Source organism: Bariatricus sp. HCP28S3_A4, assembly GCF_052066395.1.
Taxonomy (GTDB): domain Bacteria; phylum Bacillota; class Clostridia; order Lachnospirales; family Lachnospiraceae; genus Allocoprococcus.
The window spans coordinates 1-57671 of record NZ_JBQHSE010000016.1; the positions used below are offsets into that span (position 1 = coordinate 1).

The window sequence follows — 57671 nt, forward strand, 5'->3', positions numbered from 1 at the left end:
TATCACCAAAACAGGATTCGAAGATGTCTCTGAGTATGAACTTTTTATTCGCTGTTTTTCAGAGCAGTCCATTGTCGAACAGGGAAAACGTCGCTGGATTACTAAGGAAGATAACCTCGGCAATTCAACCATGCTGTTAAATCCAACTGATCCTGAGGCTACATACCGAAGGAAAGCAGGGAAAGAATATCGCGGCTATGTGGCTAATGTAGAGGAAACTGTTGGGATCGTGTGACATCGGTCCAAAATGATGGTGCAAGACACATTTTTGTGACAAAAGGAGATGCAAATCAGACAGAGGATCCGTATTTAACTTCGGAAGAAGATGTGATTGGTAAAGTTATCTGCATTTCATATCCGTTGGGAGTTGCAGTACATCTGCTGTCCAATCCTTTGATTTTTATACCGCTTATTCTCCTTCCTTTGTTCTTTATACTGATCTATAACTTGATCTATTCTGTTAAAGTTACAAAAGGTATTATTCGTGAAGAGGAAGAAGCGGCTGTGCGGGAAGCTGTGGAAGCGATTCGTAAGAAAAGGGCAGAAGAAGAGGAGGAAAAGAATGATTCAAAATCCAAGTAGTGTCTTTCATGGCCTCATGGAATATGATTCAATAGCGTTAAACCTGAGAAATCTGGTATTTTTCTTCTGTCTGCTATATTTGTCAGTAGAAGATCTGAAAAGATACAGGATTCCGGATAAATGTCTGGGAATCTCTGTAATTGCATGGTGCATGGCAATACCATTTGCATATCAGGATTATGGTGGATGGAGTGGTATTGCTGTGCATTTACTGGCTGCTGTAGTATACGGCGGCGGCGTACTTATTCTTTCCATTCTTATTGAGCAAATCTTTAAAAAAGAAAGCCTTGGCGGCGGTGATGTGAAATTAATTGCTGTCATGGGACTGTATCTTGGTATGAATTTATCATTGTATGCATTGTTCTTTGCATGTATTTTCGGTTTGGTTATATTGCTTATAAGTTATAAGAGCCGTGAGGGAAAGGGTGGAGTAATTCCATTTGGACCGGCTCTTGCGGCAGCAACCATGTTGATGGTTTTGTGGGGACAGGTTCCGTGACTCATTTATTCGGAAATGGAACGGAAGATTTTGCCGAACAAAGATGCGTTTCGCCAGTTTACGACTACATCTGCAGAGTTGTATGCGATTTATCTGAATGATTTCCTCGAAGCGCTTGCCACAGGAGTTTATAAAAAGACTTCAGATAAGTTGAAGATTTTTCTTGCCGCGAATGGGACGACGAAGATCACTTCGCTCTACAAATATTGTCCTTTGCTGTGCTGGCAGAAGAATTTCACAAAAATGCGTCTTTCCTTTCCGGGCAGTTCAGCAAAGAGACCGAGATGAGTATGACCGATTACATTCATCACGCCCGAATTCGTGCGGCGGTTCAGTACTTTAATACGACACAGATGTCGGTCACGCAGATGGCGACAAGCGTTGGGATGGATAATTTCGGATATTTCTCGAGGATTTTCCGAAGAGAGATCGGAATGAGCCCGCGGGAATATAAGAAGATGGTATCGGGCGGGAAAAGTGGGAAATAAAATTCGCAGCATCATTATAATCGTAAAGAAAAATCATTATACTAAAAATAGAAATAAAAATAGAATCTATTAAAGGAGGCATTTATGGCAAGAACAGTAGGAATTGGGATACAGGATTTTGAAAAATAATAACGAATAAATGCTTCTATATAGATAAGACGGATTTTATCCGTGAATGGTGGGAAAGCAAGGATGATGTGACACTAATTACCCGTCCGAGGCGCTTTGGAAAAACGTTAACTATGAGTATGTTGGAGAAGTTTTTCTCACTTGATTATGCAGGGCGGGGGGGTGTCCGAAAAACAGGTACTACACTAATTCGCGTGTCCACTGTTATGGGTACATTATAACTCATTAGTTGAGAGTCGTGGGGACAGGTCCCTTGACTCCCCTCCAACTCCCCATCCCCACGACTACCACTATTTTCTTGACAAAATAACCGTAAACGGTTAAAATATAAAAAACGGTTAAAGGAGATAGAGGCAGTGATTTCTGATATATTAAAACGAAAAAAGGAAGAAAAGGGTATGACCACCGAGGCACTATCTCGACTTTCCGGAGTACCGGTGGGAACGATCAATAAGATTTTGAACGGGGAAACCAGGTCGCCCAGATACGATACGCTGATGGCACTTGAGAAAGTTCTTCTGGATAAGAAGGATACGGATGAATATCTTGTCATACGGGATTCGCAGGCGGCTTTGGAATATCAGGGGTGTGGACCGTATACGATAGAAGATTACCGGGCACTTCCGCAAGAGGTGCGTGCAGAACTGATTGATGGGGAATTGATTTTTATGGAAGCGCCAGGCACTGCACATCAGATTCTTGTGATGAAGATTGCATTTTTATTAGAATTATTTATACGAGAGAATAAAGGAGAATGTTTGGTGCTTCCGGCTCCTCTTGATGTACAGCTGGATTGCGATGATAAGACGCTGGTTCAGCCTGATATTGTAGTACTGTGCAAGAAAGAAAAACTTGTAAAAGAAGGTATTTACGGAGCACCGGATATGGTGATTGAGGTTACGTCGCCTTCTACCAGAAGAATGGATTTTGCCAAAAAGATGGTGAAATATGATAATGCCGGTGTGCGGGAATATTGGATTGTTGATCTTCGGAAGAAAAAAGTGGTGACGTATCACCTGGAAGAGGACCCGATGCCGTCCCTTTATACATTCCGGGATAAGATCCCGGTTCAGATTTTTGATGAAAAATTAGAGATAGATTTTGCAGGACTTGCAGATGTATTAGAAAGCATACCTGAGTAATGCGAGCAGGTGGTGACGGGGCTCGTTTGTCAGAGAGGGCTCATCCTTGCGGCTGAACTGTTATGTTTTTGGAGAATTTTGGGGAAAATGCCTGAATAACTGTGAGAAGATTGTGAAAAATTGTCGAAATGTCTTGATGGCAACACGTAAATAATGCAAACTGTAATAAGTAGAAATCAAAACTACGTTGCGAGGTATTGGGTATGGTTCAAATTATTACAGACTCTTCAACACTGCACACGGTGGAGGAGGCAAATGCATTGGGAGTCGAGACGTTGCCTCTTTGTGTCAATATTGACGATCTGGAAGGGCGCGACCTTCAGATGGATATGAAAGATTTTTATGAAAGGATTCGTAAGGGACAGATTCCCAGAAGTTCCCAGCCGCCAATTGGTGAGGTGGTGGATATGTTTGATAAATACAAGGATTCAGACATTATCAATATCACCATAGCGGACGGACTTTCCGGTACATATCAAAGTGCGTGCGCGGCGAAGGAAATGTCAGAAAATCGGGAGCGGATTATGGTCTTCAACTGCAGGACGCTTTGCGGTCCGCATTGCGTGGCGATTCAGTATATTGAAAAATAGCAGGAAAAGGGGGAGGTCGCATAGCGCTCTCCCCAGTGTTTTTTGAAATACATCCAACATTAGTAACCAATTCCCATCCCAAAGAGCAGGAGCAGGCTTGTAAGTACAAGATTCAGAGTCTGGAATTTCCAGCTCCATTTCACCCAGGTACCATAGTTTACATCCGCAAGACCCAGACCGATCAGAAGAACCGGATTTGTCGGGTAGAATACATTGGAGAAGCCGTCGCCGAACGCGAATGCCGCAACGCAGAGCTGGGCAGAGATCCTGAATACCTGTGCAACCGGAACAATCAGCGGCATCAGCAGAAAGGCTTTGGCAGAACCCGATGGAATGAAGAAGTTCATGATCAGTACAAATGCAAGGGCGCGGAACCAGATTCCCGAGAACATCGGAAGTCTGGCAAGCTCCTGTGCTACACCTACGGTAAATGGATTGCAGACTCCGGCAGCAAACCCACAGCCTACGGCAAGAAGACTCATGCCGACACCGGTAAGAGGATCCCATCCCAGGCTGACGGCCAGCGCAACGACGATCGGAACCAACGGAATGCATTCTTCGAAGGACCCGATAAAAGAACCGAGGGCCATGAAGAACAAGGTGATGACGGCCAGAAGCTGGTAGCGTTTCTGGCCGAATCGGCTGGTAATTCTGTCCAGCATATATTTCATAAGATTACATTTCTCAAGACTGTTAAAAACGCCTCCGATCACCAGGAGGAAGACGATAACGGCAATCAAAGCTCCGCTTCCTTCTGAGCTGAGAACGAGAAGTGGGGAAAAGATCCATTTCCAGAACGGAATTCCGCCTTCTACATAAGAAAATCCTGCTTCGGTATCGATTACCGTATTTCCGGATGCATCTGTGAGTCTGGCGTATTCACCTCCCGGGATCAGGAATGTAAGTATGTAGGTGAGTACCATCAGAACAAAGATGACTGCGATTGCGGTCAGGAAAGAACGTGTGCTGATATTTAGGCCTTTTTTCTGTTTTTGTGTTCCTATTTTTTCCCCTCTCTGTTAGAATAGTTATAAGGTATTTGCTACGATTATATACTCCCGGGTAAGCTAAGTCAATAAAAGAGGGGGTGGCACTTTGCGGAGAAAGGAACGGGAAGATTTATGGCTTAAACCGGATCATGAAGCATGTTTCGGGGCAAAGCGAATGGTCTTATGAGGAAAGCATGCTTCGGAGCGTCGGAGTTTTTAAGCTTAAAGCGGAAGAAATGAGCTGTAAGGAACAACAACGATGAGACATGTCTATTTCCGCGGCAATTGAATGATGCTTGTAAAATGGCGAAAGAGAGAAGGAAACAAGGAATGAAGAATAAGAAACAAAGTGAAAAGAAGAATCAAAACCTGTGTATGACAAACAGAGAATTGTCATGGCTTCAGTTTAATGAACGAGTGTTAAATGAAGCCGGGAATCCAAGAGTGCCTTTGGCAGAAAGGATGACATTTGCGTCTATTTTCCAGACAAATCTGGATGAATTTTTCATGGTACGTGTCGGTACGCTCCTTATGCAGATGCAGTCTTCGGAAGAAATTATAGAGAATAAAACTGGCATGAATAGTAAAGAGCAGGTCAAGGAGATTCTCAAACGTGTGAACGTGCTTGAAGAGAAGAAGGCAAAAATATATGAGCAGCTTATGGGTGAACTGGAGCCTGAGGGAATCCGTATCATTAATTTTAACAAGTTGTCCGCGGAAGAAGGAAAACTTCTGGAGAAGTATTTTGACGCGCATATTGCCCCGTTCCTTTCTCCGATGATCATCGGGAAGCAGCAGCCGTTTCCGTTCCTTGCAAATAAACAGTTGTATGCGATTGTTTTACTTGAAACACCGAAGGGCAAGAGAAGAACCGGACTGGTTCCCTGCTCCAACAGTGTGTTTAAACGGCTGATTGAGATCCCTACAAGGCCCGGAACCTTTATGCTGTCAGAAGAACTGATCCTTCATTTCGTTTCCAAATTGTATTCAAAATATATTGTGAAAGAAAAATCTATCATGCGTGTCACGCGTAATGCGGATATTGATGCGACAGAGATATATGACGAAGATCTTGACTACAGAGATATGATGGAACAGTTGATCAAGCGTCGTACCAGGCTGAATCCGGTGCGAGTGGAGTTCAGCCGCAGTATCAATAAAAAGACAAAGCAGGAAATTGCCCGTTTCCTGAAAATCGGGGCGGATCATATTATTGATGTGAAGACGCCGCTGGATCTGTCTTTTGTTTTCGCACTCCAGACCTATCTTCGCGATAAACCGGAATTGTTTTATGAGAAACGCAGTCCGAGACTCAGCCCGGCGCTGAACCTGAAAGAAAATCTGTTTAATCAGATTGAGAAGAAGGATGTGCTGCTTTCCTATCCGTATGAAAGCATGAAGCCGTTCTTGCAGCTCCTTCAGGAAGCGGCAGAAGATGAGTCTGTCGTTTCTATTAAAATGACGCTCTATCGTGTCGCAGAGCGAAGCAAGATCATTGACACGTTGATCGAGGCTGCCGAAAATGGCAAGGAAGTTGTTGTTCTGGTTGAACTGAGAGCAAGATTTGACGAGGCGAATAATATTGAAATGTCCCACAGGCTTGAGGATGCCGGATGTCAGATCCTTTATGGACTTGGAGACTATAAGGTTCATTCCAAACTGTGTCTGATCACACGCAAAACGGAAACGGGATTTGCTTACATAACCCAGATCGGAACCGGAAATTATAATGAAAAAACATCAAGGCTTTACACAGATCTTTCTCTGATCACGGCAAGACAGTCCATAGGAGCAGAAGCAGCAGAGATATTTACCGCGCTGCAGAAGGGAGAAGTGGTCGAGCATACGAACGAACTCCTTGTCGCGCCGAAATGTCTGCAGAACAAGGTAGTGGATATGATCGATGCGGAGATTGAGAAGGTGAAACAGGGCAGTACAGGATATGTGGGGGTGAAGATCAATTCGCTTACGGATAAGGTTCTGATCGATAAGATGATCGAGGCTTCGCAGGCCGGAGTGAAAATTGATCTGATCGTCAGAGGTATCTGCTGTCTGAAACCGGGTGTGAAAGGCATGACAGAGAATATTCATGTGATCAGTGTTGTCGGGCGTTTCCTTGAACACTCCAGAATCTACCGCTTCGGAAGGGGAGATGAGGAGAAGATTTACATTGCATCTGCCGACTTTATGACCAGAAATACGGTTCGCCGTGTGGAAGTGGCTGCTCCGATTTATGACCAGGATATCCGCACCAGAATCCGTCATATATTTGACACGATGATGATGGATGATGAGAAAGGAAAAGAACAGAATTCAGAAGGAGAATACTGCGACCGGTCTGTAAATGCAGAAAAACTGAACTCTCAGGAATTCTTCTATCAGGAAGCATATGATATGGAAAATGGAAGATAGTTTGTAAATAATCCGGCAAAACACGGGAAATATGTGTTTTGCCGGATTTTTAATAGCTGTGGACGGAAGGAGAATTTGCCGGATAACAAAAAGAAAACCTTGACTTTGCGGGGACTGTATGTTACACTATCCTAGCGAATGGAAGTTATAGGTCTTTTTTTTATGCCTATTTTTAGCAGAATTCCGGAGACGGGATTTTGCAGACAGCCTCGCAAGCTGTCGTGTAACTGAAAATTAGAACATAAAAGCGAGGTGGAAGTTGTGCGTACAAGAATTACACTGGAATGTACAGAATGCAAACATCGTAACTACAACATGACAAAGGATAAGAAATCTCATCCGGAGCGCATGGAGACAAAGAAATACTGTAGATTCTGCAAATCACACACATTACACAAAGAGACGAAATAGTCGTTGAAGGGAAGTGAATGTTATGGGAGATGCTAAAGAAACCCGCAAGACACCGTTTTTCAAAGGTGTAAAAGCAGAGTTTAAGAAGATTATCTGGCCAGACAAAACCACACTTGCCAAACAGACAGCGGCAGTCGTATCTGTTTCTGTTTTGCTGGGAGCGATTATCGCGATTACCGATATTCTTGTAAAATACGGAATTGATTTCTTAGTAAGATAAGATACTGATAATGGTAACACAGGAAAGGTGATATTATGGCAGAAGCAAAATGGTATGTGGTTCATACCTATTCAGGGTATGAGAACAAAGTAAAAGCCGACATTGACAAGACGATTGAGAACCGTCATCTGGAAGAAGAGATTCTGGAAGTTCGTGTTCCGATGCATGAGGTTGTGGAACTGAAGAACGGAGTGCAGAAGGCATCACAGAAAAAGCTTTTTCCGGGATATGTACTCATTCATATGATCATGAATGATGATACATGGTATGTCGTAAGAAATACCAGAGGTGTGACTGGTTTCGTTGGTCCGGGGTCCAAACCGGTTCCGCTTACAGACGAAGAAATGGCACCGCTCGGAATCCAGAAAGAGGATGTTGTCGTTGACTTTGCAGAGGGCGATACCGTTACTGTTATTGCCGGGGCATGGGAAGGAACGGTTGGTGCTGTTCAGTCCATTAATATGCAGAAACAGAGTCTTACAATCAATGTTGAGTTATTTGGTCGCGAAACACCGGTAGAAATCAGTTTCGCAGAAGTCAAGAAAATGTAGCAGACATTACGTGGGAGGGAAATCCCCGCAAATACCACAAGGAGGTACTTTAAAATGGCAAAAAAAGTTACAGGTTATATCAAATTACAGATTCCAGCCGGAAAGGCTACTCCGGCTCCACCGGTTGGTCCTGCACTTGGACAGCATGGTGTAAATATCGTTGAGTTTACAAAACAGTTCAACGCAAGAACAGCAGACCAGGGAGATTTAATTATTCCGGTTGTTATCACTGTTTACAGTGACAGAAGCTTCAGCTTTGTTACAAAGACACCGCCGGCAGCAGTTCTGATTAAGAAAGCCTGCAATATCAAATCAGGTTCAGGCGTTCCGAATAAGACAAAAGTTGCTAAGATCACAAAAGCTCAGGTTAAAGAAATCGCAGAGATGAAGATGCCTGATTTAAATGCAGCTACTGTTGAGAGTGCTATGAGTATGATCGAAGGAACCTGCAGAAGTATGGGTGTAACTGTAGTTGAATAAGTCTGATTTACGGGCGAAAGAACTACACTATGAAAACTGTAAACAAGCACGTGGGAGGGAATTCCCGTAATCACCACTAGGAGGTATTTAACATGAAAAGAGGAAAGAAATATGTAGAGGCTGCTAAACAGGTTGACAGAACAGTCCTCTATGATAAAGCAGATGCAATCGCATTAGTTAAAAAATGTGCGACAGCAAAATTTGACGAGACAATCGAAGCTCATATCAGAACCGGATGTGACGGACGTCACGCTGATCAGCAGATTCGTGGAGCAGTTGTTCTTCCACACGGAACAGGTAAAAAAGTTCGTATCCTTGTATTTGCAAAAGATGCAAAAGCAGAAGAAGCAAAAGCGGCTGGCGCAGATTATGTAGGAGCAGAAGAACTGATTCCGAAGATTCAGAATGAAAACTGGTTTGAATTCGACGTTGTAGTTGCTACACCGGATATGATGGGTGTTGTTGGACGTCTTGGTCGTGTACTTGGACCAAAAGGTTTAATGCCGAACCCGAAGGCTGGTACCGTAACAATGGACGTTACAAAAGCAATCAACGAGATCAAAGCTGGTAAGATTGAGTACAGATTGGACAAGACAAATATTATCCATGTACCGATTGGAAAAGCTTCCTTCACAGAAGAACAGTTGGCGGACAACTTCCAGACGCTTATCGATGCAATCAATAAGGCTAAACCGGCAGCAGTAAAAGGACAGTACCTTAGAAGTGTAACTCTTACTTCTACAATGGGACCTGGCGTAAAACTGAACCCGATGAAGTTAGCTTAATTGATGATATATTGATACCTATCGAGGACGCAGCATTTCAAAGTGCTGCGTCCTGTTTTTTTTGTCAGTGAAGCATTGGAGAGATGCAGATTATATAATATGGTAAAATAATAATATTGTATAAAAAGAGTTGAATATTATTATAATAAATGGTAATATATAATATATAAAGAGGCGTGGCGGGCAAGTGCAGATTGAATGGAAGGAGGAACGGGAATGGATATACGTGATATTAAGAATCGGAAAAAACAATTGGGTCTTACGAATAAACAGCTTGCTGACTATTCAGGGGTATCGCTGGGGACTGTGAATAAGATCTTGAGTGGAGCGACAAAATCGCCGCAGATTGATACGCTAGACGCATTGGATCGTGCGCTTCAGCGGAAGGAATTCCGGTATCATACGGAATCGGAACCTGTTCTTTGCATTCGGGAAGAGTCCATTGCCTACGATACAATGAAAAAGGATGGGGAGTATACATTAGAGGATTACTATGCGCTTCCGGAAGAAGTGAGAGCAGAGCTGATAGACGGTTATCTGATCTATATGGATGCCCCGACAATTGTACATCAGGAAATAATTGGTGAACTGAGTTATTATATGAGGGATTATGTCAAGAAAAATGAAGGGGAGTGCAGAGTGATCCTTTCACCTATAGATGTCTGCCTTAATAAAGATAATAAAACGATGCTTCAGCCTGATCTTGTGGTGATATGCGACAAAGAACTGACGGACGGGCGAAGAATTAATGGTGCGCCGGATTTTGTGGCTGAAGTAGTATCGCCATCCAGCCGCAAGCGGGATTATATGATCAAGCTTAATAAATATTGGAAGGCAGGAGTACGCGAATACTGGATCATCGATCCGGAGAAGAAGGACATCTCTACATATTGGCTTCAAGGAAGCGACACGGAGTTTGAAGTAATGCATTATGACTTTGAGGATAAAGTTCCGATGAGAATATGGGCTGGTGCGGAAATTGATTTTTCTGAGTTTGATATACTGTGGTAAGCTGAAAAAATTACGAAAAAATCCAAAAAGTACTTGACGAACAGGAGAACACCTGTTATTATATATAGCGTAACTGCCAGAGACAGTAGGTGCCGCAAGGCATAAGGATGAAAACGCCTACCGAGGAAGAAACGAATTCGATAAAAGTTTGAATTTATAGAAGCTTCCAGTCTGCGGACAGGGAGCTTTTTCTAGGCAGCTCATAATAATACAAGGAGGTGCACCATTCGTGGCAAAAGTTGAATTAAAACAACCTATCGTTCAGGCAATCGTAGATGATATCACTGATGCACAGTCAATCGTGCTGGTTGACTACCGCGGATTAACTGTAGCACAAGACACAGAACTTCGTAAGCAGTTAAGAGAAGCTGGTATTGTTTACAAAGTCTGCAAAAACACAATGATGAAGAGAGCTTTTGAAGGAACAGATTTCGCACAGTTAGACGAATATCTGGAAGGACCGAGCGCTATTGCAATTTCTAAAGACGATGCAACAGCACCGGCAAGAATTATTTGCAAGTTTGCAAAGACAGCTCAGGCTCTTGAAGTTAAAGCAGGTGTGGTTGAAGGCACAGTATATGACGCTAACGGAGTTGCAGAGTTATCTAAGGTTCCATCAAGAGAAGAATTACTGTCCAAGTTACTTGGAAGCTTACAGTCACCGATTACCAATCTTGCTCGTGTGCTTAATCAGATCGCAGAGCAGAATGGAGCTCCGGCAGAAGCCGCAGCAGAAGAATAAGAGTATTATAAAAATATCAAATGGAGGAAAATAAAATGGCAAAATTAACAACAGCAGAATTTATTGAAGCTATCAAAGAATTATCTGTATTAGAATTAAATGAATTAGTTAAAGCATGTGAAGAAGAATTTGGTGTATCTGCAGCAGCAGGTGTTGTAGTTGCAGCAGCAGCTGGAGACGGAGCAGCTCAGGAAGAAGAAAAAGATGAATTCAACGTAGAATTAGTAGCAGCTGGTTCTTCTAAAGTTAAAGTAATCAAAGTTGTTCGTGAAATCACAGGACTTGGATTAAAAGAAGCTAAAGAATTAGTTGACGGAGCACCGAAGGTAGTGAAAGAAGCAGTATCTAAGGCAGAAGCTGAAGAAATCAAAGCAAAACTTGAAGCTGAAGGCGCAGAAGTTGCCCTTAAGTAATTTTAAGAGTATTCCAAAGCGGGGGAGAGAGATCTTCCCCGTTTTTTCTAGACAGAAGTACCATTCTTGTTTCTTGAAATCATTTAAAAAATATTCCAAATCACAAAAAAAATCCTTGACAAGCCAGCAGACTCTATGATATAGTAAAAAATGCGCTATTGTGGAAATTTATGCTATAATTGCGCCCTAAAATCGACTGTTTCCGATAAAAGGGAGATAGTTGAGCCACAGATTGAAGTCGTGGACGGCAAAAACTGTCCACTTGTTTAAAAATCTGTGTGAGTGTTAGGTGGAATTAACCCGAAAATTTATTATATAAGGAGTGAAACGTCAATGGAGAAAAACAGAATTCGTCCCATCACAACCGGAAAAAGTATGCGTATGAGCTATTCCAGACAAAAAGAAGTACTCCAAATGCCGAACTTAATCGAAGTTCAAAAGGACTCCTATCAGTGGTTCTTAGACGAAGGATTAAAAGAAGTATTTGATGATATTTCTCCGATTACAGATTACAGTGGACATCTGAGTCTGGAACTGGTGGATTTTACATTATGTGAAGACGAGGTAAAGTACTCAATTGAAGAATGTAAAGAGCGTGACGCGACTTATGCGGCACCGCTGAAAGTGCGTGTAAGGCTTCATAATAAGGAAACGGATGAGATTAACGAACATGAGATCTTTATGGGAGATCTGCCGTTAATGACGAAGACGGGTACTTTCGTAATTAACGGAGCAGAACGTGTTATTGTAAGCCAGTTGGTACGTTCTCCTGGCATTTATTATGGAATTGCACATGACAAAATCGGTAAAGAATTATTTTCTTGTACGGTAATTCCGAACCGCGGCGCATGGCTTGAATATGAGACGGATTCGAATGACGTTTTCTATGTGCGTGTTGACAGAACCAGAAAAGTGCCGATCACAGTGTTGATTCGAGCCCTGGGTGTTGGTACGAATGCGGAGATTTTGGAACTCTTTGGTGAGGAACCGAAGATTCTGGCAAGTTTTAGCAAAGATACAGCGGAAAACTATCAGGAAGGTCTTCTTGAATTATACAAGAAGATTCGTCCGGGTGAACCTCTTGCTGTGGACAGTGCTGAAAGCCTGATCACAAGTATGTTCTTTGATGCAAGGCGTTATGATCTTGCTAAAGTTGGACGTTATAAATTTAATAAGAAGCTTCTGCTCCGTAATCGTATTAACGGACGAGTTCTGGCAGAAGATGTTGTAAGCCCTCTGACAGGAGAGGTGATCGCGGAAAAAGGAACGGAAGTTGACAGAGAACTTGCAGATACAATTCAGAACGCGGCAGTCCCATATGTATGGATTGCAAGAGAAGAGGGAGAACGCAATATCAAAGTTCTTTCTAATATGATGGTAAATCTGCAGAGCATTGTTGACATTGACCCTAAGGAAGTGGGCGTGACGGAGCTGGTGTACTATCCGGTTCTCGCTGAACTTCTGGAAGAGACAGCAGGCGATATCGATGAATTGAAAGATGCGATTCGCAAGAATATCCATGAGCTGATTCCGAAGCACATTACAAAAGAAGATATTTTCGCATCCATCAATTATAATATGCATTTGGAATATGGTCTTGGAAATGATGATGATATCGATCATCTTGGCAATAGACGTATCCGTGCGGTCGGTGAACTGCTTCAGAATCAGTACAGAATTGGTCTGTCCAGATTGGAAAGAGTTGTTCGTGAAAGAATGACAACACAGGATCTGGAAGGGGTATCCCCGCAGTCTTTGATCAATATTAAACCGGTTACGGCAGCTGTGAAAGAATTCTTTGGTTCATCTCAGTTGTCACAGTTTATGGATCAGAATAACCCGCTGGGTGAGCTGACTCATAAGAGACGTCTGTCTGCCCTTGGCCCAGGTGGTCTGTCTCGTGACCGTGCCGGATTCGAGGTTCGAGATGTACACTATTCTCACTATGGAAGAATGTGCCCGATTGAGACACCTGAAGGACCGAACATTGGGCTTATCAACTCTCTGGCATGTTATGCGAGAATTAATGAATACGGTTTCGTGGAGGCTCCGTATCGTAAGATCGACAAGAGCGATCCGATGAACCCGGTAGTAACAGATGATGTTGTCTATATGACAGCAGATGAAGAAGATAATTATCATGTAGCACAGGCGAATGAGCCACTGGATGAAGAAGGACATTTCATTCATAAGAATGTATCTGGTCGTTACCGTGAAGAGACTCAGGAATATGAGAGAAGAATGTTTGACTATATGGACGTTTCTCCGAAGATGGTATTCTCTGTAGCTACAGCATTGATTCCTTTCCTGGAAAATGACGATGCCAACCGTGCGCTGATGGGATCCAACATGCAGCGTCAGGCGGTACCGCTTTTGATGACCGAAGCACCGGTTGTCGGAACTGGTATGGAAGTAAAATCAGCCGTTGACTCGGGAGTCTGCATTGTGGCAGAACAGGGCGGTGTGGTAGAACGCGCAACTGCAACAGAAATCGTAATTAAGCAGGATGATAAGACCAGGAAAACGTATAAATTGACCAAATTCCTCCGCAGTAACCAGAGTAACTGTTATAATCAGAGAACGATTGTTGTCAAGGGAGAACGGGTAGAGGCAGGACAGGTTATTGCAGACGGCCCGTCTACATCAAATGGTGAGATGGCGCTTGGTAAGAACCCGCTGATCGGCTTCATGACCTGGGAAGGTTATAACTACGAGGATGCTGTTCTGTTAAGTGAAAGACTGGTACAGGATGATGTATATACTTCTGTGCATATTGAAGAGTATGAAGCAGAAGCTCGTGACACCAAGCTTGGGCCGGAAGAAATTACACGTGATATTCCGGGTGTCGGTGACGATGCGCTGAAAGATCTGGATGAAAGAGGTATTATCCGTATCGGTGCGGAAGTTCGTGCCGGGGACATCCTCGTCGGTAAAGTGACACCGAAGGGTGAAACAGAGCTGACGGCAGAAGAGAGACTGCTTCGGGCAATCTTTGGTGAAAAAGCCCGTGAAGTAAGAGATACTTCTTTGAAAGTACCGCATGGCGAATACGGTATCGTTGTGGATGCAAAAGTATTTACAAGAGAAAATGGAGATGAACTCTCACCGGGAGTAAATCAGGCAGTTCGTATTTATATCGCTCAGAAGAGAAAGATTTCTGTCGGTGATAAGATGGCCGGACGTCATGGTAACAAGGGTGTTGTTTCCCGTGTGCTCCCTGTAGAAGATATGCCGTTCCTGCCGAACGGACGTCCGCTTGATATCGTGCTTAACCCTCTGGGTGTGCCGTCACGTATGAATATCGGACAGGTGCTTGAGATTCATCTGTCTTTGGCTGCGAAAGCTCTTGGATTCAATATTTCTACACCGGTCTTCGATGGCGCCAATGAGGTTGATATTATGGATACGCTTGACCTGGCGAATGATTATGTAAACTTGAGCTGGGAAGAGTTTGAAGCAAGACATAAAGAAGAGCTGCTTCCGGAGGTTATGGAATATCTGTATGAGAATAGAGACCACAGAGAACTCTGGAAGGGGGTTCCGCTGTCAAGAGACGGTAAAGTTCGTCTTCGTGACGGACGTACCGGTGAATTCTTTGACAGCCCGGTAACGATCGGACACATGCATTATCTGAAACTGCATCATTTGGTTGATGATAAGATCCATGCGCGTTCAACCGGTCCTTACTCACTGGTAACCCAGCAGCCACTTGGTGGTAAAGCGCAGTTTGGTGGACAGCGTTTCGGAGAAATGGAGGTTTGGGCTCTTGAGGCGTACGGAGCTTCCTACACTCTGCAGGAAATCCTGACAGTAAAATCTGATGACGTTGTAGGACGTGTGAAGACTTATGAAGCAATCATTAAAGGTGAGAATATTCCTGAACCGGGTATTCCGGAATCCTTTAAAGTACTTCTGAAGGAGCTGCAGTCTCTTGGCCTTGACGTACGAGTACTGCGTGATGACAATACAGAAGTTGAGATTATGGAAAGCGTAGATTATGGCGATACAAATCTGAACCACATCATTGAAGGAGACAGACGTTACCGCAATGACGAGGATTTCGGAAAACATGGATACAGCACACAGGAATTTGAAGATGGTGAGCTTGTGGACATTGATGAAGAGCCGGATGACGCTGACTTTGAAGAAGACTTTGAGGAAGAATTTGAAGATTTTGACGATATGGACTTAGAATAGGGAGGATGCCGAAATGACAGAAAATAAAAACGAAGCAACATCTCAGCAGATGACATTCGATGCAATTAAAATTGGTCTGGCATCTCCGGAGAAGATTCTGGAATGGTCACACGGTGAAGTGACAAAACCGGAAACCATTAACTACAGAACTTTAAAACCGGAAAAGGATGGTCTGTACTGTGAGAGAATTTTCGGACCGAGCAAAGACTGGGAATGTCACTGTGGAAAATATAAAAAAATCCGCTACAAAGGTGTTGTCTGTGACCGCTGTGGGGTTGAGGTAACCAAGTCAAGTGTGCGTCGTGAACGTATGGGGCACATTGCACTTGCTGCCCCGGTTTCCCATATCTGGTATTTCAAGGGGATTCCGAGCCGGATGGGACTGATCCTGGATCTGTCCCCGAGAACACTGGAGAAGGTTCTGTATTTTGCTTCTTATATCGTGCTGGATAAAGGAGAGACAGATCTTCAGTACAAGCAGGTTCTTTCTGAAGCTGAGTATCAGGAAGCGAGAGAAACATGGGGCAATAAGTTCCGTGTCGGTATGGGTGCGGAATCTATTAAAGAATTACTGGAAGCAATCGATTTGGACAAAGAATATGCAGAACTTCAGTCAGGACTGGAAGGCGCAACCGGACAGAAGCGTGCAAGAATTGTAAAACGTCTCGAAGTGGTTGAGGCATTTCGTGAATCCGGTAACAGACCGGAGTGGATGGTAATGACTGTAATCCCGGTTATTCCGCCGGATCTGCGTCCGATGGTTCAGCTTGACGGAGGTCGTTTTGCGACATCAGATCTGAATGACCTGTACCGCAGAATTATCAACAGAAATAACCGTCTTAAGAGACTCCTTGAGCTGGGAGCTCCGGACATTATTGTAAGAAACGAAAAGAGAATGCTTCAGGAAGCAGTCGATGCTCTGATCGACAACGGACGCCGCGGACGTCCGGTAACCGGACCTGGTAACCGTGCGCTGAAGTCTCTTTCCGATATGCTGAAAGGTAAATCAGGACGTTTCCGTCAGAACCTTCTGGGAAAACGTGTTGACTATTCAGGACGTTCCGTTATCGTAGTAGGACCGGAACTTAAGATTTACCAGTGTGGTCTTCCGAAAGAAATGGCAATTGAGCTCTTCAAACCATTTGTAATGAAAGAACTGGTTGCAAACGGAACCGCACATAATATTAAAAATGCGAAAAAGATGGTAGAACGCCTTCAGACAGAGGTGTGGGATGTACTGGAAGATGTAATCAAGGAACACCCGGTTATGCTGAACCGTGCCCCCACGCTGCACAGACTTGGTATTCAGGCGTTTGAACCGATTCTTGTAGAAGGTAAAGCAATCAAGCTTCATCCGCTTGTTTGTACAGCATTTAATGCCGATTTCGACGGAGACCAGATGGCTGTCCATCTGCCGCTGTCCGTAGAAGCTCAGGCAGAGTGCCGTTTCCTCCTCCTTTCTCCGAATAACCTGCTGAAACCGTCTGATGGTGGTCCGGTGGCCGTTCCTTCACAGGATATGGTCCTTGGTATTTATTATCTGACGCAGGAAAGACCGGGAGCATTAGGAGAAGGAAAAGCATTTAAGAGCATTAACGAAGCGATTCTTGCATATGAGAATGGAGTAGTTACACTTCATTCCAAAATTAAAGTTCGTGTTACCAAGACTCTTCCGGATGGAACTGAGAAAACAGGAACAGTTGAATCAACATTGGGAAGATTTATTTTCAATGAGATTATTCCGCAGGATCTGGGCTTTGTTGATCGTGAAGTAGAGGGAAATGAACTGCTTCTTGAAGTGGATTTCCATGTCGGCAAAAAACAGCTCAAAAAGATCCTTGAAAAAGTTATTAATACACACGGAGCTTCAAAGACTGCTGAAGTGCTTGACAGTGTAAAAGCAATCGGTTACAAATTCTCTACAAGAGCAGCGATGACTGTATCCATTTCCGATATGACGGTGCCGCCGCAGAAACCGGAATTGATTCAGAGAGCACAGGATACAGTAGATAAGATTACAAAGAACTTCAAACGTGGTCTTATTACAGAAGAAGAACGTTATAAAGAAGTTGTTGAGACATGGAAAGCAACGGATGATGAACTTACAGAGGCACTGCTTTCCGGACTGGATAAATATAATAATATCTTCATGATGGCCGATTCCGGAGCCCGTGGATCAGATAAGCAGATTAAGCAGCTCGCAGGTATGCGCGGACTTATGGCTGATACAACCGGTCGTACGATCGAGTTGCCGATTAAGTCAAACTTCCGTGAAGGTCTGGACGTATTGGAGTACTTCATGTCTGCGCATGGAGCGCGTAAAGGTCTGTCAGATACCGCTCTTCGTACAGCGGACTCTGGATATTTGACCAGACGTCTTGTTGATGTTTCACAGGAACTGATTATCCGTGAAGTGGACTGCGTAGAAAAAGGTGCAGAGATTCCAGGTATGTATGTGCATGCATTCATGGATGGAAATGAAGAGATTGAAAGTCTTCAGGAACGTATTACAGGACGTTATTCCTGCTATACGATTTGTGATAAAGATGGAAATGTGCTTGTAAAAGCAAATCATATGATCACTCCAAAACGTGCAGAGAAGATTATGAAATACGGTGTGGATGAAAATGGAAATTCTCCACTTAAAAAGGTGAAGATCCGTACGATTCTGACCTGTAAATCACATATCGGAATCTGCGCAAAATGTTATGGAGCCAACATGGCAACCGGAGAACCGGTACAGGTTGGTGAGGCTGTCGGTATCATTGCGGCTCAGTCAATCGGAGAGCCAGGTACCCAGCTTACCATGCGTACCTTCCATACCGGTGGTGTGGCCGGTGATGATATCACGCAGGGTCTTCCTCGTGTCGAAGAGCTTTTTGAGGCAAGAAAACCGAAAGGACTTGCGATCATTACAGAATTTGGCGGTGTTGCAACAATCAACGATACAAAGAAGAAACGTGAGATTATTGTGACGAATCAGGAGACGGGTGAGTCGAAAGCTTATTTGATTCCGTATGGTTCACGAATTAAGATTATGGATGGTGCTGTTCTTGAAGCCGGTGACGAGCTGACAGAAGGTAGTATCAATCCGCATGATCTGCTGAAGATTAAGGGACTTCGTGCAGCACAGGATTATATGCTCCAGGAAGTACAGAGAGTATATCGTCTGCAGGGTGTAGAAATCAATGATAAGCATATCGAGGTTATCGTGCGTCAGATGCTTAAGAAGATTCGAGTAGAAGAAAAGGGCGATACAGAGTTCCTCCCGGGTACGATGGTCGACGTACTTGAATTCAACGACGTGAATGAAAAGCTGGAGGCAGAGGGCAAAGAACCGGCAACCGGTGAACAGATCATGCTTGGTATTACCAAGGCATCGCTTGCTACCGAGTCCTTCTTGTCTGCTGCGTCCTTCCAGGAGACAACGAAAGTTCTGACGGAAGCTGCTATTAAGGGTAAGGTGGATCATTTGATCGGCCTTAAGGAAAATGTTCTTATCGGTAAGCTTATTCCGGCAGGAACCGGTATGAAGAAATATCGGGATGTTCGTTTGAACACAGAACTGGCGATGGAAGATGAAATTGTTCTCGATGATTTTGATGATGCGGAAGAAGGCGAAATGGTTGAAGCACCAGAACTAAATGCAGAAAATGATGCTGCTAATGTCGAAGAAGCTGCGGATACAGAGACCGAATTTGCTGAAATAACAGAAGAATAGGCTCATTATTTCATGTGAAATTGACAGGGGATAGTATGTGAAAATACTATGCCCTGTTATTATTTTCGGGTTTATGAATTTATTATACATTCTTATAGATTTCATTTTAATATTGCAAATTTGAAAAAAATCAGCTATTATTAACGACATATTCAAAATTACTTTGCAAAAATGAGGTGGGAAGATGTTGGATATACGCCATCTTGGGGAGAGAATCAGAGAAAACAGGAAGAAAAAGATGATGACAATTAAAAGCCTTTCGGAGTATACCGGATTGTCAGTAGGGTATCTGAGCATGCTGGAACAGAATAAGACGACTCCTACAATCGATAACCTTGCCAGGATTTGTGAATCGCTGGAAATCAGTATCATTGACATTCTTGAGTCTGAATGTGAGGCGAAAACAATCATTCGCAAGGAAGAACTCACGGAGGCAAGTTATCCGGATGAGAACTTAGTTGTTAATATAGCAGATTTCAGACGTTCCAACTATGTTTATGAATATATTACGATACAGCCAGGGGAACCGCCTAAAAAAAAGGAATATCGTCACAATCGTGACGAAATGTGCACGGTGATATCCGGATGTCTGAACTTGATTATCGAAGGAAGAGAATACACATTGCATGAGCGGGATTCGGCATATATCAAAGAGGGAGAACGTCATTGTATATACAACACCGGTGAAAAAGAGTCGGTCAGTCTTTGGGTATACCATAGAAAATAGTTGAGTTTAAGTGGATTAAAGTAAAAAAGGATATTGTGAAAAAAATAGCAAAATTCATATTTCCCTTGACACAAGGTGAAATAAAGGATATAATAGAAAAATCATATTGATGAAGAAAAAATCATCTTCGTGAAAATGATAAATGAGAATCTGCAATACTAGAAACAGATGGTTGGCTTCCGGTTTCACGTAACCTTCTGCTTAGTCAAGCGTGAAAGAAAGGGTTTTCAATACAATTTCATAAGCGGACGTCATAGCGTGAAACTATGACTTGGGAAGACAAGGACGTCATGATGAAAATCATGGCGCTTTTTTATTATCAAAATAGACTGCGTTCTAGTATGCGGTATAGAAATTGGGGGATTGCAATGAGTAAGATTGAACAACTGAGAGAGTACATGGAGAGGGAAGGCTTGGATGGTTTTTATGTGGCGAAGCCGGCTAACGTGAGAGCGGTCAGTGCATATACAGGAGAGGATTCTTTTCTTTTTATTACGAAAAGTAAACAGTACTTTCTTACAGATCCGCGGTATACTGAACAGGCATCATATGAATGCCCGGAGTATGAAATCAGGAATTGGCGAAGCACAAGAAGCCGCAGCATAGGGGAAGCAGTTGCGTTATGTGCTGAAGAAGAAAAAGTTGAAAGAATAGGATTTGAACAGGATTATCTCACATTTGGAGCATGGAAATCCATGCAGGATGCCATGAAAGTTGAGCTGGTTCCCACTCTTAACGTAATAGAAGAACTTCGTGCGGTGAAGACGCCTGAAGAGATTAAGAACCTGACAGTGGCATGTGATATTGCATCCAGAGCATTTGAAAAAATCTTGAAAGACGTGCGTGTGGGTGTAACTGAGAAAGAACTTGCATCAAAGCTTGCCCATTACATGGTAATGGAAGGAGCTGATACCAAGCCTTACGGAGGAATTCTTATATCAGGAGCGAGAACATCGCTTCTCCATGGAATTCCGAGTAATAAGGCAATCGAATATGGCGACTTTGTATTGATGGATTATGGATGCCAGTACAAAGGATATTTGTCAGATATGACAAGAACCGTTGTTGTAGGGAAAGCGGATGAAAAACAAAAAGAAGTATACAATCTCTGCAGACGGATGACAGAAGAAACAGAAGCTTCTGTCAAAGCGGGAGTGACGGGCACATCCTGTTATGAAGCGTCACTCAAAGCAATTGAAGGGACCGAATATTTCCAGTATCACTATACGGGAATCGGTCATGGAGTAGGGCTGTTCGTACATGAGCTTCCGAATATTGGAGCAAATTGTGGGAATATTCTTCCGGAGAACAGCGTGATGACGGTAGAACCAGGACTTTATATTCCAGGCTGGGGCGGTGTCCGGATCGAAGATCAGGGTATTGTCACAAAAGACGGATATGAAAACCTGATAAGTGCTACACATGAGCTAATAGAACTTTAAATGAAGGAGGAAAAGTTATGAAAAAGAGATTATTAGCAGCATTACTTTCTGCAGCTATGGTAGTTACCATGTTTGCAGGCTGCGGTACACCTGGATCAAAGAAATCCGATGACAGCAGTGAAACAGAAGGTACAGGTAAGAAAAGAGTTACATATACTCTGCGTGAAGACATTCCGTCAGCAGATCCGCAGAATAGTAACTCCATTTCTTCCGCATCAGCAAATATCCATATGCTGGCTTGCCTTACAAGAAATGTAGAAGGAGAAGTGAGAGGAGACGCAGCAGAAAGCTGGGAAGTTTCTGATGACGGACTTGTTTACACCTTCCATCTTCGCGATGGCCTGAAATGGAGTGACGGTGTGGATGTAACTGCAGATGATTATGTTTACGGTATGCAGAGACTGATGGATCCGGCAGAAGCTTGTGACTATGCATTTATCGGTTACATCCTGAAAAACGGTGCAGCTGTAAATAATGGTGAAGTTTCTGTTGAAGAACTGGGTGTTAAGGCACTTGATGACAAGACTGTAGAAATTACTCTGGAACATCCGGCGGTATACTTCGAATCAATGGCATCTATGTGTGCACTTGGACCAGCAAGAAGAGACCTTGTAGAAAAATATGGAAAAGAATATGCAGCAGATCCTGAAAAAGCAGCATATAATGGACCGTTCACGATGACTGAGTGGAAACATGGTGATCAGCTTGTTATGACAAAGAATCCGGATTATTGGGATGCCGACAGTGTAAAACTTGACGAAATCTGCATCAAGACAGTCGCTGATGCTAAGACAGCAGTTGCTATGTGGGAGAATGGCGAAGTTGATATTACAATTGTTCCTACAGAAATGACAGAACAGTATGCAGATGATTCAGAATTCTACTTCACAGGTGCGGATGATTACATCATGCTGAACCAGAGTGAAGGCAAGCTTCTTGCAAATAAGAACTTAAGATTTGCTCTTAACTATGCAATCAATCGTTCTGAATACAATACGCTTGTTAATAATGATGTTTACGAACCGGCACAGAGACTTGTTCTTCCGAACGTAACAGCAGCGGATTCTACATATGGTGAGAGATATCCATATGAACCATTCCCGCTTGAAAATGATGATGCAAAAGCAAAAGAATATCTTGCAGCAGCTATGTCTGAACTGGGCGTAAGCAATGCAGCAGATATCAAGCTTGAACTTCTTACAACTGATACAGAAGGTGCTAAAAAGCAGGCAGAAGTTCTTCAGGAACAGTTCCAGAAGAACCTTGGAATCACAGTAGAAATCAAACAGGTTACTTACAAACAGAGACTTGAAATGGAACAGACTAAAGAATATGATATGGTAGTTACGGGATGGGTACCGGATTACTCAGATGCTTATTCTTACCTGGAACTCTGGATCAGCGATGGACAGTACAACCATTCAGGATATAACAATCCTAGATATGATGAACTGCTGGAAGCTTCTCAGTTTGAGACAGACGCTGCAAAGAGACAGGATATGTTGTTCGAAGCAGAGCAGATCTTCCTCGGAGAAGATTCAGCACTTGTTCCGCTGCAGCTCCGTCGTGATCAGTATCTTGTAAATCCGAAGCTTGAAAACTTCAATGTTTACTTTGTAGGATATGACTTCAACCTGGTATATGCAGATCTTGCAGAATAAAATATTATATAATATTTTAGTCAGAGAGGACATTTTGTCCTCTCTGACTAAGTAATAAAACTTGTTGGGAGGGAAAAAGTATAGTTTCCCTTCCTCTTTAACGGTTTTGATTATCCGGAGGGGCATGTGGTGTGGGATAATCAAAACCGTTAAGGAAACGGGCTGAAGAAAGGAGAAGCACAAATGGCAAAATATATTGCAAAGCGAGTTTTACTTGCAATCGTCACATTGTTTGTTCTGACAAGTGTAGTGTTTGTTCTTGTACGTTTGATGCCGGGTGATCCATTTTCAAGTGATAAAATGACACCGGAAATCCGCGCGAATCTGGAAGCGTATTATGGTATGGACAAACCGTTGCCGGTTCAATACATAACTTATATGAAGAATGTACTTCACGGAGATTTGGGATATTCCATGAAGTATGAAGGAAGAACTGTTAATCAGATTATTGCGGAATCTTTCCCGTATTCTGCAGACCTTGGTATCCGTTCCCTTTGCTTTGCATTGTTCTTCGGACTGATCCTTGGAATAATTGCAGCGCTGAATCGTGGGAAAAAGCTTGACTTTTTCTGTATTTTGATTGCGATTATCGGTACATCTATGCCGGACTTTATTATGGGATCTGTATTGCAGTATTTCTTCGGAATCAAATGGAAGATTCTTCCGGTTGCGCAGTATACAAGCTTTAAACACACGATTCTTCCATCGATTGCTGTTGGATTCTATACGCTGGCTTCTGTATCTCGTTTAATGCGTTCGAGTATGCTGGAAGTTGTTACGTCTGATTACACAAAGACAGCTAAGGCAAAAGGGCTTTCTGATTTACGAATTACGATAAAACATCAGATCAGAAATGCGATTACTCCGATTATTACGATTATGGGACCGACAGTTGCCTCTGTACTTACCGGTACTTTCGTAATCGAAGCCTTATTTGCAATTCCTGGAATGGGAAAACATTATGTAGACAGTATCAATATGAATGACTATACACTTGTGCTTGGAATGACGATCTTCTATGGAGCATTCTTGATTATCGCTATTTTAGTAGTAGATATTCTGTATGGTATCGTTGATCCGAGAATTCGTCTCAGCGGTAAAAAAAGGTAGGTGACAGGAAATGGCAGAGATAACAAGAGATAAATTTAAAGTAGTAGGTAAAAATATTCAGAGCATGGAGTCCATTTCACGTCCGAATATCGGTTACTGGCAGGATGCGTGGAGACGAATTCGCAAAAATAAGGTTGCATTCTTTTCCTTGTGTTTGATCGGATTTTATGTACTTATGGCAATCTTTGCTCCGATGCTGAGCAGATATGATTTTTCAACACAAAGTGTTGCCGAGATGAATCAGAGCTTTTCTGCAAATCACTGGTTTGGTACAGACTCTCTTGGACGAGACCTCTGGGTTCGTGCCTGGAAAGGTGCAAGGGTATCCCTTACAATTGGGTTTGCAGCAAGTATTATTAATGCTTGTACAGGTTCACTCCTTGGAGGTATCTCCGGCTTCTATGGAGGAAAAGTGGATATGATCATCCAGCGAATCGTAGATGTACTTTATGGTATTCCGAGCATGATCGTTACGATTCTGCTGATGGTTGTTATTGGTAATGGTGTCCACTGTCTGATCCTTGCGATGTGCTGCGTAGGATGGATCGGGAGCTGCCGTTTCGTTCGAGGAGAAGTGCTGAAACTTCGTGAATCGGATTTCGTGGCTGCTGCAAGAATTCTTGGTGTGCCTGACATTGTTATAATTGTAAAACATATTCTGCCGAATATCATGGGACTTATCATTACGAACCTTACCATGGCAATTCCGGGAGCAATTTTCCAGGAGGCATTCCTGAGCTATATCGGTCTTGGTATTAAGCCGCCGAACTGTAGCTGGGGTGTTCTGGCGAAAGATGGTATTGCGCAACTGAGAATTCATCCGTATCAGGTAGTTGTTCCGGCATTTTTGATCTGTACAACAATGCTTGCACTTAACCTGTTAGGTGATGGCCTTCGCGATGCGTTCGACCCGAAACTTAGAGGAACTGAGTAAGAAAGGAGTAGGAAGAGATGGAAAATTTATTAGAAGTAAAAAATCTGACATTCTCCTTTCGTACATACGGAGGAGTAGTAAAAGCAGTACGGGATGTAAGCTTTGAAGTGCGTCCGGGAGAAATCCTTGGAATCGTTGGAGAATCAGGATGTGGGAAGAGCGTTACTTCGTCATGTATTATGAGACTGAATCCGGAACCACCGGGATTCTTTGAGGGTGGAGAGATCCTTTATAAAGGGAAAGATATTCTGAAAATGAATAAAAAGGAACTGCGCCAGATTCGCGGTACAGAGATTGGATTTATTTTCCAGGACCCAATGACTTCTTTGAATCCGACGATGAGAATCGGTAAACAGATTGAAGAAGTATTTGTCAATAAGAAAGGCATGAGTGCTGCAGAAAAAAAACAAAAAGCGCTTGAGATTCTGAAACTAGTTGGTATTTCTGATGGGGAGAAGAGATATAGACAGTATCCACATGAACTTTCAGGTGGTATGAAGCAGCGTGTTATGATCGCAATTGCGCTGGTAGGAAGTCCGAGTATTGTAATTGCAGACGAACCGACCACATCACTGGATGTTACGATTGAAGCACAGATCCTTGAACTGCTTAAGAATCTTCAGAAGACATTGGGAACCTCTATTATTTTGATAACACATGACCTTGGCGTTATTGCAAAACTTTGTGATCGTGTTCTTGTTATGTATGGAGGAAAAATTGTAGAGCGAGGTACTGCTGAAGAAATCTTTTATGACACGGCGCATCCGTATACCAAGGGACTTATGCAGTCTATTGCTAGATTGGATACAGCAAAAGGTGAAAAACTGAAACCGATCGAAGGAACTCCGCCAGATCTATTCAGCCCACCGGTAGGATGTCCATTTGCCGCACGTTGCGAATATTGCATGGATATCTGTAATGAGATGCCTCCGGAAACATATGATTTGTCCGGTGAGCACGAGACCTGCTGCTGGCTGCAGCATGAATTTGCACCGGACAGTGATTTGAGAAAAGTTCCGGCTGAGAAAGGAGAGGTGGAATAATGGAAAATAAAGAATTAAAGCAGCCTCTCGTACAGGTGAAAAATTTATGTAAGTATTTCCAGCTTAACAGAAAAGCAACACTGAAAGCAGTAGATGATGTCAGCTTTGATATTTATAAAGGGGAAACGGTCAGTCTTGTTGGAGAGTCCGGGTGTGGAAAATCAACGACAGGTCGCTGTATGATTCGTCTGTATGACCTTACAAGCGGTCAGGTATTGTATGATGGAAAAGATATTTCTAAATTAAATAAAACTGAGCAGAAAGAGTTCTGCAAAAAAGTACAGATGATTTTCCAGAATCCATATTCTTCATTGAATCCGAGAATGACGGTGAAAGAGATTGTTGGAGAAGGGCTGAAGCAGCATGGAATGTCTGCGAAGGAAGTCGATGAAAAAGTTGAACAGCTGTTGAAAACAGTCGGTCTTAATAAAGATCATATGTCTCGTTTTCCGCATGAATTTTCTGGCGGACAAAGACAGCGTATCGGTATTGCGAGAGCACTTTCTGTAGATCCTGAATTCATTATCTGTGACGAACCGATTTCGGCCCTTGATGTATCTATTCAGGCACAGGTGATCAACATGCTAAAAAATCTGCAGGAAACAATGGGACTGACCTATTTGTTTATTGCTCATGATTTGAGTGTTGTAAAATATATTTCGGATCGTGTGGTAGTTATGTATCTGGGGACGATCGTTGAGACGGCCGAGACGGAGGAGCTCTATTCGAACCCGACACATCCTTATACAAAGGCTCTTCTGTCTGCAATTCCGGAAGCAGATCCGAAAAAAGCAAAAGCAAATGAGCGTATTCCGATAAAAGGCGAGATTCCAAGTCCGATCAATCCGAAGAACTGTTGCCGATTTGCTGAAAGATGCCAGTATGCAACAGAACGCTGTTTTAATGAAATGCCACAGTTACATGAAATCAAACCCGGACATAAGGTTGCATGTCATCTTACAGAGAATATGTAAAGAAAATAGAAGGAAGTCTTTCGAATCTGAAAGGCTTCTTTTTATTGCCTTTCAGATATCAAAAAGGTCGGGAGGGACTTTTTGGTCGATTTTGACTTTGTTGACAGAAATACGGAAAGAGCATATAATTGATTCAATTGAAAAAATATATATCAAATGATGTATAAACAGGAGGAATAAAATGGATACAAATAAACTGAATCGTATTCTTGATTTAATGAAAGAACAAGAAGTACCGCAGATGATTATTTCTGATCCTATGGCAATTTTTTATTTGACAGGGAAGAAGATCGTTCCGGGGGAAAGATTACTCGCATTATATTTAAATATTAACGGCGGGCATAAACTGGTAGTCAATAAGTTGTTTCCACAGGAAAAAGACCTTGGTGTTGAACTTGTATGGTACGATGATATTGAGGATGGAGTAGAAATCTTAAGTAGATTTGTTGAAAAAGGCAAAACAATCGGAGTTGACAAGACATGGCCTGCAAAATTTCTTCTCAGACTGCAGGAATTGGAACCGGAAAGTAAGTTTGTTAATGGCTCTCTCATTATAGATGCAATCAGAAAGGTGAAGAATGACGATGAAAAACAACTGTTAAGGGAAGCATCACTTGCAAATGATAGAGTAATGGAAGAACTTATTCCATTGACGGCCAAAGGATATACCGAAGTGGAATTAAACAGGATCGTGCGTGGCTTATATGAGAAATCAGGACATTCGGGAGTTTCTTTTGATCCAATAACGGCTTATGGTAAATCCGGAGCTGATCCGCATCATGTAACAGATGGATCAAAGGGTAAAAGAGGAGACAGTGTTGTCCTTGATATCGGCGGTATTTTGAATGATTATTGCTCTGATATGACAAGAACTGTTTTCCTTGGTGAGGTTTCGGACAAAGCGCGTGAGGTTTACGAGATTGTAAAAGAAGCACAGCAGAGAGGAATTGAGGCTGCAAAACCTGGAAATCGCTGGTGTGATGTTGATTTTGCCTGCCGTAATTATATAGAAGAAAAAGGATATGGGGCATATTTTACACATCGTACAGGCCATTCCATTGGACTTGAAGATCACGAATATGGGGATGTCTCAGCAGTCAATGAAGAAATAATCAAACCGGGGCAGTGCTTTTCGATTGAGCCGGGAATCTATCTTATGGAAGAGGGGATCGGTGTTCGAATAGAGGACCTTGTACTGATTACGGAGGACGGATGTGAAGTTCTGAATAAGTTTCCAAAAGATCTGATTGTGGTACCTATGGAATAGTGGATGAGAACACCGGTTCGTATTTCATGAATTTTTAAGATTTGACAGTGACTGAATGGACTGAAAGCGGTTGACAATAGATATAAAAACCGTTATGATATACAATTGTAATTGTAAATTTTACGTTAAAGGACGTAATAGAATTGTAACAAAGTCTAGGGGCGGTCAACTGGGAAGCAGGCAGCGTGGAATTATGCGCCCGGCATAAGATGAATGAAAGAGAGAGGACATGGGCCAGAAAAGAAATAGAGCAGGAAATAACAGCCAAAATCGAAATGAACGGAACATTAGCAACAGCCGCGAAGTGAGCAGACGGACTAAGGGGAAAAACCGGTATTCTTTTGAAGAAGACAGAAGAACAACGGCCAGATATTACGATGATGATGGATATTACCAGACTGAGCCTAAGAGAAGGAAAAAATCAGCATCCGCAAAGAACAGGGATGATTATACAAAGAAATCTAAAAACCGAAGTTCCGAATACGGCAGCAAAGGCAGAAAAAGGAAAAGACGTGGAAGAAGAAAGAATGTGGTCAGTAAGACGATCGGTATCATCTTGGCAATCATTCAATTTGTTTTATCAGTAGTCCTTACGGTAAATGTTTTGTTCTTTGATATGCTGACGGTTACCTATATCATGGTTCTGGCCGGTGTACTGCTTATTTTACTCGGAATAACACTATTGTCTCAGATAGGGGCAAAAGGAAAGGGAATCGGAGGAAAAATCTTCTGTATCTTGCTGTGTATCATTCTTGCGATGGGATCTTTCTATATAGGTAAAATAAATAATGCATTTCAGAAGATAACCGGAAGCAACACGATGACAAGTTCCATGGTTGTCGCAGTAAGACAGGATGACAGTGCGCAGAAACTTGTGGATACGTCTGATTATACATACGGTGTACAGTATGCCACAAATGCAGATCAAACAAAGTCGACGGTCAAACAGATTGAAAAAGAAATAGGTAATGAGATCACGGTTCGAGAATATGCCGGCATGATTGAAGCGGCACAGGCATTGCTCTCAGGAGAAGTGGATGCGCTGGTTTATAATTCCGGTCAGACGGGGATTATCAAAGATCAGATCCCTGACTTTGAAAATGAGGTCAGAGTGATTTATAAGCACAGCATTGTTGTGCAGATAGAAAATACAGCAGCTGATGCCAGCGTGACAGAACCGTTTGCGGTATATCTGAGCGGAATGGATACTTATAATGATATCACTTCCGGAGACCGGAGCGATGTAAATATTATTGCAGTCGTGAATCCAAAGAGCCACCAGATTCTTTTGGTTACGACACCGAGAGATTATTATGTCCCGATTCCGGGAATCTCAAATGGCCAGGAAGATAAGCTGACGCATGCAGGAATTTATGGTATTGAAGCATCTATGGATACCTTGGAAGAACTATATGAGATGGATATTCCATTCTTTGGAAGGGTAAACTTTACATCTATGATCAATATCGTTGATGCATTAGGCGGATTGGATGTGGAATCAGATGAAGAGTTTGATACGGGTGAAGAATCTGGAAAAGTAGTTCATATTAATGAGGGAATGAATCATCTGAACGGCAGAGAAACACTGGCGTTCTGTCGTGAACGTCATGCTCTTGCCGATGGGGATAATGCTCGCGGAAGACATCAGCAGGCTGTTATTACTGCAATCATTAAAAAGATGATGTCTCCGTCCATGTTAAGAGGTGCTTCCGATATTATTGCAAGTGTGAGTGACGGCGTTGATACGAATTTCAGTATGAATCAGATCCAGTCTTTGATTAAGACACAGCTTCGAACGAACGCAGAGTGGAATATTTATTCTGTTTCAGCCGAAGGTGTTGGTGATAAGCAATATTGTTATTCTTCCGGAGATGCATTATTGTATGTATGTATCCCGGACGAAACATCCGTTTCAAATATTATTGATCTGGTCAACCGTGTTGAAGCGGGCGATGTGCTTGAAGAATCAACTGTCGTTGGACAATAGAATATATAATATACAAAGAAAAAGGCATTTACTGGAAAATATTCGTCAAAATATTTCCGGTAAATGCCTTGACTTTTCTTGCGGTATATAATACAATAACCTAGCGTGCAAAGAAACGTGCGGTTATTTTTGTGCGCATTTAAACAGACAATGTTTAAAACGTAACCAATTATTACATCATAGGAGGTGAAAGAGATGCCAACATTTAACCAGTTAGTAAGAAAAGGTCGTCAGACAGCTGTTAAGAAATCTACCGCTCCGGCTCTCCAGAAAGGATACAACTCTCTGAGAAAGAAAGCTACGGATACATCTGCACCGCAGAAGAGAGGTGTTTGTACAGCAGTTAAGACAGCTACACCGAAAAAGCCGAACTCAGCTCTTAGAAAAATTGCCAGAGTACGTCTTTCTAACGGAATCGAAGTAACAAGCTACATTCCAGGAGAAGGACACAACCTTCAGGAACATAGCGTTGTTCTGATTCGTGGTGGTCGTGTTAAGGACTTACCAGGTACAAGATACCATATCGTTCGTGGAACACTTGATACAGCAGGTGTTGCAAAGAGACGTCAGGCTCGTTCTAAATACGGAGCTAAGAGACCAAAAGACGCTAAGAAATAATAACGAAACAACAAAGTTATCGTATCACAAACAGAACTATGAGGATTATAGTTGGTTGCGGGTTTAATCCAGATAAATGCCCATCTCTGGCATCAGGATGTCCCGTGAGCTGATGACACATAGAGAGACACATGTGAGTACCGATGAATTATTCAAGCAGGGCCAGAAGGCTTTGCCAATATGTATAAGGAGGGAAGGACCGTGCCACGTAAAGGACATACTCAAAAAAGAGACGTATTAGCGGATCCGTTATACAATAACAAAGTTGTTACAAAACTTATCAACAACATCATGTTAGATGGTAAGAAAGGTGTAGCACAGAAGATTGTATACGGAGCATTTGAAAGAGTTGCAGCAAAGGCTGATAAGCCGGCTATCGAAGTGTTCGAAGAAGCAATGAACAACATCATGCCAGTACTTGAAGTAAAGGCAAGACGTATCGGTGGTGCAACATACCAGGTACCAATTGAAGTAAGAGCAGACAGAAGACAGGCTCTTGCACTTCGTTGGCTTACATTGTATTCTCGTAAAAGAGGAGAGAAGACAATGGAAGAAAGACTGGCAAATGAAATTCTTGATGCAGCAAACAACACTGGTGCATCTGTAAAGAAAAAAGAAGATATGCACAAGATGGCAGAAGCAAACAAAGCATTTGCTCATTACCGTTTCTAAAACTGGGACATATTATAAAATGTTCCGGAAACAAGATGCAGAAGATCGTCTCACAGTGCCTGCATTATGCTGCGCATAGAGACGAATCTGCGCGACAAATATTAGGAGGACAAAATCTTGGCTGGAAGAGAATATCCATTAGAGAGAACCAGAAATATCGGTATTATGGCACATATTGATGCTGGTAAGACAACTCTTACAGAGCGTATCTTATATTATACCGGTGTTAACTATAAGATTGGTGATACTCATGAAGGAACTGCTACCATGGACTGGATGGAACAGGAGCAGGAAAGAGGTATCACAATTACTTCAGCAGCTACGACATGTCATTGGACTTTGGAAGACCATACAAAGCCGAAAAAAGGTGCTCTCGAACATCGTATCAACATCATTGATACTCCGGGACACGTTGACTTTACCGTAGAAGTTGAACGTTCACTTCGTGTACTTGATGGTGCCGTAGGTGTATTCTGTGCTAAGGGTGGTGTTGAACCTCAGTCAGAAAACGTATGGCGTCAGGCAGACACATACAATGTACCGAGAATGGCTTTCATCAATAAGATGGACATTTTGGGTGCAGATTTCTACAATGCAGTAGAACAGATTAAGACAAGATTAGGTAAGAACGCAATCGTTCTTCAGCTTCCAATCGGTAAGGAAGATGATTTCAAAGGAATCATTGATCTTATGGAAATGGAAGCATATATCTACAATGATGATAAGGGAGATGACATTACAGTTTGTGAGATCCCGGAAGATATGAAGGATGATGCAGAGCTTTATCACCAGGAATTAGTCGAAAAGATCTGTGAATTAGATGATGATCTGATGATGATGTATCTGGAAGATGAAATTCCGTCAAATGATGAACTGAAAGCAGTTTTAAGAAAAGCTACATGCGAGTGTACAGCTGTACCTGTTTGCTGTGGTTCTGCTTACAGAAATAAAGGTGTTCAGAAACTTCTGGATGCAATTATTGAATATATGCCGGCTCCGACTGATATTCCGGCTATTAAGGGTGTGGATGAAGACGGAAATGAAGTTGAAAGACATTCATCCGATGAAGAGCCGTTCTCAGCTCTGGCGTTCAAGATTATGACTGACCCGTTCGTAGGTAAACTGGCGTACTTCCGTGTTTACTCAGGAACAATGAATTCTGGATCTTATGTGCTGAATGCAACAAAAGGAAAGAAAGAACGTGTTGGACGTATCCTTCAGATGCATGCAAATAAGAGACAGGAATTAGATAAGGTTTATTCAGGAGATATTGCTGCTGCAATCGGATTTAAGTTCACCACTACCGGTGATACAATCTGTGATGAACAGCATCCGGTTATTCTTGAATCCATGGAATTCCCGGAACCGGTTATCGAGCTTGCTATTGAGCCGAAGACCAAAGCTTCTCAGGGTAAACTTGGTGAATCACTTGCAAAACTTGCAGAAGAAGACCCGACCTTCCGTGCTCATACAGATCAGGAAACAGGTCAGACCATCATCGCAGGTATGGGTGAGCTTCATCTGGAAATTATCGTAGACAGACTTCTTCGTGAATTTAAGGTAGAAGCTAATGTTGGTGCACCTCAGGTTGCATACAAAGAAGCATTTACCAAGGCAGTTGACGTTGACAGCAAATATGCTAAGCAGTCCGGTGGTCGTGGACAGTACGGACATTGTAAAGTTAAGTTTGAACCAATGGATGCTAACGGAGAAGAGACATACAAGTTTGAATCTACCGTTGTCGGTGGTGCAATTCCGAAGGAATATATCCCGGCTGTAGGTGAAGGTATCGAAGAAGCTATGAAGGCTGGTATTCTTGGTGGATTCCCGGTTGTTGGTATTCATGCTAACGTTTATGACGGATCTTACCATGAAGTTGACTCTTCTGAAATGGCATTCCACATTGCAGGTTCCCTTGCATTTAAGGATGCGATGAAGAAAGCTGAGCCTGTACTTCTTGAGCCTATCATGAAGGTAGAAGTAACCATGCCTGAAGAATACATGGGCGATGTAATCGGTGATATCAACTCTCGCCGTGGACGTATCGAAGGTATGGATGACCTTGGCGGAGGAAAGATCGTAAGAGGTTATGTACCGCTTTCTGAAATGTTCGGATACTCTACAGACCTTCGTTCGAGAACACAGGGACGTGGAAACTACTCAATGTTCTTTGAAAAATACGAACCGGTTCCGAAGTCTGTACAGGAAAAGGTATTATCTAACAAAAACGCATAAAAAATGCGAAAAAGGCTTGAAAAACTGTATTATTTGAAATATAATCAGAATTAGCCGAGTTAAAACATCGAAACTAAAAATGCCCAAAGTGGGTGCTATATTTAAGGAGGATATTCAAAATGGCAAAGGCTAAATTTGAAAGAACAAAACCGCATTGTAATATCGGTACCATCGGACACGTTGACCATGGTAAAACAACTTTAACAGCTGCTATCACAAAAACTCTTTCTCAGAGAGTACCTGGTAACGCTGCAGTAGATTTCGAAAACATTGACAAAGCTCCGGAAGAAAGAGAACGTGGTATCACAATCTCTACAGCTCACGTTGAGTATGAGACAGAAAAACGTCACTACGCTCACGTAGACTGCCCGGGACATGCTGACTACGTTAAGAACATGATCACTGGTGCTGCTCAGATGGATGGTGCTATCCTCGTTGTAGCTGCTACTGATGGTGTTATGGCTCAGACAAGAGAGCACATCCTGCTTTCTCGTCAGGTAGGCGTTCCTTACATCGTTGTATTCATGAACAAATGTGATATGGTAGATGATGAAGAACTTCTTGAATTAGTAGAAATGGAAATTCGTGAACTTCTTGATGAATACGAATTCCCGGGAGATGACACTCCGATTATCCAGGGATCAGCTCTGAAAGCTCTTGAAGATCCGTCAGGAGAATGGGGAGACAAGATCATGGAACTTATGGATGCAGTAGATTCATACATTCCGGATCCAGAACGTGCAACAGACAAACCATTCCTTATGCCTGTAGAAGACGTATTCTCTATCACAGGACGTGGAACAGTTGCTACTGGTAGAGTAGAACGTGGTGTTCTTCATGTTTCTGATGAAGTAGAAATCGTTGGTATCAAAGAAGAAAACCGTAAAGTAGTTGTAACAGGTGTTGAAATGTTCCGTAAACTTCTTGATGAAGCTCAGGCTGGTGACAACATCGGTGCACTTCTTCGTGGTGTTCAGAGAAACGAAATCGAAAGAGGACAGTGTCTGTGTAAACCAGGTTCAGTAAAATGCCACCACAAATTTACTTCTCAGGTTTACGTATTAACAAAAGATGAAGGTGGACGTCATACTCCATTCTTCAACAACTATCGTCCACAGTTCTACTTCAGAACAACAGACGTAACTGGTGTCTGCGAACTTCCAGAAGGAACAGAAATGTGTATGCCTGGTGACCACGTAGAAATGACATGTGAACTGATCCATCCAGTAGCTATGGAGCAGGGACTTCGTTTCGCTATCCGTGAAGGCGGACGTACAGTAGGTTCTGGTGTAGTTAAAGAAATCATCGAATAATTTCTTTGAATTAACATTATTGCAAAATATAAATCCCGGGAAACTAAAGTTTCCCGGGATTTTGGTATCAAAAACATATCTTATGTATCAAAATTGAAAAATCTCTTATCAACCCTTACTATATATCTTCAGAAGAATATGTAAAAAGATGGGAACAAGTGACGTATGAGAAAAAAGCATTTGCAGAAGGGACAGTTGAAACAAAGGCATTGCCAATTAATATTGGCTTAATTGATACATTAATTAAAGAATATTTGATTTGATATAAGATATTATTCTGTGTAGAAAGCATGCCAGAAATAAGTTTTCTAATATACCAAAAGCATGCCGGAGATAAGTTTTCCAATACATCAAAAGCGGGCCGTTAAAAAAGAGAAGATATATATCTTCCCCTTTAACGTATTATACATACAAAAAATATATCTCTTTTATCCCTGATAAGGATTCACATGCACCATAATATGCTTTACCTTCGGAAATTCATTTTCAATAGCATCATGTGTTTTCTCAGCAATCTCATGTGCCTCATTCAGTGAGAGGTTTCCGTCAGCACTGATTTCAATATCAACATAGATCTTATTGCCAAATACGCGGGTCTGAAGGAAATCAATACCCATTACACCGGTTTGAGATTCTGCGAGGCGTCTAATGGCATTTTCTGTATCAATATCACAAGAATGATCTACCATTTTATCTATTGCATCCTTGAAAATATCCAAAGCTGCTTTCGCAATAAAGAAACAGATGATCAGGCTCGCAATCGGATCAAGAATAGGAAATCCCATGCGGGCCCCTGCAATACCGATCAAAGCACCTATGGAAGAGAGTGCGTCGCTTCTGTGATGCCAGGCGTCGGCCATTAGTGCACTGGAATCGATTCGTTTGGCATTGATTCGAGTATACCAGTACATGGCTTCCTTCGTGACGATGGAGATCAAAGCAGCTATAAGTGCAAGCTGTCCGGGGATGGCGAGAGATTCATAATTTCCACCCATAATATTCTGAAGAGCCTCTGCTCCTATTGCGAGTCCGGTGAATAGAAGCACCACGGACAGTATAATGGCAGCGACGCATTCGAAGCGCTCATGACCATAAGGATGTTCTTTGTCGGAATCTCTGGCGGATAATTTCACTCCTATAATTACGATAATGCTGCTGAACACATCGGAAGCCGAGTGAATTGCATCGCTGACCATCGCGCCGGAATGTGCGAGGATACCTGCCAGAAGCTTAAAAGCCGAGAGGATAAAATTGCCGATAATACTTACCATAGTTACCTTTGTCGCGACTGCTTCGAAATAATCAGAAGAAGACGGCTCGGAAAGATTTGTGTTGTTTGTTCCCATAAAAGTTACCTCCTGTTAATAAAGTATGATAGCTCTATGTCACTTGCTTGATTGTCGAAAGGGTGTTTCTTCGTATATGAAGTGGGGAGAAAATGAGATGTCATAGAAAAAATATGACCATGTAATAAAAAAACACCCACGAACCCAGTAAAAGCAACTACTGTCCCGCGGATGCGTTATCCACTGCCACTTATGTGACCCGGCTCCCTTGGCATATGCCACGGCCTGCTCAGTTTGTACTGTAGATTAATATGCAGTGCAAAGAGTATTGAAGATAATATAGCAAAATATAGGAGAATTGTCAAGCAAAAAACGTGTATATACTTGAACTGCTAAATTTTTTATAATACAATCAATTGTATTAAGCATTTAATAATCACGGGAGTATAGTAAGAACGATGATACATTTGTATTTGGCAGACATAGAGGATCTGGAGAAGATAAATGATATAGAAGGTGCGCTGAAACTTTTGACGGAGGAACGCAGAAGAAAGTACCTAAAACTCAGAAATGAAAAGGCGAGGAGAGAATGCCTGGCTGCCGGGCTCCTTTTAAGAAAGGTGCTCGAAATACATGGAGTGGATTTGAAAACGGTGCATACAAATGATGACGGGAAACCGGAGGCAGAAGGAATCTGCTTTAATCTGTCGCATTCTGGAAATGTTGTGATATGCGCTGCCTCAAAGGATAATGTAGGATGTGATATCGAGAAGATCGGAAGTGCACCGAAGCGGGTTGCAGAGCGGTTTTTCTGCGAAGATGAAATCGACTGGATCGAGAGTTTTGCGAATGAAGACAAAAATCGGGAATTCTTTCGAATCTGGACGATGAAAGAAAGTTATTTGAAAATGACTGGCGAAGGACTTCGGACAGCATTGAACAGTTTCCGGGTATTTCCGGATATCTTGAAGATTTCCAGAGAAGGAAATATGCAGCCTTGTCTGATGAAAGAATATAAATATTCCGGATATCAGATTACCGTATGTGCAATGGAAGAAGAATTCGCGGAGCAAATCATGCGGGTTGCTCTCCTTTGAAAAGATTGAATTGAAGGAAAGGGTAAAACAATGGAAGAAAATGATGAAAAAAAGGTGGAAAAAGAAAGAGATAAAATCATGATTATCGGAGCATCGATTCTTGATGTGATGGTCAGACCTGCAGACAGACATGTATTTGAAACGGGATCGAGTGCTGCAGAAGATATCAGCATATCCTTTGGAGGAGATGCACTAAATGAAGCGACTGTTCTAGCGTCTCTCGGTAAGAAAGTGAGTTTGCAGACCCTGATCGGGGAAGATGCAGAGGCCGGAATGATCAGAAGGCATTGTACAGATATGGGAATTGCTTTACAGACGAAGAATAAGTATGAAAATGTAAAAACAGGAGTAAATGTCGTGCTTGTGCAGGAAAATGGAGAACGGAATTTCCTCACGAATAAGAATGGGAGCCTTCGGAAGCTTACAGTGGAAGATCTGGATATTCCATTTCCCGATGATATCGGAATTCTATGTTTTGCCAGTATTTTTGTATTTCCTGAGATCGGGAATCGTGAATTAGAGTATATTTTCAGGACGGCAAAAGAGCAGGGGATTCTGGTGTGTGCAGATATGACGAAAAGAAAATTTGGAGAAAGTCTGGAGGATGTAGCGGATGCGCTTGGTTATGTGGACTATCTGATTCCCAATGAAGAAGAAGCGTGTCTCCTTACGGGAGAGAACTCTGCGGAACTGTCTGCTGAACGTTTTATAGAAGCGGGAGTCGGCTGCGTTATTATCAAATGTGGATCGAGAGGATGCTACATCAGAACCAGAGAGAGGAAAAAACATATTGAAGCAGTGCGGGACGTGAAATGCATCGACACGACTGGAGCCGGTGACAGCTTTACGGCGGGATTTCTCTATGGATTGTCGGAACAATGGGAAATTGAGAAATGTGCTGAATTCGCCAATCAGTGCGGAGCCAATGCGGTTCAGGTGACCGGTGCAGTTAATTGGTGTATTTAGATACATTAAGCAACATAATGTTTTCAATAACCTCTTATGTATAGTAGAATATATTAAGAGGAGCATTGAAAAGATGAAGAATATTTTTATGGAGAATCAAAAAGAAATTACATTTGAAGAGTATATGGCATATAAGAAGGATGGAAGGGAGAATCTGGGGGATAACCTTCCTGTAGCTGTTTACCGTATGCTGGAGTATTCTCTTAGAAGCACGCTTATTGAGGAGTATGGAAAGGAAACGCAGATCAAGATTTTCCGGAAAGCGGGTTATCAGGCCGGTACATTTTTTGCGAAGAATTATCTGAATTGCGATTTGCCTTTGGAACGTTTCCTTGGAGATCTGCAGACACAGATGGAGACTATGAAAATAGGTGTACTTCGTGTAGAAGGTGTAAACAGTGATGATGGAACAATTATGCTGACTGTTTCGGAAGATGCAAATATGAATCATCTTACATGGCAGGCGAAACAAGTGGCTGCGGGAGATTATTCCCAGCATGTTTCTTATCTTGGGGAATTTTCGGAAGCCTTTAATACAATGATAGAACAGCTTCGGGAAAGAGAAAATCTGCTTATGAAAAAAGCGGAAATGGCTGAAAATTATAATCGACTTCTGATTGAACTGACACATTCTCATCAGGAATGTATTATGGTGGTTGATGCACATTCGGGAGAGATCGTATATTGTAATAAGTCTAAGAACGGAGACGGTGAGTTCGCGGAAGGAAAATGTAGTACCTGCTGTGGTTGTGAACAACGACTGACAATTCATGATGAAATATTGAAGTGGAAAGATACAGAGAAAAAAATATCAAGAAATGATTCGGATAAATATACTGTTTGGGAAAAAGAAGACAGTGAAGGACGAATCTATCAAATAACAACCTATGCTATTGAATGGAAGGAAAAAGAGGTATACGTACATATTATTACTGATATTACCGAAAGTCGCAGAAAAGGTATGATCTTGGAAGATAAGGCTTATCGTGATCCAGGGACAGGACTTTATAATAGGCGGTATTTTGAAGAGTATATGGAGCGGGCTCTTTTGAAGAGGGAACAGCTTACGTTGTGCTATATCGATATTGATGGACTGAAATATGTGAATGATAAATATGGACATCTTGAAGGCGATAATTATATTGCGATGATTGTAGCCGCAATCAAGAATAAAGCAAAATATATACGGGTGTAGCTTTTGGGGCTGCACCCGATATTTTTTCCTTTATTGCGCCTCATAAGTGGCCTTTGCATTCCGGATAAGCATGTTGAACTTATCAGCATCCCAGGCTGCACGTCCTGTGAAAAGTCCGTCAATGGAAGGCTGTACAATCAGTTCGTTTGCATTTCCCGGATTTACGCTCCCGCCGTAAAGAACCGGAATCTCATCAGCTGCTTCGCCGAAAATCTCCCGCAGACAGTTCTTGATGACTTTGTGCATTTCTTCCGCATAATCTGCGCTCGCCGGCGTCCCGTTTACGCCGATGGACCATACTGGTTCATAAGCAACCCAAATATTATTTGCTTGTTTGGCCGGAACATCATGGAATCCGATTTTAAGTTGTGTGCGGAGCACTTCTGCGCTGATGCCGAATTTTTTTTCTTCTGCAGTTTCACCGATGCATAACAGTGTGGTGAAACCATGATTCAGGGCGGCTTTTACTTTTTTGTTCTCTTCTACGTCTGTTTCTCCGAAAACATGGCGTCTTTCAGAATGGCCAATCATTACCAGATCCAGGCCAAGCTCTTTCAACATAAGAGGAGAGATCTCACCGGTAAATTGTCCCTGGTCTTCCCAGCTCATATTCTGTGCACCGAGTTTTACATATTTACGATCGACTTTGCTGGTTGCGCTTTCCAGTGTTGTGTAGGACGGGATGATAAATAATTCAATCTCGTCACGGCTGATGTCTTTTGTGTTTTCTACCAGCCTCTGTAAATATGCTACAGTGTCCTGAATATTCTTATACATTTTCAGGTTGCTTCCAAAATAAAGTTTCTTTTGCATGATATCCTCCTTTAAATTGAATATAGATGTGTTTATCTGTAAGATTGTATCCAATACTGACATGAAAATTATACTACGAAAGCGATGAAAAAACAATAGAAAAAACAAATGACAAATAAAAAACAAAAAAACGAAAATAAACGAAAAAACAGGGGTGAATTTTTGGGAATAATGCATAAAACCAAGGGCGAAAAAATGGATAACGTAACGAAATAACAAAAAATACTTGCGTAAATAAAAATAATAATATAAAATGAAATTACAAACGAAAGGCAAACGGAAGTTTAAACGAAAATAAACGAAAAGGAGAACGAAAAATGAGCGAAGCGAAATTCAAACCAGTAACAGCTATTACCATGGGAGATCCGGCAGGAATCGGACCGGAAATTGTAGTAGGAACTATGCTTGACGAAGGAATTCATGAATGCTGCAAGCCATTCGTAATCGGAAGCATTGCCATTCTGGATCGCGCGGCAAAAGTACTTGGAAAGGAATTAAAGTACAACAAGATCGAAGATCCGTCTGAAGCAAAATACGAGTACGGAACGGTAGACGTACTCGAGACCGGAGATTATGATACAGATTCCATCAAATGGGGCGAGGTTCAGGCTCTGGCAGGACAGATGGCAATCGACTGGATTATGAAGTCAATCGAACTCGGTATGGCAAAGAAAGTAGATGCTGTTTCTACATCTCCGATTCATAAGGGAGCAATCAAACTTGTTGGCATTAAAGAACCGGGACACACAGAGATTTATCAGCATCAGACAAATTCTCCATATGCACTTACCATGTTCTCATGCCATAAACTGAGAGTATTCTTTGTAAGCCGTCATATGTCACTTGTAGATGCATGTCACTATGCAACAAAAGAAGTGGTTCTCGAGAATGTTATCAATATTGATAAAGAGCTCCGTAAAGTAGGAATTGAGAATCCGCTGATCGCAGTTGCAGGACTGAATCCGCACAATGGTGATAACGGACTTTTCGGAACGGAAGAAATCACAGATCTCGGACCGGCCGTAAAAGCAGCTCAGGAGATGGGAATCAATGCAGTAGGTCCATGCCCGGCGGACTCTGTTTTCCACATCGGCAAATCTGGAAAATATGATGCGATCCTTTCACTCTATCATGATCAGGGACACATTGCATGTAAGACACTTGATTTCGAAAAATCAGTTACCTTAACATTCGGACTTCCGTTTATCAGAAGCTCTGTAGACCACGGAACAGCATTTGACATCGCAGGAAAAGGAATTGCCAACAGCATCAGCCTGATCGAGTCAACCAAAGTTGTTGCTGAGTATGCGGCAAAGCAGCATGAGAAGGAAGCATAAATAGAACGAAAAGGGAGGATTTCAGCCATGCCAATTATTGGTTCAGTAGCAGATGACCTTACCGGCGCAACCACAACAGGGGTATTGCTGGCAAGAAGTAAAGCAAGAACGGCAGTATTTTTCAATGTAGAAGCTGCCACAAAAGCGGAAGGCGTTGATGAGCTGGACGCAATTATTATCAGCAGCAACAGTCGGCCACTTCCGGCGAATGAGGCATATGACAAAGTAAAAGAAGCAACAATCGCTCTGAAAAGCATGGGCGTGAAATATTTCCAGAAGCGTATTGACACAACATGCCGCGGTGGAATCGGAGTTGAAATTGATGCAATGCTGGATCAGCTGGATCAGGATACCGTTGCAATCGTTGTGCCGGCCATGCCGCAATCAAGAAGAATCCTGGTTGGCGGTTATTCCGTCATCGACGGAGTAGCGCTCATCAATACTCCGGTAGCACAGGATGTTCGTACACCGGTAAAAGAAAACTACATACCAAGACTGCTTGGCGGTCAGACAAGACGTAAAGTCGGACTTGTCACATTGGATAAAGTGCTTGCAGGTGACGAAGTGATTAAAGAAGCTTTAAAAGAAGAGCGCGAAAAAGGATGCGAAGTGATCGTAGTAGACGCAATCACCCTGGAAGATGTAGAGAATATTGCTCAGGCATGCATTTCTCTTTGCTGGGATGTTGTGAGCGTGGATCCGGGGCCGTTTACTTCCAAACTGGCATATCACAGAAGCCTGATTGGCATGGAAGAAGCCAATATTCCGCCGGAGGCAGATGAAGCAGGCAAGACAGTACTGATTGCCGCAGGAAGCGCGACACCGGTAACGAAGAAACAGATGGAAATTCTTTGTCAGGACGAAAGACATGTCCGGATCAGCGTAGAACCGATTCCGCTGATTGAAGGCGGAGAGGAAGCCGTAGCGGAAGTAGAGAAAGCGGTTGCAAAGGCGACGGAATTTCTGAGTGCAGAAACAAGACCGCGCGCCATCCTGTTTGAGACAGCTCTTCATGGAGAACTCCTGAATCTGGACGAAGAGGATTCCAAACGTCATTATGCAGGAGGCATGAGTGCAAATCGTATCAATGCAGGCCTTGGAAGAATCATTTCCCGCGTATTGGAAAATACTGGAAAGGAAAAGATTGCGGGACTTTACACAACAGGTGGAGATACCATGGTAAATGTATGTTATCAGCTTGGTGTAGAATGTCTGGAGGTGCTGGATTATGTAATTCCGCAGACAGATATCGGAAGACTGATCGGAAGTGCGTATAGCGGTCTGCCGGTAGTTGGAAAGGGCGGACTTACCGGAAACGATAATACTGCATGCGATATTGTAACACGACTTTTCCGCGAAACGGCAAGAAAATAGATAGATTGAAAAAATCACGGTTATGGCAAATAGAAAATAAAAATGTAGAGGAGAAGAGAGAAAATGAGCGAAAACACAAACAAACCTAAAGATCTTGATTTGTTAAACAAAATGAAAAACCTTCCGGGCGGGCTGGTTATCATTCCACTGGTAATCGCTGTACTGCTTGCAACATTTGTACCACAGGTATTCCAGATCGGTGGATATGTAACAGCGTTGTTCTATGAAGGTAATGCATGTATGATGGGATTCTTCCTTATTGTATGTGGTTCAACAATTAACATTAAACAGGTAGGTATGCCGCTTTACAAAGGTGTTGTACTGACAGGTATCAAATTTGTGCTTGGTGTACTTCTCGGTCTGGCAGTAGGTAAAATCTGCGGACCTACAGGATTCCTTGGTATTACTCCATTCGTTATGATCGCAGCGATCACAAACTCAAATGGTTCCCTTTATATCTCACTGTCTTCACAGTTTGGTAATGCGACAGATACAGGTGCTATCTCAATCCTGTCTCTGAACGATGAACCGTTCTTCACACTGGTAGCTCTGGGAGCAACAGGACTTGCATCTATTCCGTTCAAGTCTCTGATCGCAACATTGATCCCGATTCTGATTGGATTTATCTGGGGTAACCTTGATGCAGGATTCAGAAAAGCATGTGCAACCGCACAGCCGATCGTTACATTCTTTATGACAATTTCTATTGGAGCAAAGACCGATGTTAAGACGATCCTCACAGCAGGAGCTTCCGGTATCGTGCTTGGTCTTATCTCTGCTGCAACAGCTGTTATTTTCTTCTTCGTATTCAATCTTCTTCTTCCGAAGAAGGAAAGAAATGCTATGGGCGCAGCAGTTGGTACAACCGCTCTGAACTCTGCGATGACTCCGGCAGCCGTTGCAGAAGCTGACCCATCCATGGCAGGATATGTAGATATGGCTACAGCACAGTGCGCAACCGCGTCTATCATTACACTGTTCCTTGCACCGTTTATTACCGCATTCTTTGATAAAATGATGCAGAAGAAACAGCTTGGTATCTACTCACCGGAAGGCTGGGCACACGAGAAGGTAGTGAAAGCTGAATAGTTTGAAATGAAATTTACAGAATAGAAAACGAAAATATTTGTTATAATGGTGGTAAAAAAGTCCTCTTGTGTGTTACAATACAAGAGGACTTTCTGACGTTGCCATGCATACGACAAAAAGATCTGCCAGATCTTTTTGAACGGAATATAATTTTTGCCGGACGGTATGAAAGTTTCCGGTATATGGAGGAACGAAAATGAAAGAAAAAATAACAGTCAAAATGACGGACAAGTATTTGTTTGATTTTACACTTTACCATACGTATTCTAAATTTGCCGGTTTTCTGACGAATGTATTGGGAGCGGCGATCGCGTTCATGGGTATTATCATGTGGATCATGGGGAAAGCAAAGGGCTTGAACGTGCTGTTTTATTTTGTGGCGGCGGCGATTTTTATCGCATATACACCTCTGCTCCTGAGATTCCGGGCTAAAAAGCAGGTGCAGGAGATTGAGCAGTATCGTGAACCAAATGAGTTTACCTTTGATGAAGAAGGAATTACGGTTGAATGGAAAGGGAAGGTTCGGAATTATCCTTGGGAGAAGATTGTCAGGGTAGTTGCAGCGCCCAAAACGATTGGGTTTTATTATGATGAGAATCAGGCTTTGATCGTTCCAAAAGAGGATTTCAAAGACCGATTCGTGCCGATTATGACGATGGTAACGCAGCATGTGCGTCCGGGATGTGTGCGGCTTAGATAGAAGATATAGAGGTGGATTTTCAAAATGATGCAGGAAAGGCGGAATGCCATTTTACAGGAACTGAATGAGTACGGTAAGGTGAAAGTTGCTGATTTGAGTAAGAAGCTTGAATGCTCTGAAGTAACAATACGGAATGATATTAAGAGTATGGATAAGGAAGGTCTTCTGAAAAGGACCCATGGAGGAGCAATCAGACTGGATGAGAAAGTGCAGAGAAAATATTCTGCGGAGAGTATTTATCGGAACACGGAAAAAAAACGCCAGATCGCTGCCTGTGCATATGCGTATATCGAGGATAGAGATACCATTATTATCGATGATGCATCCAGCAGTTTTTATCTTGCTTTATATATTAAAGAGCATCCTGAGAAAAGGATTGCTGTTGTGACGAATTCTCTTTTGGTGGGCAACGAGCTGGCCGGGGTGCGTCATGTGGAGTTATATCTGATTGGTGGTCATGTGGGTGGTCATCTGGCAGCAACAATGGGAGAGTCAGCTTTACAGAATATGGAACAGTTCCATGTGGACAAAGGATTTATAGGAGTCCACAGTATCAATTTTGATGTAGGTCTTACCTCCATCGCGACTCCTCAGATGCAGGTGAAACGGGCGATCTTGAAGGCGGCTTCCCAGGTGTATGTACTTGCTGACAGCAGTAAGTTCGGAGGGGGATATGTATCGGTGATCTGTCCGGTGAAGCAGGTGTATAAGATTATTACGGATGCGCAAATTGGAAAAGAATATGTCCGAAAAGCGGAAAGAGAGCAGATTCCGCTGGTTGTTGCGAGTACGAAATATGAAATATAACAGAATAATAAAGGGAAGATTTCTTGCGCGGCCGAACCGCTTTATTGCTCATGTGGAGATAAACGGGTGTGAAGAAATCGTGCATGTCAAAAACACTGGGCGATGTGCGGAGCTGTTCTGCAAAGGCAGCGAAGTCTTTGTTCAGGAATCGGATAATCCGCAACGTAAAACACGTTGGGATCTGATTGGAGTTGTGAAAGACGGGAAAATGGTGAATGTGGATTCACAGATTCCGAACCGTGTGGTTCAGGAGTGGATCGAACAGGGACATTTATTTGAAAATGTCAGAATGGTTCATCCGGAGACGACCTACGGGAATTCCCGATTTGATTTATATGTAGAATATGATAATAAAAAGGCATTTGTCGAAGTGAAAGGCGTGACGCTGGAAGAAGATGGTGTCGTGCGGTTTCCTGACGCGCCAAGCGAACGGGCGGTGAAGCATGTAGAGGAACTGATACACGCTGTTCAGGAAGGATACGAGGCATATGTCTTTTTTGTGATACAAATGAGAAATGTCCGTTATTTCACACCAAACAGGGATACGCATCCGGCTTTTGCGGATGCGCTGGCGCGGGCAAAAAATGCCGGGGTTCAGATCCTTGCATATGACTGCCGGGTTGGATACGATTCGATCGAAATTGCCGAAGAGGTTCCGGTGGTATTGGAGAATCCGGAATTGTATGAGATGACGGTGCCACTGGTCTCGTGGTATCGTGAAAATCACAGAGAACTTCCCTGGCGTCAGAATGTCAGTGCATATCGTGTCTGGGTTTCGGAGATCATGTTGCAACAGACACGGGTGGAGGCTGTAAAACCATATTTTGAACGGTTTTTGAAGGCGTTTCCGACGGTAAAGGAATTGGCCCAGGCTGATGAGGATCAGCTCCTTAAGATGTGGGAGGGGCTTGGATATTATAATCGTGTGAGAAATATGCAGAAAGCGGCCAAAGTGATTATGTCGGAATATCAGGGGATTTTTCCGTCCGAATATGATCAGATACGTGATCTGCCCGGAATAGGCAATTACACGGCAGGTGCGATTGCATCATTTGCATTTGGTATACCCAAAGCTGCTGTTGACGGAAATGTTCTGCGGGTTGTATCCAGAATGATGGCGAGTGAAGAAGATATTATGAAGGCATCTGTTCGAAAAAACATGGAGCAAATGCTGGAACAGGTGATTCCGGCGGATGCGGCGTCTGACTTCAATCAAGGATTGATTGAGCTTGGAGCAACAATCTGCGGACCGAACGGAGAACCCAGATGTGATATCTGTCCGCTTGCGTCTTTGTGCCTGGCTTATAAAGAAGGATGCCAGGATCGGCTCCCAGTCAGGAAAAAGGCGAAGGAGCGAAGAATCGAAGAAAGAACAATCCTGATTTTTCAGGATCTGGAGACAGTGGCAATCCGGAAACGTCCGAAGAACGGATTGCTTGCGGGGATGTATGAATTCCCGAATGTCGAAGGAAGGCTTTCGATGGATGAGGTGATTGCCTACAGTAAGAAAATCGGATTGATGCCGGTTCATGTGCAGAAACTTGCGGATGCAAAGCATATTTTCAGTCACGTAGAATGGAGAATGACCGGGTATCACATTCAGGTTGATGAATTGGAAAAAAACTGTACAGAGTCGATGATCTTTTTGAATCCGAAGGAAGTGCAGGAGAAATACTCCATGCCGGCAGCGTTTGAGGCCTACACTTCCTATATGAATATCCAGCTTGGACAGAAGAAATATGGAGTCGAATTATAGAAGAAGAGCTTTGATCAACATGTAAATCTGTTGCTCAAAGCTCTTTTATTATATGCACTATATAGTAGGCTGTGCCAACGCAGGCGCTTTTACCTGTTCTGGGATATAAACAAATTGGTAAATGAAATAAATCATTACAATTGCGGCAATTACATCGACTACTGAATGTTGCTTTAGGAACATAGTGGAAAGAACGATGGAAACTGTTAACACCAGAGAACCATTCTGTACCCACTTGTATTGACGCAGCTTCTGGCTGTTACGGATTGCGATATAGCAGCCGATGGAATTATAAACATGAAGACTTGGCAATACATTCGTTGATGTGTCTGATCTATAAATGAATCGAACCAGATCAACAAAAATGTTATCCCGTGCAAAAGTGGAAGGGCGTAAATTGAGTCCGTTTGGAAAAATGGTACAAATTATTAAAAATAAAGTCATCCCAGTTATAAGAAGGGTACAGATTCTGTAAAAACCCTGCTTATCTGTAAAAAAGAAGTAAAGTACAGTACCGGAAACATATACAAACCACAACAAATAAGGAATAATGAATATTTCAATAAAAGGAATATAATCATCGAAAACAGAGTGAATCACAAAATAATTGGAGGTTACATGTTTCTCAAGCCATGAAAACCAGGGCATATAGATGAAACCATATAAAAAAACCCAGGCATGATGGTACTTATCAAATAATTCTTTTATATTTATTGTAAGACGTTTCACTGGAAACTCCTCCTTTCTTTAATCTTCGGTCATTATAACATTATTCGTTTTCATCTACAATATTCTTCATAAAACCTTCATATTTTTTTAGAAAATCCTTCGAAAATGTACATATCATATTTCTGCTGAGCCTGGTTATAAGTTTTGGGATTACGCAATGTCCAGACGGCAATTGGAATGCGATAAAGGTGTTGATTTAACCATACACCAAGATTTGAGGTGTCTGTCATTTTGTAGGAAATAAAATCTGGATGACAGAACATGTTTGTCAGTAAATGCTGCACGAAAAAACGTGCCAAATAAGGGCTTTCTGGATTAGTTTTTGTAAGTGAGGATGAAAGCTGTCCGCGAAGGATATCAGGTGCATTTTTAAAAAACCAGCGTACTCCAAGGCTATTAAAAGACTGAATTAAAACAGGTCCGTTGTAAGTTCTAAGTAGTTTCAGCGTATAATTACAAAGACGAGTATCTGTTGAAGGAAGCTTTAGTTCAATCAGAAGAGGAACACGGCCGTTTACGTAATTCAAAACATCTGAAAAAAGAGGAATATGCTCTGAAGTCCCTTGTAATCGAAGAGATCGTAACTCTTCATAAGAGGAATTTTCTATTGTGCCGGGAACATGACAAATCCGATCTAATGTTTCATCGTGGAAAACAACAATTTGATTATCGCGTGTCAGATGGATATCCAGTTCAATGGCAAGATTGTTATTTAATGCTTCGCGGAAAGCAGCCATGGAATTTTCCGGAATGAGCTTATCTGCACTGTGCAGGCCTCTATGTGCATAATCACGCTGAAGAAAAGGTTTCATTTCTTTTCGGCGTAAAAAATTCGGCATAATCATAATAAGATAAAACGTTAATAATAAAGAGAGAACAATTAATATTTGTAACATTTAGAAATCTCCTTATAAAACTGGTTATGGTACAAGTATTTGTAATGAGTCTGATTCGAGCATCCATTCTAATTCCGATTCTGCAGGAAAGGGTTCACCGTCTGAATGAAGTACTAAAGGAACATCGACTTTTACATTCGCATGTTTAAAACGATAAATATGTACACCTTTCATGTGAGTGTGTTTACCTGAAAAAACCGTAGGAAGAATTGTAAGTGCAGCAACTTTCGGAACATCTGCGATAACAATAAGATCCAAAAAATTATCATCAGGTTTTGCAGTCGGACAAAATTTACAGCCGCCTCCTTCAAAAGGGAGGTTCATAGCAGCAGCAAAATAAACCTTTTGAAAATGCAATGTTTTGGTTCCATCTATTAGTAGTTTCATTTTAATGGGGTGCCATCGAAATAACGTTCCTACTGAAAGTGCGACATAACCAAGTTGACCCAGATTGATTCTGTTCAGAATACGCTTGATACGAGATCTGTTTATTTGATGACAGATGGCGGCATCATAACCGATACCTGAACTTACGGCAAAGCGGTGTGACTGATAATGAAAGTTCAGAACGCCGAGGTTAAGAGTGCGCTTATGGGGAGAATGCAGAATGATTTCCAATGCTTTTTCGGGATCAGATGGAATCTGAAGACCTCGTGCGAAATCATTGCCTGAGCCAAGTGGAATATAGCCTAAAGTGGTTTTGTCAAGATAACAGATACCGTTTATTACTTCGTTTATGCTTCCGTCACCACCAAGCACAACCAGAGTATGTTGGTGTCCATCGGATGTGATCTCTTGGGCAATTTTAGTGGCATGACATTTGTATTGTGTAAAATACATTTGATAAGCCACTTGTTCGTCCGCAAGTTTCTGCTCGATCTTTTCCCATACGATTTTTCCAAGACCGGAACGGGCACACGGATTTACGATGAAATGTAACATATAATTAGCACCTCGTTTCATTAAGGAATTGTTGCTTTTATTATATCTTTATTGATTTGTTGTGTAAAGGGAAAGATCAAAATGGAATTGTGTATAAAATGTGTTCTTGCATCAACAAAAACAATGTGATACGATGAAGTGGTATTTATTGAATAGGAGGGGATTTTATGAAATATATAAAACAATTCGGAATTATTTTGATTTTTTCATTTGCAGGTGAACTATTGAATTATTTGATACCACTGCCAATTCCAGCCAGTATTTATGGTATTATTCTCTTATTTTTATGTCTTGAAGTGAAATTGATTCCGCTTGATAAGGTGGAAGAAATAAGTCGATTTATGATAGAAATCATGCCGCTTATGTTTATTCCTGCTGCTGTTGGACTGGTGGAATCATGGAATATCATTAAACCTGCCTGGATGCAGTATATTACTGTTACGGTTATTTCAACGATTGGAGTTATGGTTGTAGCGGGAAGAGCAACACAGGCTGTAATACATCGGGATTTACGAAAGAAAGGGGAAAGGTAAAAATGGGATTTTTTGAAAATTCGGTTTTTTTTGGGGTATTGTTAAGCTTGATAACATATGGAATAGGAAACCTCATGAAAGCAAAACTAAAACTGCCAATTTTTAATCCCTTATTAATCTCAATCATTTTGTCTGTTGTGGTATTGATTGTGTTCCGAATTGATTATTCGACTTACTATGAAGGAGCAAAATATCTGAGCTATCTGTTGACACCGGCAACAATTTGTCTTGCCGTACCATTGTATGAGCAGATGGAGCTTTTGAAGAAAAACTGGAAAGCAATTTTGGGGGGGATTTTTGCAGGAGTTCTTACAAGTCTTGGAATCATATTAATAATGGCATTTTTATTTGAATTTAGTCATGAAGAGTACGTTACTTTTCTGCCAAAATCTATAACGACAGCCATTGGAATGGGAGTTTCGGAAGAATTGGGAGGATATGCATCCATTACGGTTGCAATCATAATTATTACAGGTGTTGTGGGTAATATATGTGCAGACACTGTTTGTAAATTATTTAAAATAACGGATCCTGTTGCGAAAGGAATAGGTATAGGTACTGCTTCTCATGCGATTGGAACGGCGAAAGCTATGGAGATGGGAGATGTAGAAGGGGCTATGAGTAGTCTTTCTATAGTTGTATCAGGGATTTTAACTGTGATTGCTGCGTCGGTTTTTGCGCAGTTTTTATAATGATGTTATAAGAATGCCCTCCGTTAAAACGGAGGGCATTGTATTTAGTAATTATAATCTCAGATTAATTCCCGCGCGGCATCTCCCATGCATTGTGGTCTGTGTGGAGAAGCATATGTGCTTTATGAGAACATGGTTTTTCCATATAGTCTTCATAGAGCTTCAGAACATCCGGGTTCTCATGTGAGAACCGGATCTTGGAATGCTCATCCAGGAAGTACAGATTCTTTCCACGCTCATGTGCAAGTTCTTCACCGTCGTGGATCGGCTGGCCACCGCCGCCTACACATCCGCCAGGACAGGCCATAACTTCTACAAAGTCATAATGCACTTCGCCGTGTTCGATTGCTTCGATCAGTTTTCTGGTATTGCCAAGTCCGCTGACAACAGCAGCACGTACGGTTGCGTCTCCGAGTTTAACTTCTGCTTCGATGACACCTGTTCCGAAAGCAGGGCTTCTTACGATCTTGAATGCGTCTGGTTCAGGATTACGTCCAGTTACCAGATAATGAGCGGAACGAAGAGCAGCTTCCATTACACCGCCTGTCGCACCAAAGATAACACCCGCTCCTGAGTATTCCTTCATGAGCGGATCACACTCACGGTCAACCAGAGTCTTTGGATCAATGTGAGCAGAACGGATCATACGCGTCAGTTCGCGGGTCGTAAGAACGATATCCGTATCGTGTCCTGCATATTCTTTGTAGAACAGTTCCATATTGCTTTCGCCCTTCTTTGCCACACACGGCATGACAGAAACGGTGAAGATATCTTCGGGAGCCACTCCGATGGACTCTGCAAAGTATGTCTTCATAACGGCACCAAACATCTGCTGCGGGGATTTCGCACTGGATAACTGTGGGACCAGATGCGGATACTGGGATTTGATGAAACGAATCCAGCCAGGACAGCATGATGTGAACATCGGACGAAGCTTCAGTTCGCCTTTGGTAAATCTTTCAAGGAACTCGGTTCCTTCTTCCATAATTGTAAGATCGGCTGAGAAAGAAGTATCGAATACATAATCAACGCCAAGTCTCTTAAGAGAATCCATAATCTTTCCGACTGTAGCCTCTTCGAGCGGAAGGCCAAGTGCCTCTCCCCATGCTGCACGCACAGCAGGAGCAACCTGTGCAACAACTACCTTCTTCTTATCTGCAATAGCATCCCATACTTTTTCTGTGTCATCGCGTTCGCGAAGAGCACCTACCGGACAATGGGTGATACACTGTCCGCACAATGAACAGGATACTTCTGTAATCTTTTTATTGTTTGTTACATTGATTGTGGTTCTGGAACCGGTACTTGTCACATCCCAGATATGTAAATCCTGAATCTTATCGCAAACCTGAATACAACGCATACACTTGATACATTTCTTCGGATCGCGAATCAACGGGAAGTCTTTATCCCATGGGAAATCTTCCAGACGCTGTTTGAACGGAATATCCAGAATGTTCAGGTCATTGGCCAGAGTCTGGAGTGCACAGTTACCGCTGCGGACACATGATGAGCATGTTCCGTCATGCTGAGACAGAATCAGTTCCACATTTCTGCGTCTTGCTTTACGAACCTTCGGGCTGTTGGTATAAAGAACCATGCCTTCTTTTACAACGTTATTACAAGAAGTGATCAGCTTCTCCATGCCTTCCAGTTCAACAAGACAGACACGGCATGCTGCGATTTCATTAATTCCCTTTAAATAGCAGAGCTTCGGAATCGGAATGCCGGCACTTGCTGCGGCTTCCATGATTGTTGTACCCTCGGGTACAGATATTTGTTTATTATCAATTGTAATGTTTACCATAATTTTTCCCGGCCTCCTTTGAAGCTGCCGTAGCCGAAGTGGTCGCAGCGCAGACATCTGCTGGCTTCCTGTTTTGCTTCTGCTTCGGTCATACAGTTTTCTACACCGTTGAAGTCACAGACACGTTCGCAAGCTTCACGTTCGGTCATGTTGACTCTTCCGCACGGCGGGCGGTCGTCGAGACGAGCTTCCGGAATCTCAACATCACAGCTGATTACGTGATGGAATCCGAGATATTCGTCAATATTTGCAGCTACTACTTTGGCAGCAGCAATTGCTTTGATTACAGATGCAGGACCTGATGCACAGTCACCACCGGCAAATACGCCTGGGATATTATCAAATCCGCCGTATTTCTGCGTGCTGATCTTACCGCGTTGTACAGGAACACCTGCTTCTTCGAAATGCTGGTATTCAATATCCTGTCCGATTGCTACGATCAGAGTTTGGCACGGAATAAATATATCCGGCTCTCCGGTCGGGCGTACACTTGCACGGCCATCCTTGATCTTACTGATCATCTGAGGAGTTACATAAATACCTGTTACATGTCCGTTCTCATCGGTTGCGATGCGTGACGGAGCCATCAGGGTCTGAACTTCGATTCCTTCTGCAACAGCACCCTCAATCTCAGCCGGAAGAGCAGTCATATCTGCAACACGGCGACGATAAACGATGCTAACTTTCTTGGCACCGAGACGTTTTGCAGTACGTACAGCATCCATAGAAACGTTTCCGCCTCCGATGACAGCAACTTCCTGTCCGGTAAGATCCGGATTCTGTTCTTTTCCGACATCACGAAGGAACTGAACTGCGGAAAGAACACCTTCAGCATGTTCACCTTCGATACCAAGCTTCTTATCGGTACTTGCACCGATCGTGATAAGTACGGCATCATACTCTTCGCGAAGGCTCTGAATGGTCATATCTTCACCGATTCTTTTGCCGTAGATTACTTCCACACCGGTCTCGAGAATTGCATTGATATCATCATCAAGACGATCTTTCGGAAGACGATAGTTCGGAATGCCATAGCGGAGCATACCGCCGAGCTTCGGAAGCATCTCGAACACGGTTGTCTGGTGACCCATAAGCTGCAGATAATAAGCCGCACTTAAGCCGCCCGGACCTCCGCCTACGATAGCAACACGTTTGCCGGTTGACGGTCCGCACTTCGGAGGCGGTACCTTTCCGGCATAGTCAGCAGCCATTCTCTTAAGACCACGGATATTGACAGCATCATCCACAATATTACGACGGCAGCGTGCCTCGCATGGATGTTCACAGATAAATCCACAGGTAGTCGGGAACGGATTGTCCTTACGAATCAGGCGGATCGCATCTGCATAGCGTCCTTCTCCAACCAGAGCGATATATCCAGGAATATCAACATGAGCCGGGCAAAGAGATACACACGGAACCGGCTGTGAGTAATGGCATGTACATCTCCCCTGATGCACATGTTCTTCGTAATCTTCACGGCAGCCGATCAGGCTCTTGTAAACCATATGTGCTGCTTCATAGCCAATCGCACAGTCAGCACCTTCCATGATTGATACCGCGAGCTCTTCCATAAGATCAAGCGTATCCATCGTTGCATCGCCGTTCATAACATCTGTCAGCAGGTTCTTCAGCTGCCACAGACCGATTCGACACGGAACACATTTTCCACAGGTGTGTGTATGACACATCTCAAGAAATGCACGTGTCATGTCCACCGGACAAAGTCCCGGAGGACTGGATTCGATTCTGCGTTCCAGATCTTTGTAAAGCCCTTCAATGACAAGCTGGGCACGATCCGGAGCAGAAATTTCAAGTCTACTCATAGTTCTTTTCTCCTTTAAATATAAAATGATGTTGGGGGCATAAGCCTATGGCATCTGCTTGGCCTTTTCTATCGATTTAATTTATAAGCAGACGTCATAAAACTGAACATTCTATAAATACATTGTACTAAAATTAAAACAATTTAGCAAGCTAAGTTAAAATATAGTCAGGATGGATAAAAATATAACAATGTGGTGGATTCTTTGATTTTAAATCATATCTTTTTTTGCTGAAATATGGTATTCTAAAAATAAAAATAACCTCGGCGTAGGGGATTTGAAGAAAGGGCGGATGGAATGATGAAAATAACAGATTTTGGGGCAACCGTGAATGGTGATGAGACGAAGCTTTATACTTTGACGAATTGTAATAACATGGAGATTTCCGTAACAGACTATGGAGCTGCGCTTACTCAGGTTATCGTGCCGGACAAAGAGGGAAATCTCTGTGATGTGGTTCTCGGCTATGATGAAGCAGCGGAATATGAAGCAGGCGGACTTTTCCTGGGGGCAACCGTGGGAAGAAGTGCGAACCGGATCGGCGGAGCTTCTATTGAGATTAATGGGAAGATCTATGAACTTGTGAAGAATGATAATGATAATAATCTGCACAGTGGACCGGATTTTTATCATAACAGAGTCTGGGATGTTAAAGAAGCTGAAGAGGATCATGTTACCTTTGTTCTGGAAAGTCCGGACGGAGATCAGGGATACCCCGGAAATCTGCATATAGAAGTAACATACACACTGACAGAGGATAATGCCGTAAAGATTTCTTATTATGGTGTATCAGATGAGGATACCGTGATCAATATGACGAATCACAGCTATTTTAACATGGATGGACATGCATCGGGAGATGTGATGGAACAGGAAGTATGGATCGATGCGGATGCATTTACCCGCGCAGACAAGGAATCCATTCCGACCGGAGAAATTGTTCCTGTTGAGGGGACACCGATGGATTTCCGTACAAAGAAAAAACTTGGACGGGATATCTATGATGATTATGAAGCGTTAAATTATGGTATGGGATACGATCACAACTGGGTTCTGAACAATGATGGTAAATTCGCCAAAGTAGCAGAAATGCATTCGGATGAAAGCGGTATTACGATGGAAGTCTATACGGATTTACCGGGAATGCAGCTTTATACCGGTAACTTTATTATTGATGAAAAGGGCAAAGGCGGTGCGAGCTATCATAAACGGCAGGCGGCATGCTTTGAGACTCAGTATTTCCCGGATGCAATCCACAAAGAGAATTTCCCGGGACCGATCTGCAGAAAAGGAGATACCTACAAGACAACCACAATGTACAAATTTGTGTAGCGCTATAGATATAATCTATATATTGGCTTTATATATCAAAATAACTGATTTGCTTTTTGCGTTGATACGAGATACAATAGAGACACAAAGAGGTAGCCAATACCAATAATTGCAAAATTCCCTTCTAAAATTAAAAGACCTTTCAGGAACGCTTGCCTGAAAGGTTTTTTGCATGCAAGAGAATATCTTTTTTACAGAAAATGTGTTATTCTAAAATTGCAAAGAGTTTCTGCTGAAATAGCTTATAGATATGATCTATATATAGAGGGGTTATATTAAAATTACTGATTTGATTTTTGCATTGATACGAGATACAATAAAGACACAAAGAGGTAGCCAATACCAATAATTGCAAAATTCCCTTCTAAAATTAAAAGAGCCTTTCAGGAACGCTTGCCTGAAAGGTTTTTTGCCATATAAAAATAAATGGAGGAATGGTAATGAAAAAATACGTAATGGCACTGGATCAGGGCACCACAAGTTCGCGCTGTATCTTATTTGACAAGCAGGGCAATATCTGCAGTATGGCACAAAAAGAATTTAAGCAGATCTATCCTCAGCCCGGTTGGGTAGAACATGATGCGATGGAGATCTGGGCATCGCAGCTCTCCGTTGCAGCGGAAGCGATCAGCAAGATCGGTGCATCGGGGACTGAGATTGCTTCGATCGGAATCACGAATCAGAGAGAAACAACGGTCGTATGGAACAGGCATACCGGAAAACCGGTATATCACGCGATCGTGTGGCAGTGCAGAAGGACGGCAGACCGGATCGAAAGACTGGTGGAAGACGGGCTCTCTGATTATGTTCATGAGACAACAGGCTTAATACCGGATGCGTATTTCAGTGCTTCGAAGGTGGCGTGGATCCTGGATAACGTCGAAGGAGCAAGGGAAGAAGCAGAGGCGGGAGATCTGCTGTTCGGTACGATCGATACCTGGCTGATCTGGAACCTGACGAAAGGAACTGTACATGTTACTGATTATACCAACGCTTCCAGGACGATGATGTTCAATATTCATGATCTTTGCTGGGATGAAAAAATACTGGAATATTTCCGGATTCCGAAATCCATGCTCCCGGATGTGAAACCGTCCAGCCATATCTACGGATATACAGAAGGAAGCGTATTGGGAGACAGTATCCCGA

At 42.5% G+C, this 57671-nt stretch carries 51 protein-coding genes, 2 pseudogenes, 1 riboswitch and 1 other annotated feature (1 of these 55 running past the window's edge); of the genes and pseudogenes, 45 read left to right on the forward strand and 8 right to left on the reverse strand.

Annotated features, from left to right (window positions below):
• The 8 genes and pseudogenes from ACTNBF_RS09345 to ACTNBF_RS09380 form a co-directional block, all read left to right on the forward strand.
• A pseudogene (locus tag ACTNBF_RS09345) lies at positions 1-235 on the forward strand (hypothetical protein); the annotation flags it as partial.
• Positions 232-582, forward strand: coding sequence for a hypothetical protein (locus tag ACTNBF_RS09350; RefSeq protein WP_441050010.1), 351 nt, complete (start codon positions 232-234; stop codon positions 580-582). The pseudogene ACTNBF_RS09345 and the gene ACTNBF_RS09350, both read left to right, overlap by 4 nt.
• Entirely contained in the window at positions 563-1081 is a 519-nt protein-coding gene (locus ACTNBF_RS09355) for a prepilin peptidase (protein WP_427820033.1), read from the forward strand. The genes ACTNBF_RS09350 and ACTNBF_RS09355 overlap by 20 nt, the downstream gene beginning before the upstream one ends.
• Before the next feature lie 15 nt (positions 1082-1096).
• On the forward strand, positions 1097-1369 hold the full coding sequence (locus tag ACTNBF_RS09360) for a hypothetical protein (RefSeq protein ID WP_441089154.1): 273 nt from the start codon (positions 1097-1099) through the stop codon (positions 1367-1369).
• Positions 1300-1569, forward strand: a complete 270-nt coding sequence (locus ACTNBF_RS09365) for a helix-turn-helix transcriptional regulator (RefSeq protein ID WP_441089142.1) — start codon at positions 1300-1302, stop codon at positions 1567-1569. Before ACTNBF_RS09360 ends, ACTNBF_RS09365 begins: the two co-directional genes overlap by 70 nt.
• An 84-nt stretch (positions 1570-1653) precedes the next feature.
• Positions 1654-1856 (forward strand): annotated as a pseudogene (locus ACTNBF_RS09370) (AAA family ATPase); the annotation flags it as partial.
• A 198-nt stretch (positions 1857-2054) separates the two neighbouring features.
• Positions 2055-2840, forward strand: a complete 786-nt coding sequence (locus ACTNBF_RS09375) for a Uma2 family endonuclease (protein ID WP_441089143.1) — start codon at positions 2055-2057, stop codon at positions 2838-2840.
• 203 nt (positions 2841-3043) lie between these two features.
• Positions 3044-3430, forward strand: a complete 387-nt coding sequence (locus ACTNBF_RS09380) for a DegV family protein (protein ID WP_441089144.1) — start codon at positions 3044-3046, stop codon at positions 3428-3430.
• 59 nt (positions 3431-3489) lie between these two features.
• Here ACTNBF_RS09380 and ACTNBF_RS09385 read toward each other — a convergent pair whose 3' ends face one another.
• Positions 3490-4434 carry a hypothetical protein gene (locus ACTNBF_RS09385; RefSeq protein WP_441089153.1) on the reverse strand — a complete coding sequence of 315 codons (945 nt, stop codon included), beginning with the start codon at positions 4432-4434 and terminating at the stop codon, positions 3490-3492.
• A gap of 315 nt (positions 4435-4749) precedes the next feature.
• On the opposite strand from ACTNBF_RS09385, the gene ppk1 reads away from it, so the two are divergent.
• The 24 genes from ppk1 to tuf all read left to right on the forward strand — a co-directional run bounded on the left by ppk1 (position 4750) and on the right by tuf (position 35345).
• Positions 4750-6831, forward strand: coding sequence for a polyphosphate kinase 1 (ppk1, locus tag ACTNBF_RS09390; protein ID WP_441025117.1), 2082 nt, complete (start codon positions 4750-4752; stop codon positions 6829-6831).
• A gap of 261 nt (positions 6832-7092) precedes the next feature.
• Positions 7093-7242 (forward strand): 50S ribosomal protein L33, encoded by a 150-nt coding sequence (rpmG, locus tag ACTNBF_RS09395; protein WP_081445272.1) that lies wholly within the window; start codon positions 7093-7095, stop codon positions 7240-7242.
• Positions 7243-7264: 22 nt separating this feature from the next.
• Complete coding sequence (gene secE / locus ACTNBF_RS09400) at positions 7265-7462, forward strand: preprotein translocase subunit SecE (RefSeq protein ID WP_427806096.1); 198 nt, start codon at positions 7265-7267, stop codon at positions 7460-7462.
• 35 nt (positions 7463-7497) lie between these two features.
• A complete protein-coding gene (gene nusG / locus ACTNBF_RS09405; protein WP_427806095.1) occupies positions 7498-8013 on the forward strand; it encodes a transcription termination/antitermination protein NusG in 516 nt (171 codons plus the stop codon).
• A 54-nt stretch (positions 8014-8067) separates the two neighbouring features.
• On the forward strand, positions 8068-8493 hold the full coding sequence (rplK, locus tag ACTNBF_RS09410) for a 50S ribosomal protein L11 (RefSeq protein WP_427806094.1): 426 nt from the start codon (positions 8068-8070) through the stop codon (positions 8491-8493).
• Positions 8494-8585: 92 nt separating this feature from the next.
• A complete protein-coding gene (rplA, locus tag ACTNBF_RS09415; protein ID WP_427806093.1) occupies positions 8586-9278 on the forward strand; it encodes a 50S ribosomal protein L1 in 693 nt (230 codons plus the stop codon).
• Positions 9279-9494: 216 nt separating this feature from the next.
• On the forward strand, positions 9495-10289 hold the full coding sequence (locus tag ACTNBF_RS09420; protein ID WP_441089145.1) for a Uma2 family endonuclease: 795 nt from the start codon (positions 9495-9497) through the stop codon (positions 10287-10289).
• Between the two features lie 58 nt (positions 10290-10347).
• Positions 10348-10490 (forward strand) — a sequence feature (ribosomal protein L10 leader region).
• A gap of 28 nt (positions 10491-10518) precedes the next feature.
• Positions 10519-11031, forward strand: coding sequence for a 50S ribosomal protein L10 (gene rplJ / locus ACTNBF_RS09425; protein ID WP_427806091.1), 513 nt, complete (start codon positions 10519-10521; stop codon positions 11029-11031).
• A 35-nt stretch (positions 11032-11066) separates the two neighbouring features.
• Positions 11067-11444, forward strand: coding sequence for a 50S ribosomal protein L7/L12 (gene rplL / locus ACTNBF_RS09430; RefSeq protein ID WP_427806090.1), 378 nt, complete (start codon positions 11067-11069; stop codon positions 11442-11444).
• Positions 11445-11777: 333 nt separating this feature from the next.
• Positions 11778-15641 carry a DNA-directed RNA polymerase subunit beta gene (rpoB, locus tag ACTNBF_RS09435; RefSeq protein WP_427820026.1) on the forward strand — a complete coding sequence of 1288 codons (3864 nt, stop codon included), beginning with the start codon at positions 11778-11780 and terminating at the stop codon, positions 15639-15641.
• Between the two features lie 13 nt (positions 15642-15654).
• Positions 15655-19362: a DNA-directed RNA polymerase subunit beta' gene (gene rpoC, locus ACTNBF_RS09440; RefSeq protein WP_427820025.1), complete on the forward strand. Its 3708-nt coding sequence runs from the start codon at positions 15655-15657 to the stop codon at positions 19360-19362.
• A 184-nt stretch (positions 19363-19546) separates the two neighbouring features.
• Positions 19547-20089 (forward strand): XRE family transcriptional regulator, encoded by a 543-nt coding sequence (locus ACTNBF_RS09445; protein ID WP_427806087.1) that lies wholly within the window; start codon positions 19547-19549, stop codon positions 20087-20089.
• Between the two features lie 368 nt (positions 20090-20457).
• Positions 20458-21531, forward strand: a complete 1074-nt coding sequence (locus ACTNBF_RS09450) for a M24 family metallopeptidase (RefSeq protein ID WP_427820024.1) — start codon at positions 20458-20460, stop codon at positions 21529-21531.
• 17 nt (positions 21532-21548) lie between these two features.
• Positions 21549-23192, forward strand: coding sequence for a peptide ABC transporter substrate-binding protein (locus ACTNBF_RS09455; RefSeq protein WP_427820023.1), 1644 nt, complete (start codon positions 21549-21551; stop codon positions 23190-23192).
• A gap of 183 nt (positions 23193-23375) precedes the next feature.
• Positions 23376-24302 (forward strand): ABC transporter permease, encoded by a 927-nt coding sequence (locus tag ACTNBF_RS09460; protein WP_427806084.1) that lies wholly within the window; start codon positions 23376-23378, stop codon positions 24300-24302.
• A 10-nt stretch (positions 24303-24312) separates the two neighbouring features.
• On the forward strand, positions 24313-25236 hold the full coding sequence (locus ACTNBF_RS09465) for an ABC transporter permease (RefSeq protein WP_427806083.1): 924 nt from the start codon (positions 24313-24315) through the stop codon (positions 25234-25236).
• Positions 25237-25253: 17 nt separating this feature from the next.
• On the forward strand, positions 25254-26279 hold the full coding sequence (locus ACTNBF_RS09470; RefSeq protein WP_427806082.1) for an ABC transporter ATP-binding protein: 1026 nt from the start codon (positions 25254-25256) through the stop codon (positions 26277-26279).
• Positions 26279-27253 (forward strand): ABC transporter ATP-binding protein, encoded by a 975-nt coding sequence (locus ACTNBF_RS09475; RefSeq protein WP_427806081.1) that lies wholly within the window; start codon positions 26279-26281, stop codon positions 27251-27253. The genes ACTNBF_RS09470 and ACTNBF_RS09475 overlap by 1 nt, the downstream gene beginning before the upstream one ends.
• A gap of 181 nt (positions 27254-27434) precedes the next feature.
• Positions 27435-28520: a M24 family metallopeptidase gene (locus ACTNBF_RS09480; RefSeq protein ID WP_441025106.1), complete on the forward strand. Its 1086-nt coding sequence runs from the start codon at positions 27435-27437 to the stop codon at positions 28518-28520.
• Between the two features lie 229 nt (positions 28521-28749).
• Positions 28750-30507 carry an LCP family protein gene (locus ACTNBF_RS09485; RefSeq protein ID WP_427820021.1) on the forward strand — a complete coding sequence of 586 codons (1758 nt, stop codon included), beginning with the start codon at positions 28750-28752 and terminating at the stop codon, positions 30505-30507.
• 195 nt (positions 30508-30702) lie between these two features.
• On the forward strand, positions 30703-31125 hold the full coding sequence (gene rpsL / locus ACTNBF_RS09490; protein ID WP_427806078.1) for a 30S ribosomal protein S12: 423 nt from the start codon (positions 30703-30705) through the stop codon (positions 31123-31125).
• 201 nt (positions 31126-31326) lie between these two features.
• A complete protein-coding gene (gene rpsG, locus ACTNBF_RS09495) occupies positions 31327-31797 on the forward strand; it encodes a 30S ribosomal protein S7 (protein ID WP_427806077.1) in 471 nt (156 codons plus the stop codon).
• A 117-nt stretch (positions 31798-31914) separates the two neighbouring features.
• Positions 31915-34032 (forward strand): elongation factor G, encoded by a 2118-nt coding sequence (fusA, locus tag ACTNBF_RS09500; RefSeq protein ID WP_427806076.1) that lies wholly within the window; start codon positions 31915-31917, stop codon positions 34030-34032.
• 119 nt (positions 34033-34151) lie between these two features.
• Positions 34152-35345, forward strand: coding sequence for an elongation factor Tu (gene tuf / locus ACTNBF_RS09505; RefSeq protein WP_427806075.1), 1194 nt, complete (start codon positions 34152-34154; stop codon positions 35343-35345).
• A gap of 428 nt (positions 35346-35773) precedes the next feature.
• Here tuf and ACTNBF_RS09510 read toward each other — a convergent pair whose 3' ends face one another.
• Positions 35774-36691 carry a cation diffusion facilitator family transporter gene (locus tag ACTNBF_RS09510; protein ID WP_441089146.1) on the reverse strand — a complete coding sequence of 306 codons (918 nt, stop codon included), beginning with the start codon at positions 36689-36691 and terminating at the stop codon, positions 35774-35776.
• Between the two features lie 158 nt (positions 36692-36849).
• Positions 36850-36934, reverse strand: a riboswitch (NiCo riboswitch).
• A gap of 170 nt (positions 36935-37104) precedes the next feature.
• On the opposite strand from ACTNBF_RS09510, the gene ACTNBF_RS09515 reads away from it, so the two are divergent.
• From ACTNBF_RS09515 to ACTNBF_RS09525, 3 genes are all read left to right on the forward strand, one after another.
• Complete coding sequence (locus ACTNBF_RS09515) at positions 37105-37728, forward strand: 4'-phosphopantetheinyl transferase family protein (protein WP_427806073.1); 624 nt, start codon at positions 37105-37107, stop codon at positions 37726-37728.
• Between the two features lie 30 nt (positions 37729-37758).
• Positions 37759-38694 carry a carbohydrate kinase family protein gene (locus ACTNBF_RS09520; protein WP_427806072.1) on the forward strand — a complete coding sequence of 312 codons (936 nt, stop codon included), beginning with the start codon at positions 37759-37761 and terminating at the stop codon, positions 38692-38694.
• A 73-nt stretch (positions 38695-38767) separates the two neighbouring features.
• Entirely contained in the window at positions 38768-39889 is a 1122-nt protein-coding gene (locus tag ACTNBF_RS09525) for a diguanylate cyclase (protein ID WP_441089147.1), read from the forward strand.
• A gap of 30 nt (positions 39890-39919) precedes the next feature.
• Here ACTNBF_RS09525 and ACTNBF_RS09530 read toward each other — a convergent pair whose 3' ends face one another.
• On the reverse strand, positions 39920-40702 hold the full coding sequence (locus ACTNBF_RS09530; RefSeq protein ID WP_427820017.1) for a triose-phosphate isomerase: 783 nt from the start codon (positions 40700-40702) through the stop codon (positions 39920-39922).
• Positions 40703-41019: 317 nt separating this feature from the next.
• Here ACTNBF_RS09530 and pdxA point away from each other — a divergent pair, with 317 nt between their 5' ends.
• The 6 genes from pdxA (at position 41020) to mutY (ending at position 47765) form a co-directional block, all read left to right on the forward strand.
• On the forward strand, positions 41020-42039 hold the full coding sequence (gene pdxA, locus ACTNBF_RS09535; protein WP_427820016.1) for a 4-hydroxythreonine-4-phosphate dehydrogenase PdxA: 1020 nt from the start codon (positions 41020-41022) through the stop codon (positions 42037-42039).
• A gap of 27 nt (positions 42040-42066) precedes the next feature.
• Positions 42067-43413, forward strand: coding sequence for a four-carbon acid sugar kinase family protein (locus tag ACTNBF_RS09540; protein ID WP_441089148.1), 1347 nt, complete (start codon positions 42067-42069; stop codon positions 43411-43413).
• A 63-nt stretch (positions 43414-43476) separates the two neighbouring features.
• A complete protein-coding gene (locus ACTNBF_RS09545; RefSeq protein WP_441089149.1) occupies positions 43477-44502 on the forward strand; it encodes a 2-keto-3-deoxygluconate permease in 1026 nt (341 codons plus the stop codon).
• Positions 44503-44698: 196 nt separating this feature from the next.
• Positions 44699-45202: a YcxB family protein gene (locus tag ACTNBF_RS09550; protein ID WP_427820013.1), complete on the forward strand. Its 504-nt coding sequence runs from the start codon at positions 44699-44701 to the stop codon at positions 45200-45202.
• A 24-nt stretch (positions 45203-45226) separates the two neighbouring features.
• Complete coding sequence (locus ACTNBF_RS09555; protein WP_427820012.1) at positions 45227-46009, forward strand: DeoR/GlpR family DNA-binding transcription regulator; 783 nt, start codon at positions 45227-45229, stop codon at positions 46007-46009.
• Positions 45999-47765, forward strand: a complete 1767-nt coding sequence (mutY, locus tag ACTNBF_RS09560; RefSeq protein WP_441050002.1) for an A/G-specific adenine glycosylase — start codon at positions 45999-46001, stop codon at positions 47763-47765. Before ACTNBF_RS09555 ends, mutY begins: the two co-directional genes overlap by 11 nt.
• Before the next feature lie 57 nt (positions 47766-47822).
• On the opposite strand, the gene ACTNBF_RS09565 is transcribed toward mutY, so the two are convergent.
• From ACTNBF_RS09565 to ACTNBF_RS09575, 3 genes are all read right to left on the reverse strand, one after another.
• On the reverse strand, positions 47823-48473 hold the full coding sequence (locus ACTNBF_RS09565) for a phosphatase PAP2 family protein (RefSeq protein ID WP_441025125.1): 651 nt from the start codon (positions 48471-48473) through the stop codon (positions 47823-47825).
• 98 nt (positions 48474-48571) lie between these two features.
• Complete coding sequence (locus ACTNBF_RS09570) at positions 48572-49390, reverse strand: glycerophosphodiester phosphodiesterase family protein (RefSeq protein ID WP_427806064.1); 819 nt, start codon at positions 49388-49390, stop codon at positions 48572-48574.
• Between the two features lie 24 nt (positions 49391-49414).
• The gene (locus ACTNBF_RS09575) at positions 49415-50332 is read right to left on the reverse strand and encodes a diacylglycerol/lipid kinase family protein (protein ID WP_427820011.1); all 918 of its coding nucleotides are present in this window, start codon (positions 50330-50332) and stop codon (positions 49415-49417) included.
• Between the two features lie 167 nt (positions 50333-50499).
• Between ACTNBF_RS09575 and ACTNBF_RS09580 the strand changes: the two genes are divergently transcribed.
• Both ACTNBF_RS09580 and ACTNBF_RS09585 read left to right on the forward strand, forming a co-directional pair.
• On the forward strand, positions 50500-50865 hold the full coding sequence (locus tag ACTNBF_RS09580) for a CidA/LrgA family protein (RefSeq protein WP_441025093.1): 366 nt from the start codon (positions 50500-50502) through the stop codon (positions 50863-50865).
• Between the two features lie 2 nt (positions 50866-50867).
• Complete coding sequence (locus ACTNBF_RS09585; RefSeq protein WP_441025091.1) at positions 50868-51557, forward strand: LrgB family protein; 690 nt, start codon at positions 50868-50870, stop codon at positions 51555-51557.
• A 64-nt stretch (positions 51558-51621) separates the two neighbouring features.
• On the opposite strand, the gene ACTNBF_RS09590 is transcribed toward ACTNBF_RS09585, so the two are convergent.
• Positions 51622-53364 (reverse strand): [FeFe] hydrogenase, group A, encoded by a 1743-nt coding sequence (locus ACTNBF_RS09590; protein WP_441089150.1) that lies wholly within the window; start codon positions 53362-53364, stop codon positions 51622-51624.
• Entirely contained in the window at positions 53358-55190 is a 1833-nt protein-coding gene (locus ACTNBF_RS09595) for an NAD(P)-binding protein (RefSeq protein WP_427820008.1), read from the reverse strand. Before ACTNBF_RS09595 ends, ACTNBF_RS09590 begins: the two co-directional genes overlap by 7 nt.
• A gap of 300 nt (positions 55191-55490) precedes the next feature.
• On the opposite strand from ACTNBF_RS09595, the gene ACTNBF_RS09600 reads away from it, so the two are divergent.
• On the forward strand, positions 55491-56522 hold the full coding sequence (locus tag ACTNBF_RS09600) for an aldose epimerase family protein (protein ID WP_427806194.1): 1032 nt from the start codon (positions 55491-55493) through the stop codon (positions 56520-56522).
• A 440-nt stretch (positions 56523-56962) separates the two neighbouring features.
• Positions 56963-57671, forward strand: partial view of a glycerol kinase GlpK gene (gene glpK, locus ACTNBF_RS09605; RefSeq protein ID WP_441025087.1) — the start only. The gene runs 785 nt beyond the window's last position; 709 of the gene's 1494 nt are visible here — the first part of the coding sequence; it begins with the start codon at positions 56963-56965; the stop codon falls past the right edge of the window.

Bases quoted from the DNA above. Each gene is read 5' to 3' on its own strand.
- ACTNBF_RS09355 (WP_427820033.1), top strand. From the start codon at position 563: ATGATTCAAAATCCAAGTAGTGTCTTTCATGGCCTCATGGAATATGAT.
- ACTNBF_RS09360 (WP_441089154.1), top strand. From the start codon at position 1,097: ATGGAACGGAAGATTTTGCCGAACAAAGATGCGTTTCGCCAGTTTACG.
- ACTNBF_RS09380 (WP_441089144.1), top strand. From the start codon at position 3,044: ATGGTTCAAATTATTACAGACTCTTCAACACTGCACACGGTGGAGGAG.
- ppk1 (WP_441025117.1), top strand. From the start codon at position 4,750: ATGAAGAATAAGAAACAAAGTGAAAAGAAGAATCAAAACCTGTGTATG.
- secE (WP_427806096.1), top strand. From the start codon at position 7,265: ATGGGAGATGCTAAAGAAACCCGCAAGACACCGTTTTTCAAAGGTGTA.
- nusG (WP_427806095.1), top strand. From the start codon at position 7,498: ATGGCAGAAGCAAAATGGTATGTGGTTCATACCTATTCAGGGTATGAG.
- rplK (WP_427806094.1), top strand. From the start codon at position 8,068: ATGGCAAAAAAAGTTACAGGTTATATCAAATTACAGATTCCAGCCGGA.
- rplA (WP_427806093.1), top strand. From the start codon at position 8,586: ATGAAAAGAGGAAAGAAATATGTAGAGGCTGCTAAACAGGTTGACAGA.
- ACTNBF_RS09420 (WP_441089145.1), top strand. From the start codon at position 9,495: ATGGATATACGTGATATTAAGAATCGGAAAAAACAATTGGGTCTTACG.
- rplL (WP_427806090.1), top strand. From the start codon at position 11,067: ATGGCAAAATTAACAACAGCAGAATTTATTGAAGCTATCAAAGAATTA.
- rpoB (WP_427820026.1), top strand. From the start codon at position 11,778: ATGGAGAAAAACAGAATTCGTCCCATCACAACCGGAAAAAGTATGCGT.
- rpoC (WP_427820025.1), top strand. From the start codon at position 15,655: ATGACAGAAAATAAAAACGAAGCAACATCTCAGCAGATGACATTCGAT.
- ACTNBF_RS09445 (WP_427806087.1), top strand. From the start codon at position 19,547: ATGTTGGATATACGCCATCTTGGGGAGAGAATCAGAGAAAACAGGAAG.
- ACTNBF_RS09450 (WP_427820024.1), top strand. From the start codon at position 20,458: ATGAGTAAGATTGAACAACTGAGAGAGTACATGGAGAGGGAAGGCTTG.
- ACTNBF_RS09455 (WP_427820023.1), top strand. From the start codon at position 21,549: ATGAAAAAGAGATTATTAGCAGCATTACTTTCTGCAGCTATGGTAGTT.
- ACTNBF_RS09460 (WP_427806084.1), top strand. From the start codon at position 23,376: ATGGCAAAATATATTGCAAAGCGAGTTTTACTTGCAATCGTCACATTG.
- ACTNBF_RS09465 (WP_427806083.1), top strand. From the start codon at position 24,313: ATGGCAGAGATAACAAGAGATAAATTTAAAGTAGTAGGTAAAAATATT.
- ACTNBF_RS09470 (WP_427806082.1), top strand. From the start codon at position 25,254: ATGGAAAATTTATTAGAAGTAAAAAATCTGACATTCTCCTTTCGTACA.
- ACTNBF_RS09475 (WP_427806081.1), top strand. From the start codon at position 26,279: ATGGAAAATAAAGAATTAAAGCAGCCTCTCGTACAGGTGAAAAATTTA.
- ACTNBF_RS09480 (WP_441025106.1), top strand. From the start codon at position 27,435: ATGGATACAAATAAACTGAATCGTATTCTTGATTTAATGAAAGAACAA.
- ACTNBF_RS09485 (WP_427820021.1), top strand. From the start codon at position 28,750: ATGGGCCAGAAAAGAAATAGAGCAGGAAATAACAGCCAAAATCGAAAT.
- rpsL (WP_427806078.1), top strand. From the start codon at position 30,703: ATGCCAACATTTAACCAGTTAGTAAGAAAAGGTCGTCAGACAGCTGTT.
- tuf (WP_427806075.1), top strand. From the start codon at position 34,152: ATGGCAAAGGCTAAATTTGAAAGAACAAAACCGCATTGTAATATCGGT.
- ACTNBF_RS09510 (WP_441089146.1), bottom strand. From the start codon at position 36,691: ATGGGAACAAACAACACAAATCTTTCCGAGCCGTCTTCTTCTGATTAT.
- ACTNBF_RS09520 (WP_427806072.1), top strand. From the start codon at position 37,759: ATGGAAGAAAATGATGAAAAAAAGGTGGAAAAAGAAAGAGATAAAATC.
- ACTNBF_RS09525 (WP_441089147.1), top strand. From the start codon at position 38,768: ATGAAGAATATTTTTATGGAGAATCAAAAAGAAATTACATTTGAAGAG.
- ACTNBF_RS09530 (WP_427820017.1), bottom strand. From the start codon at position 40,702: ATGCAAAAGAAACTTTATTTTGGAAGCAACCTGAAAATGTATAAGAAT.
- pdxA (WP_427820016.1), top strand. From the start codon at position 41,020: ATGAGCGAAGCGAAATTCAAACCAGTAACAGCTATTACCATGGGAGAT.
- ACTNBF_RS09540 (WP_441089148.1), top strand. From the start codon at position 42,067: ATGCCAATTATTGGTTCAGTAGCAGATGACCTTACCGGCGCAACCACA.
- ACTNBF_RS09545 (WP_441089149.1), top strand. From the start codon at position 43,477: ATGAGCGAAAACACAAACAAACCTAAAGATCTTGATTTGTTAAACAAA.
- ACTNBF_RS09550 (WP_427820013.1), top strand. From the start codon at position 44,699: ATGAAAGAAAAAATAACAGTCAAAATGACGGACAAGTATTTGTTTGAT.
- ACTNBF_RS09555 (WP_427820012.1), top strand. From the start codon at position 45,227: ATGATGCAGGAAAGGCGGAATGCCATTTTACAGGAACTGAATGAGTAC.
- mutY (WP_441050002.1), top strand. From the start codon at position 45,999: ATGAAATATAACAGAATAATAAAGGGAAGATTTCTTGCGCGGCCGAAC.
- ACTNBF_RS09570 (WP_427806064.1), bottom strand. From the start codon at position 49,390: ATGTTACAAATATTAATTGTTCTCTCTTTATTATTAACGTTTTATCTT.
- ACTNBF_RS09575 (WP_427820011.1), bottom strand. From the start codon at position 50,332: ATGTTACATTTCATCGTAAATCCGTGTGCCCGTTCCGGTCTTGGAAAA.
- ACTNBF_RS09580 (WP_441025093.1), top strand. From the start codon at position 50,500: ATGAAATATATAAAACAATTCGGAATTATTTTGATTTTTTCATTTGCA.
- ACTNBF_RS09585 (WP_441025091.1), top strand. From the start codon at position 50,868: ATGGGATTTTTTGAAAATTCGGTTTTTTTTGGGGTATTGTTAAGCTTG.
- ACTNBF_RS09590 (WP_441089150.1), bottom strand. From the start codon at position 53,364: ATGGTAAACATTACAATTGATAATAAACAAATATCTGTACCCGAGGGT.
- ACTNBF_RS09595 (WP_427820008.1), bottom strand. From the start codon at position 55,190: ATGAGTAGACTTGAAATTTCTGCTCCGGATCGTGCCCAGCTTGTCATT.
- ACTNBF_RS09600 (WP_427806194.1), top strand. From the start codon at position 55,491: ATGAAAATAACAGATTTTGGGGCAACCGTGAATGGTGATGAGACGAAG.